The following is a 57,671-nucleotide window of genomic DNA, read 5'->3' on the forward strand; positions in this document are numbered from 1 at the left end:
CTCCCGAGACGAGCGCTCACGACCCAGCCCCGCTGTTCGCTGAGCTTGTCGAAGCGTCGCGACGTGCGCGTGGAAGCGCCCTTCGACAGGCTCAGGGAACGGGTGCTCGCGGCCCAGCCCCGCTTACGACCCTTCGACAGGCTCAGGGAACGCGCGCTAACGACCCAGCTCCGGGTCCGGTTCACCAGCCTTCGACAGGCTCCCGAGACGAGCGCTCACGACCCAGCCCCGCTGTTCGCTGAGCCTGTCGAAGCGTCGCGACGTGCACGCGAAAGCGGGCGGTCGCGTCAGGCTCGCGTGACCGCGAGCGTCTGCCTCGCGATCTCGAGTTCCTCGTTCGTGGGCACCACGAGCACCGCGACGCGGGACGCATCCGTCGAGATGACCCGCGCCTCGCGCGAGGTGGCCGCGTTGCGCTCGGGATCGAGCTCGATCCCCAGTACCTCCAGCCCCTCGACCGCCCGCGCACGGATGAGCGGCGCGTTCTCGCCGACGCCCGCCGTGAAGATGATCGCGTCCGCGCCGCCGAGTTGCGCGTAGTAGTTGCCGATGTAACCGCGCAGCCGATGCACGTAGACGTCGACGGCGAGCGCCGCGGCCTCGTCGCCCCCCTCGGCGGCATCGACGACGTCGCGCATGTCGCCGCGTCCACTGAGTCCGAGCAGGCCGCTGCGCTTGTTGAGCAGCTCGTCGATGCCGTCGACGTCGAGTCCGGCTCGACGCTGCAGGTGCACCAGCACCGCCGGGTCGATGTCGCCGGAGCGGGTTCCCATGACGAGACCTTCGAGCGGGGTCATGCCCATCGAGGTCTCGACGGATCGTCCCTCGTGCACTGCACAGACCGAGGCGCCGTTCCCGAGGTGCAGCACGATCTGGTCGAGCTCCTCGACCGGCCGTTGCAGGAACTCCGCGGCGCGACGCGAGACGTACTGGTGCGAGGTGCCATGGAATCCGTACCGGCGCACGCGGTGCTTGGCGGCGAGCGCGGCGTCGATCGCGTAGGTGTACGCGGCCGGCGGCAGCGTCTGGTGGAAGGCCGTGTCGAAGACCGCCACGTGCGGCACGTCGGGGAACGCCTTCTGCGCGGCCACGATGCCCTCGAGGTTGGCCGGATTGTGCAGCGGAGCGAGGCTTGAGAGTTCGTCGATGTTGATCTTGACGAGGTCGGTGATGACGGTCGGCTCGAAGAAGCGCGCTCCGCCCTGCACGACGCGGTGCCCGACGGCGATCACCGGGTTCTCATCGAGCGAGGGGCCGTGCGCGGCGAAGGCGTCGAGCATCACCTGGAAGCCGGCGGTGTGGTCGGCGATGGGCAGGGTGCGCTCGCACTTCTCACCGTCGACCGTGTGCGCGGCACGGCCTTCGGACTCGCCGATGCGTTCCACGAGGCCGGTGGCCAGCATCCGTTCACTGTCGGCGTCGATGAGCTGGTACTTGAACGAGGAGGACCCCGAGTTGACCACGAGTACTGCGCTCATCGGATGCCGCTCCCCTGTTGTCGATGCTGCTGTCGCCGCTGGTGGTCGTGGTGCAGCGCGTTCTTCGCCTCTGAACCATTTCGCCGCCGTTGAGCCGCTCCGCGCGGATCAACGGCGACCAAATGGTTCAACGGCGCACGGGGGTGCACGTCTACACCGCGGCCTGGATGGCGGTGATCGCGATGGTGTTCACGATGTCTTGCACCGTCGCGCCCCGCGAGAGGTCGTTGATGGGCTTGTTGAGTCCCTGCAGCACCGGTCCGATCGCCACCGCCCCGGCTGAGCGCTGCACCGCCTTGTAGGTGTTGTTGCCGGTGTTGAGGTCGGGGAAGATGAACACCGTCGCGCGACCGGCCACGAGGGATCCGGGGGCCTTGGCCGCCCCGACCGCCGCATCCGCCGCCGCGTCGTACTGGATGGGGCCCTCGACGGGAAGGTCGGGTCGGCGCTGCCGCACGAGGGCCGTTGCGGCGCGTACCTTCTCGACCTCGGCGCCGGTTCCCGACTCACCGGTCGAATAGGAGAGCATGGCCACGCGCGGCTCGATGCCGAACTGCGCGGCCGTCTCCGACGACGAGACCGCGATGTCGGCCAACTGCTCCTCGGTGGGCTCGGGAATGATGGCGCAGTCGCCGTAGACGAGCACGCGGTCGGCGAGCGCCATGAGGAACACGCTCGAGACCACCGAGACGCCCTCGCGGGTGCGGATGATCTCGAACGAGGGCCGGATGGTGTGCGCGGTGGTGTGGGCGGCGCCCGACACCATGCCGTCGGCCAGCCCCAGGTGCACCATCATGGTGCCGAAGTAGGAGACGTCGGTGACCGTGTCGCGCGCTTGCTCGACGGTCGGTGCGCTCTTGCCCTTGTGCGCGCGCAGGGCGGCATAGCTCTCGGCGAACTTGGCACGCAAGACGTCGTCGAACGGGCTCACCACATCCGCCGCGTTGATGTCGAGACCGAGCTCGATGGCACGCGAACGCACCTCGAAGGGCTCACCGAGAATCGTGACGTCGGCGATGCCGCGCGCGAGTGCCGTTGCAGCGGCACGGAGGATGCGGTCGTCGTCGCCCTCGGGCAGCACGATGCGGCGCCGGTCGGCGCGCGCCCGCTCGATGAGCTGGTACTCGAACATGAGCGGCGTCACCACGGAGGTCTGCCCGAGTTCGAGCGAGTCGATGAGCGCCTGCGCGTCGACGTACTTCTCGAACAGGGCGAGCGCCGTGTCGAACTTGCGACTGGACTCCGCCGCGAGCCGGCCGCGGGTGTGCGTGATGCGCGTCGCCGTCTCGTAGGTGGTCAGATCGGTGCGCACGATCGGCAGGGGCGAATGGATGCCGTCGATCAGCCGCTCGACCTGCTCGGGCAGCTCGAAGCCGCCGTTCACGACGAGGCCGGTCAGGCTCGGGAAGGTTCCGCTCTGGTTGGCCATGAGCACCGCGAGCAGCACCTCGGTGCGGTCGCCGGGAACGATGACCACGCCTCCCTCGACGAGTCGCGTCAGCACGTTGTCCATCGACATGGCGGCGATCACGACCCCCAGCGCCTCCCGCGACAGCAGGGCCGGGTCGCCCTTGATGAGGGTGGCGTCGGTGGCCTCCATGATCGCCTGCATCGTGGGAGCCACGAGCACCGGGTCTTCGGGAATCGCCCAGACCGGCACGGATGCGACCGTGCGGCGCAGCACGCCGGCCACGGCATCCGTTATCGCGGGAAGCACGTCGGGGTCCGCCCGGTTCACGATGACGGCGAGCAGGGTGGCGTGCTCCCGGCGCAGCTCGGCGAGGGTGAGCTCGGCGAGCTCGCCGATCTCGTCGGGGGTGCGTGCCTCGACCTGCCCGAGGCGCTCGTCCTCGCCGGAACCGAGGCGGCCGCCGAGCGCGAGGATGACGGGGGCGCCGAGGTTCGCCGCGATGCGGGCGTTGTAGGCGAGCTCGGTGGGCGAACTCACGTCCGTATAGTCGGAGCCGACGATGACGAGCGCATCGCACGCCGACTCGACGTGCTTGTAGCGCTCGACGATTTGCGACAACGCAGCCTCGGGGTCATCGTGCACGTCGTCGTAGGTGACGCCGATGCAGTCGTCGTACTTCAGCTGGGCGGTGGAGCTGCGCAGCAGCAACTCGAGCACGTAGTCGGGCTCGGCCGCGGAGCGGGCGACCGGCCGGAAGACGCCGACCCGGGCGGCGCTGTGCGTGAGCATCGAGAGCAGGCCCAGCGCGATCGTCGACTTGCCGGTGTGTCCTTCTGCCGAGCTGAGATAGATGCTTCGCGCCACGGGGCCAGCCTATTGGCGCGACGTGCGCGCGCTCTCAGGGAATGTGCAGGCGCGGGGGGCGCTTGCGGGGGGCGCGCGCGGGGTGGGCCGGCGGGCGCGTCCGTCCCCGCAAAAGAAAAGACCCCTCACGCACCCGCCAGAGCCCGGTTACCCTTGCTGCGTTTCCGCCCTAGGGGAGTTGGCCTGGATGGCGCCACGTGAGGAGCCGCATCCATTCTACGGGACGATCGGATGCGGTCGCACCGCCGCGGCTCCGCCCCCGTTCTCAGCACCAACGTCTCCGCCACGGGCCCGGCCGGCGATCGCTCGTGGCGTCGGCGCCCCGAGAGGTCGGGTAAGATTCTCTGAGGCCGCCACGCGCGGCCGCCCGGAGGATTCGCCTAGTGGCCTATGGCGCACGCTTGGAAAGCGTGTTGGGTGAAAGCCCTCGGGGGTTCGAATCCCCCATCCTCCGCGCATGTGAAGGGGATCTGCTCGTCGAGCAGGTCCCCTTCGCCGTCTCCCGCCACCGACTCGGGCGCGGTGAGCCCGAACCGCCTGGCGGCAGTTCTCGAGGGTCGCCGTGCTCCCCGCACCCACCGGCAACGCTCCTTGTCCCCGACTGTCCCCCTTAATGCCGCTAGCGGATGCCGCGGGGCACGCGCACACTTGCCGTCGGAACATCACAGTCGGGGGAAGCACGATGGCGGTAACGCGCGAAGCGGCGGTCAAGACGCTGCGTCCACGCCGCCATATCTTCGCGAACGTGACCGTCGCCGCGAGCGTGCTGCTGCTGCCGGTCTTCGCCGCCCTCTACTGGCTCACGGCACCGGTCGGGCTCTGGCCCATCGTGCTCCTGATCCAGATCGTGGTCTCGGGAGTGTGCATCGCCGCCCTGTTCTCGACGCGGCACGTCTACTTCCGGCTGCACGAGTGGGGCGTGGAAGACCACGTTCCGTTCGGATTCACCCGGCAGGTGCGCTCGGCCGACGTCGACACCATCCTCATGCTCGATCTCTACAGCGGCACAGACCTCGAGACGCATCCGCACCTATTCGCCGTCGACGCCCACGACCGGCTGCTGCTGCGCATGCACGGTCAGCTCTGGTCGCGGGCCTCGATCCAGCAGGTGGCGTCACGGCTCGGAGCCCCCGTGGTGCACGCGCCGGCGCCGATGACGCTCGCCGAGTTCACGAGCATCGAGCCGCAGTTGCTGCCGTGGTGGGAGCGACGCCCCATGTGGCGCACGCCTCGCCGCACCCCCGCATCCGTTCGCGCGATCGCGGACTGAACCGAGGCGCTCTGCGCGGAGCCTCGCGCTGCTGGCCGTCTCCGCGCCTGACCCGCCGTCGCCGCCTGCACTCACCACCCGAAGTCGAGCGCGCGGCCGGTCTCGAGCCAGGTCTTCATGCTCGAGAGCACGCGCGGCCAGGTCTCAGAGGTCTCCTGCTCGGCGGGATGCCCGGGCGACCAGTCGTCGTTCACGAACCGCAGCTGCGTGATCTCCTCCGTCGCCGACTCGAGGCTCCAGGTCATGCGGCTGCGCAGCTCGGCGTGGTTCTCGCGGTACGTCGGTCCGGGGTGCTCGCTCAGGCTCAGGATGCGTCGCGGCTCCACCTCCAGCACCTCGCCGTAGACGTGGACGGTCTCGTCGCCGTCCTGGCCCGGGCCCACATACTCATACCGAGAGCCCTCGGCGAGATCGCCACGCAGCACGGAGCCGAACATGAGCACGCGATTGGCCTCGTCGCCGACGATCGCCTCCCATACCTGGTCTGGCGTGGCGGCGATGTAGAGGCTCATCTCGAAGTCGGCCATGGTTCTTCCCTTCGTCGTTCCGGTCGTCGCATCCGACGGTACGGATGCGGCGCCTCCCTCGTCTTGAAGGAACGCGACACCCTGCACCCCCGAACCCATCTCTCGCCGACTTGCCACTTTTGGCGGCTTGAGCGGGCGTGGAACCCGCAAAAAGCGGCAAGTCGGCGAGGGGTGGGGTAGGCGATACTGGGCGGGTGGCGAACGACGGTGACGCGTACTGGCGCACGCGTGCGGGCGCGCCGGCACAGAAGGGCGTTCTCGCGACGAGCCGCGGGCTCCAGCCGCGGCAGCCGGCCCGCCCCGATGCCCCGGTGCGGATGGCGCGCTACGAGCCGGCAGCATCCGTCGCCGGGCTCGTGCGTCATTACTGGCTGCCGCGGTGGAGCCTCGCGCCGGGTGCGGTCGTGAGCCAGGCGGTGCTCGAATACCCGTCGGCCAACCTCGTGATCGAACCGACGGATGCGGGCCTCTACGGTCCGGAGCGCGGGCGCGGCGTTCAGCGGCTGGAGGGCACCGGCTGGGCGTTCGGAGCCCTGCTGCAGCCCGGCATCGCGCGAGCACTGATCGACGGCGACCTTGCGCGCATCGTCGGCTCGTCCGCGCCGCTGTCGAGCTTGCGTGTGGCGGGTACCGCCTCGCTGGCCGCCCACGTGCGGGAGGCGATGCGGGCCGATGCCGACGCGCTCGCCGTCGCTGCCTTCGACGAGTGGCTGCACTCCCTCGCGTTGGAACTCGGCTCGGATGCGCACCGCGTGCGCGAGGTCGTCGATCGGGCGGAGAACGATCGCAGCATCGTGCGGGTCGAGCAGCTGGCCGCCGTCACCGGTCAGAGCATGCGGTCGTTGCAACGCCTCGTGCGCGATCAACTGGGCCTCAGTCCGAAATGGCTCATCCAGCGCTATCGGATGCAGGAGGCGGCGTTCGCATTGAGCGCGGACGCACCGCTCTCGCTCGCCGACCTGGCGGCCTCGCTCGGTTTCGCCGACCAGGCGCACTTCACGCGCGACTTCCGCGCCGTGATCGGCGAGACGCCGGCCGTGTACGCAGCCCGGGCGGCGGAAGCGGGTGCGGCGGAGGCGGGTGCGGCGGAAGCGCCCGCCGAGGCACGGGCGGAAGCCGGCCGCGACGCGGACGCAGGTGTGCAGGAGATCAGTCGATGAGGAGGATGTCGCGGCCGCATCCGTCCTGCACAGACGCGGATCTCCTGCAGAGTGCGGCGGCTCGACTCGACGCGAGCCACGGCGACGCGCGATGGTAGAGGGCGGCCCCATCGATCCGGGCCACGGCGGCGAGGCGGGCTGGCTGCAGCGCTGGCGGCTGCGCGTCGATGGCGACATCCTCACGACGGCGTCGAGCACGCTCATCCCGGTCGTCACAGAGGGCGGCACCGCGGCGATGCTCAAGCTCTCCCATTCCGAGGAGGAAGAGCGGGGCGCGGCGCTGCTCGCGGCCTGGAACGGAGCGGGGGCCGTCCCTGTGCTGCGCCTGCACGGCGAGGCACTGCTCGAGCAGCGCGCGACCGGAAGTCGCTCGCTCGTGCGCCTGGTGGAGTCGGGCAACGACGATGACGCCACCCGCATCCTGTGCTCGACGGTCGCGACACTGCATGCTGCCTCGACGACGGTGACGGATGCCGCCCGCAACCAGGGATTACCCCTCGCCCGATCCACACGCGAGGCGACGCTCGATCTCGTGCCGCTCCGGCGTTGGTTCCGGGAGTTGTTCCGGCACGCCGACGACCTCGGCGCCCTGCACCGGGAGGCCGCTGGGTGGGCAGCCGAACTGCTCGCCGCTCCCCAGGACGAGGTTGCGCTGCACGGCGACATCCATCACGGCAACGTGCTGGACTTCGGCGAGCAGGGGTGGCTCGCGATCGACCCGAAAGGGCTGCTGGGCGAGCGCGCGTTCGATTACTGCAACCTGTTCTGCAATCCGTCGCACGCGACGGCCCTTCCGCTCGTGGAGCGTCGGTTCGCCCTCGTCACCGAGCTCGCCGGCCTGGATGCGCGCCGGTTCGCCCGGTGGGTGGTCGCGTGGTGCGCGCTCTCGTCGACGTGGTTCACGATCGACGGCGATGAGGCGCACGCGGAGGGCGCCCGTGCCATCGGAGAGCACGCGCGGAAGGTGCTGCCGGTGGACTGAGCGCGACGGAGGCTGCGTCGGCACCATGCGTCCCCTGAGCCTGTCGAAGGGTGGCGACGTGAGGCTGGGGTGCCCACCACCCGCTCCCTGAGCCTGTCGAAGGGTCACGACCCACAGATCGGCTCACCACGCTTCGACAAGCTCAGCGAACAGGGCGGTCGCGACCCGAGGCTGGATCGGCACCATCCGTTCCCTGAGCCTGTCGAAGGGTGGCGACCCGAGGCTGGGTGGCCACGACCCGCTCCCTGAGCCTGTCGAAGGGTGGCGACCCACAGATCGACTCGCGGCGCTTCGACAAGCTCAGCGCACAGGGCGGTGCGACCTGAGGCTGGATCGGCACCATCCGTTCCCTGAGCCTGTCAAAGGGTGGCGACGTGAGGCTGGGAGGGCACCACCCGCTCCCTGAGCCTGTCGAAGGGCGGCGACCCGAGGCTGGGTGGCCACCACTCGCTCCCTGAGCCTGTCGAAGGGTGGCGACCCACAGATCGGCTCACCGCGCTTCGACAAGCTCAGCGAACAGCGCGAGCGCGACCCGAGGCTGGGTGGCCACCACCCGCTCCCTGAGCCTGTCGAAGGGTGGCGACCCGAGGCTGGGTGGCCACCACGCGCTCCCTGAGCCTGTCGAAGGGGGGCGACCTGAGGCTGGGTGGCCACCACCCGCTCCCTGAGCCTGTCGAAGGGTCGCGACCTGAGGCTGGCGCAGAACCACCCGCTCCCTGAGGCTGTCGAAGGGTGGCGACCCGCAGATGGACTCGCGGCGCTTCGACAAGCTCAGCGAACAGGGCGGTCGCGACCCACAGATCGGCTCACGGCGCTTCGACAAGCTCAGCGAACAGCGCGGTCGCGAACCACAGATCAGCTCACCACGCTTCGACAAGCTCAGCGAATCGCGCGAGCGCGATCCACAGATCGACTCGCGGCGCTTCGACAAGCTCAGTGAACAGCGCGGGCGCGAACCACAGATTCGCTCACGCGGAGGAGGGTCAGCGCGTGCCGACCTGATAGAGGGAAACCTCCGCGGCTTTCACCGAGATCCAGACCTGCGCTCCGACGCGCAGGCCCAGTTCCGCCACCGTCGCGGCGGTGACATCGGCCGTCACGGGCAACGGACCCGTGCGCACGCGCACGCCCGTTGCCGTCGCCTCGAGCGCCTCGACCCCCGCCGGCCAATGGTTGCGCAGGCTCGTCTGTTCCTGCCGCTGCAAAGAGACGACCACGGATGCCGGCCGGAACACCGCCGCCGCCTCCTCGCCGTCGGTCAGTCCCTCACTGATGCCCGAGACGGTCACGCCGTCCGGTCCGCCCGCGCCCGCGGCGCCGACGCGCAGCCGGCCCTCCTGCGCAACGCCCGTCACCAGGTTCACGCCGGCGAAGCGGGCCGTGAAGGGATTCCGCGGGGCGGAGAGCACCGCGGCCGTCGGCCCCCGCTCGAGGATGCGACCCGCATCCATCACGGCGGTGCGGTCGGCGAGAACCACCGCATCCAGAACGTCGTGGGTGACGATGATGGCGCTGGTTCCCGCATCGCGGAGGGTGAGCCGCAGCAATTCCCGCACCTCGGGGGCGGTCTGCGAGTCGAGCGAGGCGAAGGGCTCGTCGAGAAGAAGCACGGCTGGGGATGCCGCGAGCGCACGGGCGATCGCGACGCGCTGCTGCTGGCCGCCCGACAACTGTGCGGGGCGCTGCTGCGCCGCCTGCTCCAGGCCGACCCGAGCAAGCCATTCTCGAGCTCGCACAGCGGCGTGCCGCGAGGATGCACCCTGCGCCCGTGGACCGAAGGCGACGTTCTGCAGGGCGGAGAGGTGCGGGAACAGTCGCGGCTGCTGTCCGAGGAGCCCGATGCCGCGGCCGGCGGGCGGCACGAGCATCCGCTGTCCGGGCCGGATGCGGGTGAGGTCGCGACCGTCGAGGCTCACCTCGCCGGCGTCGGGTGCCAGCAGCCCGGCGACGACGTTGAGTACGGTCGACTTTCCCGCGCCGTTCGGGCCCAGCAGTGCGAGCACCTCACCCGGAGCCAGGTCGACCTCGACGTCGAGGTCGAACTCGCCGCGAAGCAACCGCACCTCGGCGTGCAGCGCTCCGCCCCGTGTCGCTCGCGCCCTGCCGCCCGGCGCATCCGTCGACAGCGGCTCCAACAACATGGGGTCGGTCGTCGACAGCATCGGGTCGGTCGTCATCGGGTCGCCCCCGCGCGCCAGCCCCGCACGAGCACGAGCAGCAGCACCGCCACAACAAGCAGAAGCAGCGAGAGCGCGATGGCCGTGCCCTGCGAGACTCCGGCTCCGTTGAACGCCGTGTAGATGGCGAGCGGCATCGTGCGCGTGACGCCCTCCGCGTTGCCCGCGAAGATGGCCGTCGCACCGAATTCGCCGAGGGCACGCGCGAAGCACAGCACCGTTCCGGCCACCAGGCCCGGCGCAGCCAGCGGAAGCGTGATGCGCCGGAACGTTGTCCAGCGTCCGGCGCCGAGCGTGCCTGCTACGTGTTCGTAGCCCGTTCCGAGAGAGCGCATCGTGCCCTCGATGGCGAGCACCAGGAACGGCAGGGCGACGAAGGCCTGCGCGATCACGACGGCCGCGGTGCTGAACGGCAGGCGGATGCCGACGCCGGCCAACAGGACCCCGACCGCCCCGTTGCGCCCGAGCAGGAAGAGCAGCGCGATGCCGCCGACCATCGGCGGCAGTACGAGCGGGATGGTGACGAGCGCGCGCAGCCAGCCCGCGGTGCGCGCACTCGAACGCGCAATCACCAGGGCGAGGGGAACGCCGATGAGCAGGCAGAGTGCCGTCGCGATGAGCGCCGTGAGCAGCGAGAGCCCCAGCGCCTGCAGTGCGGCCGGAGAGGCGGCATCCTGCAGCAGGGTCGCCCAGTGCACGCGGCCGAGGAGGCCGAGCAGGGGCAGCACGAGCAGGGCGACCGCCAGGCCGGCGCCGATGTAGAGCACTCGGGGAACGGTGCCGAGCTCGGTGGCGCGGGTCACTCTCGGCCGGCCCTTCCGGTGACGGCACTGCTCGTGGCGGCGCCGCAGGGCATCCTGCTCACGGGGCGCCGAACCCCGCCGCGGCCAGCACGGCGCGGCCGCGATCCCCGCGCACGAAGTCGACGAAGGCGCGCGCCACATCGGGCGAGGCCGCCCCGCGCAATTCGGCGATCGGGTAGGTGTTGACGACCTCGGCGGCCCCCTGCGGTTCGATCGCGTGCACCGCATTCCCGGCGGCGCGGGCGTCCGTGGCGTAGACGAGGCCCGCGTCGGCCTCCCCCTGCTCGACCTTCGTGAGCACGGCGGTCACGTTCTGCTCCTGGCTCGCGGGTGTCGCCTCCACGCCTGCCTTCTCGAGCAGTGTCGCGGATGCGGCGCCGCAGGGCACCGCGGGCGCACACAGCACGACGGAGACGTCGCTGCGAGCGAGGTCTCCGAGCGAGGAGATGCCGGCGGGATTCCCGGGAGGGGTGATGAGCCGCAGGGTGTTCGTCGCGAACGGATGGGCGGATCCCGACACCTCCCCCGCTTTCGCGACGGCCGCGAGAGTCTTCTCGTCGGCGGACGCGAACACGTCGGCGGGAGCTCCCTCGATGATCTGCGTGGCGAGCACGCTCGAGCCGTCGTACACGGCCGGATGCACCCTGACATCCGGGTTCTCGTCGGCGAACTGGGCCAACAGGTTCTCGAACGCGTTCTGCAGGGAGGCGGCGGCGTAGACGGTGAGTTGCCCGCGCAGTGCCGCGGTGCCGGATGCGCTCGGCGGCGGGGGCGATGGCGCGGGCGACGCGGCACCGGTCGGGGCGCAGCCGGTCAGGGCGAGCGCGAGAGTCGCCGCGGCGATGAGGGCGGTCGTGAGCGCGCGGCGTCTCCTGAACGTCACGGCGTCTCGACGATCACGCTCGTCGCCTTGACGACGGCGACGGCGAGGGAACCCACCTCGAGCCCGAGCTCGCGCACGGCCTCCGCCGAGAGGAGGGAGACGACGCGATGCGGCCCGGCCTGGATCTCGACCTGCGCCATCACGGTGTCGACCGTGACCGCCGTGACGATGCCCACGAAGCGGTTGCGGGCGCTGCGGCCGATGCCGCTCGGGTCGGAGGGAGTGGCGGCGAGCTCGACGGCGTGGCGGGCGAGCACATCGCCAGCGATCACCTGCCGACCGGCGGCATCCTTCGCGACCGGGATGCGGCCGCCGTCGATCCAGCGGCGCACCGTGTCGTCGCTGACGCCGAGCAGTTCTGCGGCCTCAGAGATCCGAAATTGCGTCACATTCGGGAGCGTAGCACCGCATCCGCGGAACGACGGCGCCCGTTCCCCTCTCGACGACCCTCTCCAGAAGCGAGGACATTCCGAAAAGCGAGGCGATCCTGCGCGCCGCGCCGTCCGGAACCGCGACACGCGCGGCAGCCCGCCGAGAACGCCTCGCTTTTCGGAATGTCCTCGCTTTTCGGCAGGGGGCGCATGGCCTAGCGTGAGGGGATGCGGCTGCCCCCTCTCGTCGACCCGGCGCCCGACCTCTCGACGGCGGAGGCGGTGCGCACCTCCCGGCAGATCCGGCTTCCCGAGGTCGGTGAGCTCGGCCAGCGCCGACTCACCCAGGCACGCGTGCTCGTTCTCGGCGCCGGGGGCCTCGGATCGCCGGTACTGCTCTACCTCGCGGCCGCGGGCGTCGGGACCATCGGCATCGTCGACGACGACGTGGTCGAGCCGAACAACCTGCAGCGCCAGCTCGCGCACGGGCAGGCGGATGTCGGCCGGCTGAAGGTCGACAGCGCCGCGGAGGCGGCCGAGCGCATCGCTCCACACGTGCAGGTGCGCCGGCATCCGCTGCGCTTCACGCCCGAGAACGCACGCGAGCTCGCCGCCGACTACGACCTGGTCATCGACGGATCCGACAACTTCGAGACCCGCTACCTGGCCGACGACATCTGCGCCGAACTCGGACTTCCGCTCATCTGGGGCGCGGTGCTGCGCTTCGACGCCCAGGTCTCGCTCTTCTGGGCGACTCCCCCTGCCGGCGAAGGAGTGCGACTGCGCGACGTCTTCCCGGTCGCTCCGGGCGAGGGCGAGGTTCCGTCGTGCAGCGTGGCCGGGGTGCTCGGAGCGCTCTGCGGCCAGGCCGGCTCGCTGATGGCGGCGGAGGCCGTCAAGCTCATCACAGGCGTCGGCGACAGCCTGCTCGGTCGCGTCGTGGTGATCGACGCGCTCACCTCCCGCCAGCGCGAGGTGCCGGTGAGCGTGCCGCGACCGACGGCGACGGATGCGGTGCCTACCCCGGCGAGCGACGCGGCGAGCCCGCAGCAGGTGCTCGCGGACCCGCGCCCGGTACCCGCGAACTCCGCGCTTCCCCACGCTACAGAGCCGAATACCTCAGACGCGCAGATCACCCACTCCCCCCGATTCCCGTCGGAGCCGGCCTTCATCGACGCTGCCACCCTCGCCGACCGCCTGGCCGCCCGCGAGCGCGGCAAGGATCGCTTCGTGCTTCTCGACGTGCGCGAGCCCAGTGAGCACTCCGACTCCGCGATTTCCGGCTCGGTGCTGCTGCCACTCGGCGAGTTGCTGCAGCGGCACGATGCAACCGGCATCGCCGATGCGGCGCTCCCGCTCATCGTGCACTGTCACATCGACACCCGCGCGCGCCGAGCCGCGACGCACCTTGCCTCGCTCGGCCTGACCGACGTGACCGTGCTGCAGGGCGGCATGCTCGCGTGGGAGGCCGCGCGCACCACCGCGGGCACCACCCCAAGCGCTGCCCCAACCGGCACCGTTCACGCCGTCGCACCCGCGCCGAGCGGCGCCCACTCGTGAGATCCGTCGCCGAGCAGCGGGCCCTCGTGGCCGCCGCGGTGCAGCCGCTCGCCGCCATCGAACTCCCGCTCGCCGAGGCCGCCGGTCGCACCCTCGCCGTCGACGTCACGAGCCGCCTCGACATCCCCGTCTTCGACAACTCGGCCATGGACGGCTACGCCGTACGGCATCGCGATGTCGCAGCCGCCGCTCCGGATGCCGCGGTCCAGCTGCGCATCGTCGCCGACCTGCCCGCGGGCAGCGCCGAGGATCCCCGGCTCGGCACCGGTGAGGCGGCTCGCATCATGACCGGTTCGGCCGTGCCGACGGATGCCGACGCGATCGTCCCCGTCGAGAACACCCTCACCGGCGCCTGGAGCGATGCGACAACAGTGGCGGTCACCGTCGCCGCAGAGCCCGGCGCCTACATCCGTCGCGCGGGTGCCGATCTGCACGCGGGCGATCTCGTGCTCGGGGCCGGCACGGTGCTGAAGGCACGGCACCTGGCCGCGGCCGCTGCGGCCGGACGGGCGAAGCTCTCCGTCGTCCCTGAGCCGCGCGTGAGCATCATCTCGACGGGCAGCGAACTCGCGGCTCCCGATGCCGTGCTGACCCGCGGGCGCATCCCCGAGTCCAACTCGGTGCTGCTGCGGGCGCTCGTTCGGGATACCGGGGCCCGGGTCATGCGCACCGTCACGGTCGCCGATGATCCGGCTGAACTGCGCGCCGAATTCGACCGAGCCGCATCTGAGGCAGACGTCGTCATCCTCTCGGGCGGCGTGAGCGTCGGCGCCTACGACGTCGTCAAGCAGGTGCTGCAGGGCACGCTCGAGTTCGTCTCGGTCGCGATGCAGCCCGGCAAGCCGCAGGCGTTCGGCCGGCTGCCGGGCGGCCCGCTCGCCTTCGGGCTCCCCGGCAACCCGGTGAGCGTCGCGGTGTCGTTCGAGGTGTTCGTGCGGCCCGCACTGCTCGCCCTGCAGGGACGCGGCGACATGCTGCGCCCCACGCTCGAGGCGGTCACCGCATCCGGATGGCGCACTCCCCCAGGCCGCGAGCAGTACATGCCCGTCATCTTCGAGCACGAGGATGGCGCGGTGCGGGTGCGTCCGGCGACGGCGGGCGGCTCCGGATCGCATCTGGCCGGGGGGCTCGCCCACGCCGACGGATTCGCCGTCATTCCGGCCGACGTCGACGAGGTTCATGCGGGCAGCCCCGTGACTGTCATGCTGGTGCCATGAGTCAGCCCTTCACCCACCTGAACGACGCCGGCCAGGCCCGTATGGTCGACGTCACGCTGAAGCAGCCCACCGTGCGCTCCGCCACGGCGACGGGCTTCGTTCGCTGCTCTGGCGTCGTCGTGGCCGCCCTGCGAGATGGCTCAACTCCTAAGGGCGACGTGTTCGCCGTTGCCCGCATCGCCGGCATCCAGGGCGCCAAGCGCACCGCGGAACTGCTGCCGCTCGCGCACGTGATCGGGGTGCACGGCGTCACCGTCGACCTCGAGGTGCAGGACGAGGGGGTGCGCATCGGCGCCACCGTGCGCACGGCGGATCGCACCGGCGTCGAGATGGAGGCCTTCACCGCCGTGTCGGTCGCAGCGCTGGCCGTGGTCGACATGGTCAAGGGCATCGACAAGGGCGTCGTGATCGAAGAGATCCGGCTCGAAGCCAAGTCGGGCGGAAAATCGGGCGACTGGCTGCGCGCCTGAGCCTCCCGAGCGGGGTGCTCTCCGGTGGCGCCCGGCGCGTCGGGATCGAAACTGGCGCAGATGTGGAGCATGCTCGAACGCGGGCCCGTCGGCATCCGATGGTTCCGCATCCGCACGCCTGCCACCCAGGAGGAACCATGAGCGAGCACCAGCCCGACGCACTGCACGCGTGGATCATCGCGCTCACCGAGCGCCTCTCCCTGCAATCGGCCGACGTTCCCGTCGATCGGGTGCTCGAACTCGCCGCTGAGACCGAGGCAGCCGTCGGCGTGGCCGCGGCACCGGTGGCAGCGTTCATCGCCGGCCTCGCGGCCGGCCGCAACGGAGGCGAGAGCGCCGCGGTCGACTCGGCACTCACCGAGACGATCGCGCTGACCCGCGACAGCGGCGGCGCGAGCAACGGCAGCGCCCAGCACGCCGGCGGCTCCGAGGAGTCGGCCGCGCCGGCCGACCAGGCCGAGGCGGCCGACGCGACCGCATCCGCCGACGAGGCGCCGGACTCCGGCAACGACGACGGACCCCGACCGGGAGAGCCTCGCCCCGACAGCGGATCGTGGGGCTCAGCCGCCGGAGGATTCGGCCTCTGATGGCCCGGGTGCGCTACTTCGCCGCCGCGGCAGAGGCCGCGGCGACGGAGCAGGAGACCGTGCCCGCGGCATCCGTCGGCGAACTCGTCGCCACGATGACCGCCGCGCACGGCTCGGAATTCGAGCGCGTGCTCGGGCGCTCCTCGCTGCTCGTCAACGGCCGCCGCACGGCGGTGGATGCCGGCGACGTTCCGCTGGAGAAGGACGACTCCGTCGACGTTCTGCCGCCGTTCGCGGGCGGCTGAGCACTCTCGTCCGCTTCGACGGATGCGGCGGTTGGCCGCTTCCCCGCCTACGGCTCGCGTCGGGGGAGGGCCTCGCTCAGCCGCCGATGGCGCTCATCGGGCGGTCCGGCTGCAGGAAGCCCTCATCGTCGATGCCGTGGCCGGCACGCTTGCCCGTGATGCAGAGGCGCAGCATCCGTTCGACGGCGTCGTCGAGGATGGTGGGATCGGCCTCGTCGGCGAGCGGTCCGCGCAGCAACGAGAGCAGGTCGGACTCCTCTCGGGCGAACAGGCAGTTGCGCAGTTGACCGTCGGCGGTGAGGCGCACGCGGTCGCATGCTCCGCAGAAAGGTGCGGTGACGGAGGCGATGACGCCCACGGTCGAGGGTCCGTCGTCGATGCGCCAGACTTCCGCGGGAGCGGCTCCGCGCGCGCCGACCGGGGTGAGCGTGAAGACCTCGCCGAGCTGCGCGAGGATCTCCTCGCCGCGCACCATCTGCACGCGCGACCAGATGTGGCCGGCATCCAGCGGCATCTGCTCGATGAAGCGCATCTGCGCCCCGCGGTCGACCGCGAAGCGCACGAGATCGACGAGTTCGTCGTCGTTCACCCCGCGCATCGCGACGGCGTTGATCTTGATGGGATCGAAGCCGGCATCCCGGGCCGACTCGATGCCCGCGAGAACGTCTTCGAGGCGGTCGCGACGCGTCAGCTCGGCGAACCGCTCCGGACGCAGGGTGTCGAGGCTGATGTTGACACGCGTGAGCCCGGCCTGACGCAGGTCGGTCGCGAGCTGGGGCAGGCGCAGTCCGTTCGTGGTCATCGAGACCTCGAGCGGACCGTCCCAGCCCTCGATGAGGGCGAGGTCGCTCACGAGGTCGACGACGTCGCGGCGCAGCAGCGGCTCGCCGCCCGTGAGCCGGATCTCCTGGATGCCGACGGATGCCGCCACCCGCGCCACCCGCACGATCTCGGCCGACGTGAGAATGTTGTCCTTGGCCAGCCACGGAACGCCCTCGGCGGGCATGCAGTAGGTGCAGCGCAACGAGCAGCGGTCGGTGAGCGAGATGCGCAGGTCGCGGTGCACGCGGCCGAAGCCGTCGATGAGGGGCGCGAAGCGGGTCACGAGAGGCCCACCCAGGAGTGCGCGCCATCGACCTGCAGCTGCTGCTTCCAGACCGGCAACTCGTGCTTGATCGCCTCGACGAGTTCGCGGCAGACGTCGAAGGCCTCGGCCCGGTGGGCGCTTGCGACGCACGCGATGATGGCGGTGCCGCCCACGTCGACGCGTCCGGTCCGATGGCTGACGGCGATGCGCACGACGTCGGAGTCGAAGCGGGCGACGATCTCGTGCAACCGGGCTTCCGCATCCGGATGGGCGGTGTAGTCCAGGGCGGTCACCTCGGCGGCCGCCTCAGGGTCGTGATTTCGCACGCGGCCGATGAAGGTGGCGACGGCACCCGCCGTCGGATCCTCGACGGCGTCGAGGTGCGTGCCAAGGTCGAGGGGCTCGCCGCTGAGACGGGCGATGGCGATGCTCACGCGTGGTCACCGCCCTCGAGCTGCTGAAGGATGTGGCCGACGAGCGGCGCGATGACCGCGATGCCCTGCTCCACTGCTGCCGTCGACCCCGGAAGGTTCACGACGAGCGCCTCACCGGCCGACCCACGCGCCACACCGGCCAGTCCGCGGGAGAGCACGGCCGTGGGCACGGATTCCGCACCGCGTCGCCGCAGTTCCTCGGCGATTCCGGGCAGCTCGCGCACGATGTGCGGCAGGGTGCCCTCGGGCGTCTCATCGCGCGGCGCCACGCCGGTTCCGCCGGTCGTGATCACGATGCGGGCGCCGTCGTTGAGCGCCTCGCCGATGGCCGCGCCTACGTTATCCGCACCATCGGGCACGACCACGACAGATGCCGGGTAGCCGGCGCGCTGCAGCAGTTCGGCGGCGCGCGGGCCCGACGCATCAGCCCGCTCGCCACGGGCGCTGCGGTCCGAGACGGTGATGACCGCCGCGATGGCCCGCTGCTGCTCCATTTGCCCAGCCTAGGGCCAGCGTGTTTCCACATTGCGTCGGGCTACCGATCGGGAACGGGCACCCAGCGGACCTCACGACGCTTCGACAAGCTCAGCGAGCGGGACGCAACGTTCGCCGGGTCCGTTCCCTGAGCCTGTCGAAGGGAACCAACCATGCAGCGAGCGAGGCACCCAGCGGACCCCACGACGCTTCGACGGGCTCAGCGAGCGGCGCCGAGCTTTCGCTGGGCCCGTTCCCTGAGCCTGTCGAAGGGAGCCGACAGCGTAGCGACGGCACCGAGCCGACCCCACGACGCTTCGACAAGCTCAGCGAGCGGAACCGAACCTCGCTGGGCCCGTTCCCTGAGCCTTCGAAGGGAACCGACCATGCAGCGACCGGAGCACCCAGCGAACCTCACGACGCTTCGACAAGCTCAGCGAGCGGGACGGAAGGCACCCAGCGCACCTCACGACGCTTCGACAAGCTCAGCGAGCGGCGCCGAGCTTTCGCTGGGTCCGTTCCCTGAGCCTGTCGAAGGGAACCAACCATGCAGCGAGCGAGCGAGGCACCCAGCAGACCCCACGACGCTTCGACAAGCTCAGCGAGCGGCGCCGAACGTTCGCCGGGTCCGTTCCCTGAGCCTGTCCGGTCAGCGACGCAGCGTCACCGGGGCCCTCAGCGCCCACTCGCGCACCAGGTCGGTTCGCACCGTCACGCCCGTGCCCGGGCCCGTCGGCACCGGGAGCTGGCCGCGGTGCTCGCCCGTGCCGAGCTCGAACGGCTCGGTGAGGTCTTCAGCGAAGTACCGACGCGACGCCGACGTGTCACCCGGCAGCGTGAATCCCGGCATCGCGGCGAGCGCGACGTTCGCGGCCCTACCCAGTCCCGTCTCGAGCATGCCGCCGCACCACACCGGCACGCCCGCCTCGAGGCAGACATCGTGCACGCGCACCGCCTCGACGTAGCCGCCGACGCGGCCCGCCTTGATGTTCACCACCGAGGTCGCACCCCGCTCGATCGCGTCCGCCGCGATCTCCGCGTTCAGGATCGACTCATCAAGGCACACGGGCGTCGTGATCATGCGGGCGAGGGCCGCATGGGATGCCACGTCCTCCTCGGCGAACGGCTGCTCGATGAGCAGCAGCCCGAAGGCGTCGAGCTCGCGCAGGTGCTCCGCATCCGCCAGGGTGTACGCGGTGTTGGCGTCGACCTGCAGGCCGGTGGCGTCGCCGATCAGGGCACGCACGCGCGCCACCGGCTCGAGGTCCCAACCGGGCTTGATCTTGAGCTTGATGCGGCGGTAGCCCTCGTCGACGTAGCCGGTCACCTCGTCGAGGAGCGCGTCGATGCTCGGGGCGATGCCCACCGAGACGCCGCAGTCCACCCACTCGCGCGTTGCGCCGAAGAAGGCGGCGAACGAGCTTCCGGATGCGCGCAGCTCCGCATCGAGCACGGCGGCCTCCAGCGCGGCCTTGGCCATCCGGTGTCCGGAGACGAAGGCCAGCAACGAGGCGACGCTCGTTCCCGCTCCGCCGCCGTGGATCGATCGACCGGCGGCCGAGACCTCGCCTTGCCGCAGCAACGCAGGCGCCAGGAACTCCTCGATCACAAGGGCTGCGCCATCCACCCACTCGGAACTATAGAACGGCTCCTTGCCTGCGACGCATTCGCCCCACCCGCCGCCTGCGTCGGTGAGCACGTGCACGAGCAGCACCTCCCGATCGTGCTGCACCCCGAACGACGTCTCGAACGGCCGCACGAGCGGCATGGCCACCCGATGCAGTTCGATCGCCTCGATGCTCATCAGGCCACCGCATCCGGGTCGTCGGCCGTGAAGACGTACCCGCCGGCGTCGAGCTCCGGTCGCAGGCCCGCGGCGAATTTGGTCGTGAAGGCCTCGCGTGACGCGAGGCGCAGCTGCAGCGCCTGCTCCGGATGCTCGACGCGCAGCTGCTCGAAGTCCTCGGCGAGGCCGAACCGCTGCTCGCCGGTCCAGCTCGGCTGCTTCTCGCGGGCGAGGGACCGCCGCACGCGGGGAGAGTCCAGCCGCCAGCGCACCTCGAACCGATCGCTGTGGTCGCTTCCGGTGATCGCGTCGTCGAGGCGCCCGTAGAAGTCGGGCAGGAAGGCGGATGCCTCGGCACCGAGCTTGACGAGGTTCACGTAGGCGTTGCGCCGGATGAGCGGGTCGAAGGTCCACCGCACCTCACGCACGCCGCGCTCGAGGCAGATCGCGCGCTGCAGCAGCTTGAGCGCGTGGCCGACCCCGGCGCTGCGCCGCCACGGGGCGACGGCGTTCATGTGCGAGTGCAGGTGCAGCCCGCCCTCCCAGCCGAGGAAGCCGAGCGTGGCGCCGACCGCGGTGTTGGTTCCGGATGCGCCGCCCTCCGTCGCGACGAGCACCGTGTTGCCGGCGTGGTCGAGCGCCTGCACGAAGGCCCGATCGGGGCTGCGTCCCGGCCCCCAGGTGCGCTCGAACAGACCGACGATGGCGTCGAGGTCGCCCGGGTTGGCATCGCGCACCCGTACGCCTGCGGCGTCGGCGGCCGCATCCGCGAGCTCGAATGCCTCGCGCACCACGGCATCCGTCACCGGGGTCTCCCGTCGCCCGGTCATCCCGCGAGCCGATCCTCGAAGCCCCAGGGCTGGCCATAGCCGCCGTCGCTCTCGGGGCGCGCCATCAGGTCGAGGAAGGTGTCGGCGTCGAACGCCTCCGGCCCGAGTACCCCGACGCCCGACCACTGGCCGGTGGCGAGCAGTTCGAGGGCGATGACAGGATTCAGCGCGGTCTGCCAGACGACGCACTGCGATTCGTACTCCCGCATCGTCCACTCGTTGTCGGCCACGTGGTAGAGGTAGACCTCTCGCGGCTCGCCGTCCACGCCCGTGCCGCTGACCCAGAGGCCCGCGCAGGTCTTGCCCGTCATGCGTGGTCCGATGCTCGCGGGGTCGGGCAGCACCGCCGCGACGACATCGCGCGGCGCGACCTCGACCGGCCCGCTCGCACTGCGCACGGCGACCGGAACCGTCGAGTCCAGGCCGAGCAGGTGCAGCGTCTTCAGAACGCCGATGAACTCGTCGCCGAGGCCGTACTTGAACGTGACGCGTTTCGCATCGATCCAACGCGGCATCAGCAGCACCTCCTCGTGTTCCACGTTGACGCACTCGACGGGGCCGATGCCCTTGGGGAAGACGAAGGTCTCGGGCTCGCTGAAGGGCGCCGTCGTGTACCACCCGGCCTCCTTCTCCCAGACGACCGGCGGGTTGAGGCACTCCTCGATGGTGGTCCAGATGCTGAACGACGGCGCGAAGATCTCGTTGCCCGCCTCGTCGCGAACCACGAGGTTCGCACCGTCGCGCGTGCCGAGCTCGTCGATGGAGCTGAACAGGTGATCGGCGGCGTAACGGGCGAACACGTTCGAGAGCCCGGGTTCGACGCCGATGCCCACGAGCGCCAGGCGCTCGGCCCGCTCCCAGTCGTCGGCCTGCGCGAACTGGTCGTCGCCGAGCTTGACGCCCGTCAGCGTGTAGGGATCGGTCGGATGCGGTTCCGACAGGCTCATGGCCATGTCGAGGTAGTGCGCGCCGGCCGCGAGCGCGCCGGCGAAGACCGCGGGCACGAACTTGGGTTCGACGGCGTTCATGACGTGCGTCGCCTCGTGGATCCTCGCGAGGGCTGCGACTCCTTCAGGATCCGAGGCATCCACCCGGGCGGCCACGAATCGCGCCGCCACCTCCCCTCCATGCCGCTCGGCGATCCAGTCGATCGCCGCCTGGGCGCGGGCAAGGTCGTAGTCGCTCACGACCATCAGTTCGAAGAAGGAGCGGCGAGCGGCGATTCGCGTGATCGCACCGCCCACTCCGCCGGCGCCCACAAGAAGGATTCTCATGGCTGCACGCTACCGGACGGCATCCGCACGCCCCAGCCGAGCTCTCCGCTCAGAGACCGAGGCGCTCGAGGAACGGGTTGCGCAGCACGCCGCGCGGATCGAGCCGCTCGCGCAGCCGCACGAAGTCCTCCCACCGGGGGTAGCGCTCGCCGCCGTCGACCGAGGCGAACAGCTTGCCCCAGTGCGGACGCGGCTCGAAAGGCTCCAGAGCGCGCTCGAGCGTCGGCAGGAACGCCTCGACCGCCGCCTGGTCGGGCAGCCAGGTGAAGTGCAGGGCGACGGCATCCGTCTCGGAGGCCATGCTCAGCCAGAGCGCGTCGGCGGCTATCGTGCGCACCTCGGTCACCTGAACGAGCGGGGCGATGGATGCCGACAGCTCACGCAGGGCGTTGATGGCCGCGGCGGCATGCCGGCGCGGCACGAGGTACTCCGACTGCAGCTCGTCGCCATTCGAGGGAGTGAAGCCGAGCTTGAAGTGCGGCAGCCGGTCGAGCCACGCACCCGGAACGCCGAGCTGCTGGGTGCAGTTCTCGGCCGAGATGCCGGGAAGCGGATGCCGGGGCGCGTCCGCCGGCGCGGCGCCGAGTACCTCCGCGGGCGCGGCGAAGGGTGCGCGCTGCTTCAGCCAGAGCTGGTCGACCCGGTCGCGGCTGCGCCAGGTCGTGAAGAGGCTCGTGCTGTAGCCGAGTCCCGTGACGGCCGAGAGGTCGGCGAGCACCGCATCCCAGTCCAGCCCCTCGTAGACGGTTTGGGCGACGGTGAACGACGGCTCGATCTCGAGGTCGAGGGTGGTCACGACGCCGAGCGCGCCGAGGTTCACCACGGCACCGGCGAAGTCGCGGTCGCCGCGGCCGAGGGCGAGCAGCTCACCGTCGGGGGTCATCAGTTCGAGGGCCGCGACGGCGCCGGCCAGTGAGCGCACGGTGTTACCGGAGCCGTGGGTTCCCGTGGCGACCGCGCCGCCGACGGAGATGTGCGGAAGGGAGGCGAGGTTGGCGAGCGCCCAGCCGCGCCGCTCGAGCTGCTCGGCGAGGTCGCCGTAGCGTGTGCCGGCCGAGACGCGCACCCGCCGGGCCGCTCCGTCGATCTCGATGACGCTCGGAAGCGACCGCGTCGAGATGAGCACCCCGCTCGTGTCGGCGATGTCGTTGAAGCAGTGCCGCGTGCCGAGTGCTCGCACCGACGAGGCCGAGCCGAGCGCCGCGGCCAGTTCGTCGAGCGTCGTGGGCGCGACGAGCTTCTGCGCCCTATAGCTCAGGTTCCCCGACCAGTTGGTTCCGATCTCGCTGCGCACGCGCATCCTCCCCGTCGTCGACCGCTCTCACCAGTGAATCACGCGCGAGCCGTCCCGCGGCGACGGATGCGGCGACCGCCTTGCGCCAGGTGCGGGGCCGTTGCGCCAGTTCAACTGGCGCAACGGCCGCCGAAGTGGCGCAACCCGCGTGACCCGTCGCCGGCCGGAGCGGGCGGCCGCGACCGAGGCGGAGGGGTCAGGCGAGCGCGATCGCCGACCACGAGACCGGTGGAAGCGTCACGGTGAGTTCACCGTCCGCGATCAACACGCTCTCGTTGTCGCGGGGGGCGACCCGGTCGGGCTGCTCGAGGGTGTTCGTGGCGCGCACGTCTTCGTCCCAGAGCGTCACCGCCTCGGAGAGGGTGACGTCGCCGAGGGCCGCGATGTCGAGGGTCACCGTCACCGACTCGGTCTGCGAGCGGTTCACGAGGAAGACGGCGGATGCGCCCGCCTCGGCGTCGTGCGTGGCGACGGCGTCGACGAGCGCGACGTCGCCGTACACCTGCGTCGAGTAGCGGGGGCTGTCGAGCTTGAGCTCGAGCGCCGCACCCCGCGCGAGTCGAGACGTGATGGCGAACGGGAAATACGTCGTCTGCTTCCACGCCGGCCCACTGGGCTCGGTCATGATCGGCGCGATCACGTTGACGAGCTGCGCGAGGGATGCGCTCTTCACCCGGTCGGCATGCTTGAGCAGCGTGATCATGAGGTTGCCGAACACGACGGCATCCGCCACCGAGTAGGCGTCCTCGAGCAACCGAGGCGCGATCGGCCAGTTGTCGATGCCCTCGATCTTGTCGACGTTGTTGAAGCGCTCGAGGTACCAGACGTTCCACTCGTCGAACGAGATGTCGATGCTCTTCGAACTGCCGTTGACCGCCTTGACGTGGTCGGCGGTCGCGATCACCGACTCGATGAAGTGGTCCATGTCGACGGCCGACGCGAGGAAGCTGCCCGGGTCGCCGTTCTTCTCCTCGTAGTAGGCGTGGCACGAGATGTAGTCCACGTCGTCGTAGGTGTGCGTCAGCACGACCCGCTCCCACTCGCCGAAGGTCGGCATGTGGGCGCTCGAGGAACCGCAGACCACGAGCTCGACCGACGGATCCAGCTGCCGCATCGCCTTGGCCGTCTGCGATGCGATCTTGCCGTAGTCCTCGGCGGAGCGGTGGCCGAGCTGCCACGGCCCGTCCATCTCGTTGCCGAGGCACCACATCTTCACGCCGAAGGCATCCGTTCGGCCGTTCGCGACGCGCCGGTCGCTGAGCGCGCTCCCGCCACGGATGTTGGCGTACTCGAGCAGGTCGAGCGCCTCGAGCGTTCCCCGGGTGCCGAGGTTGACCGCGAGCATGAGCTCGCTGCCCACCTTGTCGAGCCACGACGAGAACTCGTGCAGGCCGATCTCGTTGGTCTCGGTGGAGTGCCACGCGAGGTCGAGTCGTCGGGGGCGCTGCTCGCGGGGCCCCACGCTGTCCTCCCAGCGGAAACCCGAAACGAAGTTGCCGCCGGGGTAGCGGATGGTCGAGACGCCGAGCTCGCGCACCAGGTCGATGACGTCTTGCCGGAACCCCTCGGCATCCGCGGTGGGGTGCCCCGGCTCGTAGAGGCCGTCGTAGACGCACCGGCCCAGGTGCTCGACGAACGACCCGAACAGGCGCCGGTTGATGGGCCCGACGGTGAAGTGCGGGTCGACGGTGAGACGTGCTGATGGCATGGCTGTCCTTCGGTGAGCGGTTCGTTCAGCGACCCGCGTCGGCTGCCGACGAGACGGGCCGGCCGGGTACCGGCTTCGTACGTTCGGCGCGCACGCGTACGGCGAAGGGCCCCCACAGAAGCAGCGCCACCCCGGCACCGATGAGCATGCCGCCGATGGTATCCGTCATCCAGTGCGCTCCGAGGTAGGTGCGACTGAGGGCCATGAGAATCGTCCAGGCGGCGCCGGCGATCCACACCCAGACGTACGGGAAGATGAGGCTCACGGTGACGGCGAGCGTCGCGGCATTGGCGACGTGTCCGGAGGGGAATGACCCGAAGTCGCTCGTGACGAGCATGTCTTCGGGGCGGGCGCGCGCGAATGCGTGTTTGAGCACCTGCACGAGACCGGCACTGATGGCCGTCGCAAGCAGGTAGTAGAACGCCGCCCACCGGCGACGGAACAGGAAGAGCGCCGTTGCTCCGCCGACCGGAATGAGGATGCTGCCGATCAAGTGCCCGCCCACGATGTCGAACACGAGCGCGAAGGCGTGCCCGACGGGTCCGCGGAACTCGAGCATCTCCTCCGCCCACTCCTCATCGAGGCCGAGCAGCGCCGCCTGCTGGCGGAGCACCACCACGAATCCGACGAGCACGGCGAGCACGAGCGCGGCGCTGCCCGAGAGCCAGAAGGCGTTCGTGCGCACCCACGAGGGCCGCGTCTCCACGGCGGGGTACCTACGGCCGGCCATCCGCCCACCGTATCCGATCGCTCCTCAAACCCCGCCCGCGGTGCGGCCGCCGGCATCCGCTTGCGCCACTTCGACGGTCTCTGCGCCAGATCTTCTGGCGCACGGCCGCGGAGGTGGCGCAACGGTGAGGCGTGGCTAGTTCGTGAGGGCGGGAACCGTGCGCGGGCGCACGACGAGCCAGAGCGTGAGGATCGAGATGACGGCGGCGCACGCCATGACCAGGCCCATGGGGGCAGCCGTCGCAACGCCCAGGACCCCGACGATCGGGGACAGCAGTCCGGCGAGCCCGAAGTTGAGCGCGCCCAGCACGGATGCGGCGGTTCCCGCCTCCTTGCCGTGGTGCACGAGCGCGAGCACCTGGATGGTGGGGAACGTGAATCCGCAGGCCATGATGAACACGAACAGCGGGATGATGACGCCCCAGAGGCCTGCTCCCGAGACGCTGAGCACAATGATCGCCGTCGCGGTGATCAGCTGAACCACGGTCGTCGCCACGAGGATCCACTGCGGACCGACCGAGGTGCGGTGCATGATCCACGAGCTCGTCTGGACGCCGATGATGATGCCGACCGAGTTGACGGCGAAGAGCAGGCCGAACTGCTGGGCGCTGAAGCCGAACACCTCCTGGAAGAGGAAGGACGAGCTCGACAGGTACGCGAACAGCCCCGTGAAGCTCATGCCTCCGATGAGGGCGACGCCCACGAAGACGCGGTCCGAGAACAGTGCTTTGTAGCGTTCGCGCGCGGTGCTGTGCCCGGCGCCGTGGCGGTCCTGCTGCGGCAGCGTCTCGACGATGAAGAACGCGACGCACAGCGCGACGACGGCGCCGTAGATCGCCAGCGCCCAGAAGATGCCGCGCCAGTCGACCAGCAACAGCAGTTGCGAGCCGGCGACGGGGGCGATCACGGGAGCGAGCCCGTTCACGAGGGCGAGCCGCGAGAGCATCTTTACGAGCGGCTTTCCGCCGAAGAGGTCGCGCACCATGGCCATCGCGACGACGCCGCCCGCGGATGCGCCGAAGCCCATGAGCAGGCGGAAGGCGCCGAGCCAGTAGATGTCGGGCGAGAGCGCCGCGCCGATGCAGGCGAGGATGTGCAGGCTCGTCGCCAGCAGAAGGGGCAGACGACGGCCCACCTTGTCACTCCAGGGACCCACGATGAGCTGACCGAATCCGAAGCCGAGCATGGTGCCGGTCAGGGTCAGCTGGATCGCCGCCGCCGGCACGCCGAGTTCATGCTGCAGGGTCGGCATGGCCGGCAGATAGAGGTCCATGGTGAACGGACCGAGCGCGGTCAGGGCACCGAGGACGAGGATGTAGACCAGCCGTTGGCGCGAGCTCAGCCGGTCGCCGGGGTGCGCGTGGTTGACCGCGCCGTCGGGCGTGATGGCGGGAATGGAGCCGGTGTAGGTCAAGGCGATCCTCAAAGGCGGTCGGTGCGGCGCACGCACAGGGCGTGGGGGAACGATCGTCCGGGGTTCGCGCGGAGGGAGCGCAGCGATGCCCGGCGGGCGGCAGCATCGCCGCGGTGAATCGAATCGATTCGATTCACCTCAATGCTAACGCACGTCGGGCCCGCTTCGCCACGACCTCAGAGGGTGACGGATGCGACTCCCCCGCTTGCCGCTGCGCCCTGCTCGGCCATTCCCGCGTGGAGCGTCCAGCCGTTCTCGAGCTCGGAGCGCACGTTCGCGCCAGCGTCGTCGGCGCCCACCTCGAACCGGGCGGATGCACCCTCGGGCGTCGTCACGGTGAGCGTCCTCGAGCCCTCCCCTCCCGCGAACAGCCTCAGCGAGAGGTTCTGCAGGTAGTCGTAGTCGGGTCGATCCGTGCGCGCCCCGACCGGCAGCAGCGCTCCCCCACGCACGTAGAGCGGGAGCGAGAGGAAGTCGTGACGCTCGCGGCGCCATCCGCCGCCTTCGACGACCTCGCCGGTGAGGTAGCTGGTCCACGTGCCCGCTGGCAGGTAGAGATCCACCTCGCCGTCCGCGTTGAACACCGGCGCGACGAGCAGGTCACTGCCGAGCATGTACTGCCGGTCGAGGTAGGCCACGGCGGGGTCTTCAGGGAACTCGAGCTGCATCGGGCGCAGGATGGGGGCGCCCGTCGCGGTCGCCTCGATGCCGAGCTGGTAGAGGTAGGGCATGAGGGCGAGCTTCAACTTCGTAAACCTGCGGGTCACCTCCACGGCCTCGTCGTCGAAGATCCACGGCACGCGATAGGAGTCCGAGCCGTGGAACCGGCTGTGGCTGGAGAGCAGGCCGAAGGCCGTCCAGCGCTTGAAGACCCCGGCGTCGGGGGTTCCCTCGAACCCGCCGATGTCGTGGCTCCAGTGCGCGAATCCGCTGAATGCGAGCGAGAGCCCGCCCCGCAGCGTCTCGGCCATCGACGCGTAGGTCGAGGTCGAGTCCCCGCCCCAGTGCACCGGCATCGCCTGGCCGCCCGAGGTGGCCGACCGGGCGAACAGCACCGCTTCGCCGGCACCCCGCGCCTGCTCGAGCACGTCGAAGACGGCACGGTTGTACAACTCGGTGTAGAAGTTGTGCATGCGCTCGGGCGCGGAACCGTCGAAGTACTCGACATCGATCGGGATGCGCTCGCCGAAGTCGGTCTTGAAGCAGTCCACTCCTTGCTCGATCAGGCGCCGCAGCTTGCCCTGGTACCACGCCGTGGCATCCGGATTGGTGAAGTCGACCAGTCCCATGCCGGCCTGCCACAGGTCCCACTGCCAGACCGATCCGTCCGGACGCCCCACGAGGTAGCCCGCGGCTTTCGCCTCGGCGAAGAGTGGAGAGCGCTGGCCGATGTACGGGTTGATCCAGACGCAGATGCGCAAATCCTTGCCGTGCAACCGGGCGAGCATGCCCTCGGAATCGGGGAAGACGCGTGAATCCCACTCGAAGTCGCACCAGTTGAACTCGCGCATCCAGAAGCAGTCGAAGTGGAACACCGAGAGCGGCAGGTCACGCTCGGCCATGCCGTCGATGAAGCTCGAGACGGTCGCCTCGTCGTAGTCCGTGGTGAAGCTCGTGGAGAGCCAGAGCCCGTACGACCACGCCGGAACCTGCGCCGGCCGACCGGTGAGTTCGGTGTAGCGATCGAGGATGGCCTTCGGCGTCTCGCCGTAGATCACGAAGTACTCCAGCGACTCCCCTCCCACCGAGAACTGCACCCGCTCGACGGCCTCGGAGCCGATCTCATAGGAGACGTGCCCGGGGTGGTTGACGAACACGCCGTAGCCGCGGTTGGTGAGGTAGAACGGAACGGACTTGTAAGCCTGCTCGCTCGAGGTTCCGCCGTCGGCGTTCCAGATCTCCACACTCTGGCCGTTCTTGACGAGCGGGCCGAACCGCTCCCCGAGCCCGTAGACGAGTTCGCCGACGCCGAGGTCGAGCTGTTCGTGCACGTAGGTGCGGCTGGATGGGGCGGAGGTGCCGGAGCGGGCGTTGCCCACGAGGCCGGTGTCCACCTGGGCGTCATCGGCGAGCTCGACGTAACCGAGAGCCTTGCTTCCGCTGCCCGTGAGACGGCGGCCGGCCGCCTCGAAGTGCACCGCCCAGCTCGCTCCGATCTCGACGCGGGCACTGAGCGCACCGGCCGTCAGCCGGGCCTCCCCTTCGCCGCCTTCCGCTACGCCGACGCCCTCGCGGGCACCCGGCAGCGGGAAGGTGAGCTGCGGTGTTCCGCCCTGGAAGTGCTCGACGCGCACCCCGATCACGTCTTCGAGCGGTGAGGAGAGCGTCACCGTGAGCGTCGGCCGGTTCAGCGTGTCGCCCCGCGATGCGATCACCCGTGTCGGCGCCGTGACCACCAGGTCGTGCTCGCGGGTCTCGACGTCGTAGGCCTGTGCCGCATAGAGCGCGGTGACCCCGGGACGCAACTGCCAGAATCCGTCGGTGAACTTCATTACTTGACTGCTCCTGCCGTGATGCCGCGCGTCAGCGTGCGCTGGAAGATGAGGAAGAAGACGAGCGTCGGGATGAGGCCGAGCAGCGCCGAGGCGCTCGTGGTCGTCACATCCATGAGCCGATCGCCCTGAAGCGTCGCGATGGCCACGGGCACCGTCTGGTTGTCGTTGCTCACGAGGAAGGCGAGCGGGATGAGGAACTCGTTCCACGTCCAGATGAAGAAGAAGATGACGAGCACCGACAGGGTCGGCCGGCTGATGGGCACGATGACCCTCCAGAGCACCTTCCACCGGCTGGCGCCGTCCAGCGCCGCCGCCTCCAGGATCTCCTTCGGGAACGTTCCGTACACCGATGAGAGCAGGTAGGTTCCGAAGGCGCTCTGGATGACGGTGAAGACGATGATCACCGACCAGACGTTGTCGTAGAGCCCGACCGCCTTGAACATGAAGTACAGCGGGTAGAGCAGGGCCTCCTGCGGAAGCACGTTCGCGAGCAGGAAGAGCACGACGATCCAGGTGCGACCCCGTACGCGACCCACGCCGATCGCGTACGACGAGAACACCGAGATGATCACGGCCAGGATGGCCACGGTGCCCGAGATGACGAAGCTGTTCCAGAGCTTCAGGGGGAAGTCGACCCGGTTCCAGAACGCCGTGATGCCGTCGAACGAGATGTGCGTCGGCAGCTGCAGCGGGCCGCCGGTGGCGTAGTCGGCGTTCGTCTTGAACGAGTTGATGATGATCAGGTAGAACGGCGCGGCGATGATCACGGCCACGACGATCGCGACGACGAGCAGCAGCCAGTCGGATGCGGTGCGCCGCGTCTTGCGGCGGCGCACCCGGAAGGTGCTCTCCTTCTTCGCGGGCTTCGTGGTGGTGACGGGGGCGAGGGGTGTCGCGGTGGTCATGATCAGCGCTCGTTCTCTGCACGCTCGGCGCGGTTCTGGGCTTTGATGAAGAAGATGGCCACCACGGCGATGACCACGGTCAGGGCCGTCGCGATCGTGGCTCCGTATCCCACCTGCTGGCTCTGGAAGAACTCGCTGTAGGAGTAGTAGCTCGGCACGATGGTGGCGTTGCCGGGCCCGCCGCGGGTCAGTGTGTACACAGGTCCGAAGACCTTGAGCGCGGCGATCGTGCAGGTGAGGGTGACGACGAAGATCTCGGGACGGATGATCGAGACGGTGATCGCAGTGAAGCGCTGGAACCAGTTGGCTCCGTCGAGTTCCGCCGCCTCGTAGAGCTCCGGATCCACCCGTTGCAGGGCGGCCATGAAGATGACGACCGGGTAGCCGAGCTGCACCCACACCATCACGGCCATGATGCTGGGCAGTGCGGTGTCTGGGCTGCCGAGCCAGTTGTGTGCGAGGCCGCCCAAGCCGACGGTGGTCAGGATCTGGTTGAGGGCGCCGTCGTCGGCCCGCAGGATCCAGCCGATCACGACGGCCGCAACGGCCACCGGAAGAATCTGCGGCAGGTAGTACGTCGCCCGCAGGAAGCTCGCGAGCCGGCCGCCGAACTTGCGTCCGATGAGGTCGAACAGCATCGCCGCCAGGGCGAGGCCGAGCAGTGTCGGGATGACGACCATCGCGATGATCATCGCGATCGAGTTCGCGAACGAGAGCCAGAACTTGTCGTCCTGGAAGAGCCGTACCCAGTTCTCCAGGCCGATCCAGCGCGGGGGCCGGATGCCGCGGTACGAGGTGAAGCTCAGGTAGATGTTCCAGACGAGCGGGATGAGGACGATGACCGCGAGCAGCACGAAGCCGGGGATGAGGTAGAGCCAGAACGCGGCTCGGTCGTTCTTGCCGCTCTTGGGAAGCAGGGGCGCTTCCGCTGCCGGCTTCGCCCGTCGGCGGGATGCCGCGGGCGCAAGGGTCGATGCAGCCATGGTGGTGCCTTTCCTTGCAGAGAAGTCCCGGCGCAGGTGGGGAGGACCGTGGTTCCGGCCCTCCCCACCCGGCCTGTGCGGGAATCAGCCGGTGATGTCCTTGACGCCGTCTTCGTACTCGCTCCCGAGTTCGTCGAGCACCGCATCCGGCTTCTTTGTGCCGTTGACGAGCTCCTGCAGGCCGGCATTGAGCTGGTCGTAGAAGGTCGGCGTGGGCCAGTCGGGGTAGAAGGCCAGGCCGTCGCGCTCGGTGAGCGTGGTGAAGTTCTCGATGAGCGCCTTGCTGTTCTCATCGGTGATGTCGGCCTCGTCGGCCGCGACGGGGATGCCGCCGTTGTTGCCGATGATCGCCTGGATCTTCGGGCTCATCGTGATGTCGATGAACTTGTATGCGAGGTCCTTGTTTTTCGAGTTCTCGGGGACGACCCAGAGGTTGCCGGAGGATCCGGGTGCCATGTCTGAGCCGGGGAAGAGGAAGCTGCCCCAGTTGAACCCGGTGATCTCTGTCGTGAAGCGGCCGTACCACCAGCTGCCCGAGTAGAAGATGGGGTACTTCGCGGCCTCGAACGCCACGCCCGCGTCCTCGGCCTTCAGGCCGGTCGCATCCGTGGAGATGTAGCCCTTGTCGACCCAGTCCTTGATGGTGTCGGTGGCGTAGGTGAAGGCCTTGTCGTGGAAGTCCACCTTGCCGGTATAGGTCTGGTAGTCGGTCACCCAGTCGCGGTCCGCCTTGCTCAGTGCGAGCTGGTACCACAGCTGGCCGAGCGGATACTCGGCGGCGGACTCGGCCAGCGGCGTCACGCCGGCGGCCTTGAACTTCGCCAGGGCGTCCTCGAACTCCTCGAACGTCGTGGGCACGGCGATGCCGTACTTCTCGAACATGTCCTTGTTGTAGTAGACGTCGACGAACTCGCCGTAGTTGGGGATGCCGTAGAAGTGACCGGAGCCCATGATGCCCTCGTCGCTGTACTTCGACGTCGTCTGCAGGCTCGAGGCCAGCTTGTCATCCCAGCCGTAGGCCTTGACCGCTGCGTCGAGGTTGGTCAGCAGGCCCTGGCTCGAAAGCAGGCCGGCCGTGGCGTTGCCCTTGTTGTACTCGAGGATGTCGGGTGCGGAGTTCGAGTTGAGCACCTGGCTCGCGGTCGAACGGATCGCCTCGAACGACTTCTCCTCGAACTTGACCTTGGCGCCGGTCTCCTTCTCGAATTCCGTGATCGCCGCATCCCAAGCCTTGCCCATGGCGCTGTCCGCGCCCTCGTAGTGCCACAGCGTGAGGGTCTTCCCATCGCCCTTCGGGTCGGTGTCGACCTTGGCGTTGTCATCAGACCCACCGCCGGCAGAGCATCCGGCGAGCAGCACGGCGCCGATCACGAGACCGGCCGCTGCTGCGAAGTGCCGCTTGCGCATCATTACCTCCTTGTAGAGGAGCGACGCCTTCGTGCAGGACGGCGAGGCAGCCACTCCGATGCCATTTTGTTTGCGCCGCAAACATAACGCATCCATTTGGCCGACGCAAGGGGATCCCGAAACAACAAAGGGCAGAGGCAGCGCCTCAGCGCGGGACTAGAGCGCTATGTTCGCGTCGGGAACAATCAGGCGATCAGGGCCGCAGGCGCCTGACCGGCGGGATCCGCGATGAGTTCGGCGAAGACGAGCTCGGCCGCCCCGACGAGCAACAGGTCGGGGTGCGAGGAGCCGCGCAGCACCGTCGTTCCCTCCCGAGCCGAGCGGATCGCCTCGCCCACCAGGTCCTTGGCCTCGCGGCCCTCGGTGATGACCGCCAGGAATCCACCGATGATCACGGTGGAGGGGTTGAAGAGGTTCACGACGCTCTGCAACACGTGGCGCAGCGTCGCCCGGTACTTCTCCATGAGAGCCAGCGCCTCGGGCCGGTCGGTAGTCGCAGCACGCTCATCGAGCTCGTCTTCCTCGCTGTCGCTCATGCCGAGCGCGGCGAAGAGCTCGGCGCGCGAGACCGCCGTCTCGAAGCAGCCGGTCGAACCGCACGTGCAGCGCCGATCGGTGTCGCCGACGAAGACGTGCCCGACCTCTCCGGCGTGCCCGTTCGTGCCGAAAACGAGCCTGCCGTCACTGACGGCCCCGCCGCCGATGCCGCTGGCCCCGCCGATGATGTAGAAGAGGTCGTCGATCCCACGCCCTGCACCGAACGTGCTCTCCGCACGCAACGCCAGCACGGCGGCATTGGCGGCGTGCACCGGATACCCGAGCGCGCCGTGCAGGCGTTCACCAACGGGCTGGTCCGTCCACCCCAGGTGGGTGGCCTCGCGCACGAACCCGTCGGAGACGCGCACCTGACCGGGAACGGCGACGCCGACGCCCGCTACTCGCCATTCCCCGCCGGCGAGCATTCCCGCGACGACGGCATTGACCGACTGCACGAACTGCGGGACGGGAGGCGGGCCATCCTCGTACGCGATGCGGGCGCGCCGACGCACCTGCCCGTTCATGCCGATGAGTCCGATGTGCAGCGCATCGACCTCGGGGTTGACGGCGATCGCGACGATCGATGGGTCGGACTCGAAGATGGGACTCGGCCGCCCGGCGCCGCGTGCGACCGCCGGCCGTTCGACGATGAGCCCGAGTTCGGCGAGCTCCGCGAGCACGACCCCGACGGTTGAACGGCCGAGTCCCGAGAGCCGGGTGAGGTCGGCGCGGCTGAGCGCCCCGTCACGGTGCAGCCAGCCCAGGATGCTGGAGAGGTTGCGCTCGCGAATCTGCTCGGCCGTTCCGCCGTTCGCGCGCGCAGCCTGAGAGGACTCGGTGATGGCCGGCATGCTCCGAGGATAGTTGCCTGCGGCATCCGTCGTTATGTTCACGCCAAGAACATTCGCGATGTCAGCCGACGAACCGCCCTGCGGTCGCTCCGACGTCGTCCCGGCACTTGGATGCCATCCAGGTTTCGAGAAGTTTCGATCCTCGTCGGATCTGGCGATCGCCTGAGCGTTGGCCGCTGCGCCCCACGATTGCGGGGCACCGCAGCCGTGACCAGAGCGTTATTTGTTGCGCTTGACCGCATATGGTCCCCGCCGTAGTATCGGAACGCCCTAATCACTTTCGACGTTGCCGTCGAAACTTTCGAGAGGTTCAACGATGAACAGACGCAGCACTAAGAGGCTGCTTGCCGGCGCCGCCGCGCTCGGCGTGGCGGTCGCGGCACTCACAGGATGTAGCGCCAGTGGCGGCGGCGACTCCGACGGGAAGGTCACCCTCACGTGGTGGCACAACGGGAACCAGGACCCGCTGAAGGGCCTCTGGGAAGACGTCGCGAAGGAATTCGAGAAGTCGCACCCGAACGTGACCGTCAAGGTCACGGGCTACCAGAACGAGGACCTGCAGAAGACGCTCATCCCGAACGCACTGCGCTCCAACAACCCGCCGGACCTCTTCCAGGCCTGGGGCGGCGGAGAGCTGAAGGACCAGGTCGCCGCCGGCTACGTCAAGGACATCTCCGGCGACGTCAAGGACGAGCTCGACGCGGTCGGCCCCACGGCCAGCGGCTGGCAGATCGACGGCAAGACCTACGGACTGCCCTTCAGCTACGGCATCGAGGGCTTCTGGTACAACAAGGACCTGTTCGCCCAGGCCGGCATCACCGACACCCCCACGACCCTGGATGAGCTGAACGAAGACGTCGCCAAGCTCAAGGCGGCGGGGATCGCGGCGCCCATCGCCGTCGGTGCGGGCGACAAGTGGCCTGCAGCGCACTGGTGGTACAACTTCGCGCTGAAGGACTGCTCCCCCGACACGCTGAAGAAGGCCCAGTCCAAGCACGTCTTCGACGACAAGTGCTTCGTCAAGGCCGGCGACGACCTCGACACGTTCCTGAAGACGGAGCCCTTCCAGGAGGGCTTCCTCGCCACTCCCGCCCAGCAGGGTGCCGGCAGCTCGGCAGGTCTGCTCGCCAACGGCAAGGCGGCCATGGAGCTCATGGGCCACTGGGAGCCCGGCGTCGTCGGAGGCCTGACGGCCGACAAGCAGGTGCCCTCGTTCCTCGGCTGGTTCAACTTCCCGGGCATCGAAGGCTCCGAAGGCGACCCGACCGCTGCCCTCGGCGGCGGCGACGGCTTCGCCTGCTCGCAGCAGGCCCCGCCCGAGTGCGTCGAGCTGCTGAAGTACATCATGAGCACCGACGTGCAGAAGCGCTTCGGCGCGAGCGGCGCGGGCATCCCCACGGTTCAGGATGCCGCATCCAGCGTCAGCGACCCCAACCTGCAGCTGGTTCTCGCCGGCAAGCAGAAGGCGTCGTACGTTCAGCTCTGGCTCGACACGGCCTACGGCGCGACCGTCGGCGGTGCCATGAACGACGGCATCGTCAACCTCTTCGCAGGCAAGGGCTCCGCGAAGGACATCGTCACCGGCATGCAGGACGCGGCGAAGACCGAGTAAAACGCGCCATGACACTCTCACGCACCATCCCAGCCGGGCCCGCGGTTTCCGCGGGCCCGGCCCCGGCTCGGCGGCCCTCGCGGGCCCGGCGGCGCAAGGGCTTGGAGATCGCCCTGTTCGTCGCTCCCGCGACCCTCGTCTACGTCGGCTTCGTCCTGGTTCCCGTCGTGCTCGCGGCCGTCTACAGCCTGTTCAAGTGGAACGGCTTCGGTCCCCTGACCGACTTCAACTTCCCGGACAACTACATCCGGGCCATCAGCGATCCCGTCTTCATCGGCGCGATCGGCCACAACCTGTTCATCGTGGTGCTCTCCCTCGTCATCCAGGGGCCGGTCGCCATCGGCATCGCGCTGCTGCTGAACCGCAGGATGCGCGGCCGCACCCTGCTGCGGGTCATCATCTTCATCCCCTACGTGCTCAGTGAGGTGATCGCGGGCCTCTCATGGAAACTGCTGCTTCAGCCGGAGGGCCCCTTCGACTCCTTCCTCTCCGCCATCGGACTCGGCGACCTCTCCCGGCTGTGGCTCGCGGACTCCGACGTCGTGCTCTGGACGATGTTCTGGATCCTGACCTGGAAGTACATCGGCTTCGCGATCATCCTCTTCCTGGCCGGCCTGCAGGGCGTTCCCGAAGAGCTCGGCGAAGCCGCCCAGATCGACGGCGCCACCTGGTGGCAGACCCAGCGGCACATCACCATTCCGCTGCTCGCCCCCACCATCCGCATCTGGGCGTTCCTGTCGATCATCGGCTCGCTGCAGCTGTTCGACATGATCTGGGTCGTCACCGGCGGCGGACCCGCCGGAGCGACGGCGACCATGGCGACCTACATGGTTCAGTTCGGATTCCAGCGCAACCAGCTGGGCTTCGGTAGCGCCGTCGCCGTGATCCTGTTCATCGTCTCCCTCATCTTCGCCCTCGTCTATCAGCGGTTCGTGTTGCGCCGCGACCTCGCGGGCTCCCTCACCCAAGGAGTGGGTTGACCATGACCTCCACCACCATGACGGCGCGGCGCACCTCGCCGCGCACCGCCAGCGGCTCATCCGGCGGACCGACCAAGCGCGGCTTCGACTGGGGCCAGCCCTTCGTCTACCTGATCGCGCTCATCATCGTCGGCATCACGATCGTGCCGGTGGCGTACATCTGGATCGGCGGCTTCCGCACCACGGCCCAGATCAACGAGAGCCCGGCCGCCTGGCCGAACCCTTGGGTGTTCAGCAGCTACGCCTCCGTGCTCACCTCGCCGAGCTTCTGGCAGCAGGTGGCAAACAGCACCATCACCGCCCTGGCCACGACCATCGGCGTCGTCATCCTCGGCGTGATGGCCGCGTTCGTCATCGCCCGCTACCAGTTCAAGGGCCGCGACGCGATCTACTCGATGTTCACCGCCGGACTGCTCTTCCCCATCACCGTGGCGATCCTGCCGCTCTACCTGATGCTGAAGAACATCGGCCTGCTCGGAACACTCGCGGGCGTCTTCGTGCCGCAGATCGCGTTCGCGCTGCCGACGACCATCATCATCCTCGTGCCGTTCCTGCGGGCCATCCCCGCCGAGCTCGAGGATGCCGCAGCGATCGACGGAACCAGCCGGTTCGGCTTCTTCTGGCGCATCCTGCTGCCGCTGTCGGGACCGGGACTCGTGACCGTCGGCGTGCTCGCCTTCGTCGGCAGCTGGAACGCCTACCTGCTGCCGCTGCTCATGCTGAGCGACGCGTCGACGTACACCCTGCCCTTGGGCGTGCAGCAGTTCTCCACGCAGTACTCCCAGGACACGGCGGCGGTGCTCGCGTTCACGTCGCTCGCGATGCTGCCCGCCATCCTGTTTTTCACCATCGCCCAGCGCCGCATCGTCGGCGGCCTCACCGGGGCGGTGAAGGGATGACCGACACGATGACGGATGCGGCCGCCTGGCAGGACCGCACCCTCCCGACCGAGGAACGCGTCGAGGCGCTGCTCGCCGCGATGTCGGTGCGCGAGAAGGTCGCCCAGCTCTATGGGGTCTGGGTCGGCGCCTCGGCGGAGGGTGGCGACGTCGCCCCCCACCAGCACGACCTGAACGACGACGTCGACCTCGATGAGCTGTTGCCTGCGGGTCTCGGGCAGTTGACCCGGCCCTTCGGCACGGCACCCGTCGATCCCGCCGTCGGCGCCCTGTCGCTGCTGCGCACGCAGCAGCGCATCATGCGCGCCGGCCGCTTCGGCATCCCGGCGATGGCCCACGAGGAGTGCCTCGCGGGCTTCGCCGCCTGGCAGGCCACCGCCTACCCGGTGCCGCTGAGCTGGGGAGCCAGCTTCGACCCCCAGCTCGTGGAGCGCATGGCGCAGCACATCGGGGCCGATATGCGCTCCCTCGGCGTGCACCAGGGTCTCGCTCCCGTGCTCGACGTTGTGCGCGACGCCCGCTGGGGCCGCGTCGAGGAGACCATCGGAGAGGACCCCTATCTCGTCGGCACGGTCGCATCCGCCTACATCCGCGGCCTCGAGTCGGCCGGCATCGTCGCGACGCTGAAGCACTTCGTGGGCTACTCCGCGTCGCGCGCCGGCCGCAACCTCGCCCCCGTCTCCATCGGCCGGCGCGAGCTCGCCGACGTGCTGCTGCCTCCCTTCGAGATGGCGGTACGGGAGAGCGGCGTGCGCTCGGTCATGAACGCGTACACCGACATCGACGGCGTTCCGACGGCCGCGGACGCGTCGCTGCTCACCGACCTGCTGCGCGAGGCCTGGGGCTTCGAGGGCACGGTCGTCGCCGACTACTTCGCGATCGGGTTCCTCCACCTGCTGCACGGTGTCGCCGAGGATTGGACGGCCGCCGCCGCCCTCGCCCTCGGCGCCGGCATCGACGTGGAGCTGCCGACGGTGAAGGCCTTCAGCGCGCCCTTCGTCGAGGCGGTGGAAGCGGGCCGCATCGACGAGGCGCTCATCGACCGCGCCCTGCGGCGGGTGCTGCGACAGAAGGCGGAGTTCGGCATGCTCGACGCCGACTGGTCGCCGATCCCCTCGGCGCTGGCGGGAGCCGACCTTTCCGACGCGGAGGCGCTGCGCGGTCGCATCGACCTCGACACCGCCGAGAACCGTTCCCTCGCCCGCACGCTCGCGGAGCGCTCGATCGTGCTGCTGCGCAACGACGGGGTGCTGCCGCTCGGCGCGGGCACGGATGCTCCGACGCGCATCGCGGTCATCGGTCCGAACGCCGATGACCCGTACGCGGTGCTCGGTTGCTACTCGTTCCCCTCTCACGTGGGGGTGCAGCATCCGCATCTCCCCCTCGGCATCGAGCTCCCGACCCTGCTCGAATCACTCCGCGCGGAGTTCCCCGACGCCGAGATTCGGCACGCGCTCGGCACCACCGTCGACGGTGGTGAGCTCGACGGTTTCGACGCCGCAGTGTCTGCCGCAGCAGAGGCCGACGTGGTCGTGCTCGTGCTCGGCGACCGGGCGGCCCTGTTCGGCCGGGGCACGAGCGGCGAGGGCTGCGACGCGCCGAGCCTCTCGCTGCCCGGTGCGCAGCAGCAGCTGCTGGATGCGGTGCTCGCCTCCGGCACGCCGACGATCGTGACGCTGCTGGCCGGCCGGCCCTACGCCCTCGGACGGGCGACGACGGATGCGGCCGCCATCGTGCAGGCGTTCTTCCCGGGCGAGGAGGGCACCGGCGCGATCGCCGGCATCCTCAGCGGCCGGGTGAACCCCGCTGGCCGGTTGCCGGTGAGCGTTCCGGCGCATCCGGGGGCCCAGCCCTCGACCTACCTCGCGTCGCCGCTCGCGACGGCGAGCGATGTCTCGAACATCGACCCGACCGCGGCGTATCCGTTCGGCCACGGCCTGGGTTACTCCGCCTTCGAGTGGAACGGCGCGTCGCAGTCGGCCGCGGAAGCGGCGACCGATGCCTCGGTGCAGGTCTGGATCGAGGTGGCCAACACCGGTGATCGGGCCGGCAGCGACGTCGTGCAGCTCTACCTCCACGACCCGGTTGCCAGCATCGTGCGCCCGGTGCAACGACTCATCGGCTTCGCCCGCGTGGACCTGGGCGCGGGCGAGCGCGTGCGGGTGCGCTTCGAGGTACCGGCCGACCTGACGAGCTTCACCGGAGCCGACGGCCGCCGCATCGTCGAGCCGGGCGAGATCGTGCTCGGCTTCGGCCGTTCGAGCGGCGACATCGTCTCGGCGCACTCGGTGCGGCTCACGGGAGAGGTGCGCCACGTCGACCACACGCGCAGGCTGCACGCCTCGGTGAGCGTGGACCCGGCCTAGCGACCGCGCCCCGCCGATGAAAGGGGGTGTCCCGTGTCGACTGGCACGGGACATCCCCTTCGTCGCGTTGGACCGCGGGATGCGGACCGTCCCGTCGCCGAACCCGCAGATATGGTGGGGCCGCTCGCCGAGCCCGCAGAAATGGTGGGTCCCCTCTAACCGAGCCCGCAGTTATGGTGGGTCCTCCGCCGGTGGTACCCGCAATTACTGCGTCCTCGGGGGCGGGACGGGTACGGCTACGGGCTCGCGGGTGGGGACGGTGCGGGTCTACGGCTTGCGGGCGGCCGCAGTGCCACTCAACGACTCGCCACCCTGCCACACCAGGAGCCAGTCTCCGGGCGATTGCTCCCCGGGGGAGCCGTCGGCGTTGCGCGAGGTTATTGGTGCCTCCCAGCTGAGCCGAAGCGGCGCCCGCGCGATGCTGCCCTCGAGAACGCAGCTGGAGAGGTAGGTCCTCTCGGGAGGGATGACGATGAGGCACACCTGCCCGGAGTCGTCGCGCGCGGCGTAGGCGCTCGGACCGAACTCGTCACCCGGGCTCAACAGCCGGAAGGACTCGGAACGGAAGCTCGGGGCGAGGGCGACCGCCGGCAGATCATTGGGCTCCTGGGGCCGGTCGAAGATGCTCGCCACGGCCGGCGCTTGGTCGACGGCGGCCTCCGTGCTGGTCGACGTGCCCGTCGGCGCCGACGCCTCGGACGGGACGCCCTTGGGGAGGGCAGCCCCGATGGCCCCTCCGATTAACAGCCCGGCGGCGAGAGCCGCCGCGGCAACGAGGACGATCCTCCCGCGCGACGCCGGCGCCGGCTTCGAGTCCCGCTCAGGCTTCGACTCCCGCTCGGAGGACGACGCCTGCTCCGACGACGGATGGGTCCCCTGCGCCGTCCCCCTCATAGCCGCCGACTGGAGCACCACCGCGGCATCCGCAGCCGTCACCGCTTCGAGCGCGAATCGGCGCTGCATGCTCCGGCGCTTCTGCGCCTCGGCCAGCTGGTGCGCCGCGCCATCGCGGTCGCGACCGTCGGCGGCGTAAGCGTTACGCTGCAGCACGCGGATCTGGGCGAGGGGCGACTCCCGCCCACTCGGAGCGGCGTCATCGGGGTGATCAACCCACCACAGCTCGTCGATCACGTCGCCGTCTCCGGCGAACTTCTGCTGCACGCTTCGGCGCAGCGCCTCGTCTGCGATCACACGTTCGTAGGCCGTCGTCGCCACAGAGCCCCCGCATCATCCGAATGGTGCTCGACATCCTTGCACGGACACGGCACCATCATCGCTCGGCGCGGGCGAGCCGACGCTCCGGAATCCGCGCTGTGCAGTAGGAACTGCACGCCGGCGACCTCAGGCCGCGCGCGGCGGGGCGGTGCTGTCGCGCACGACGAGGTTCGTCGCCAGGTCGAGCCTGGGCGTGGATGCCGGCCGCTCGGTGTTCATGCGGATCGCGATGCGGGTCGCCTCCTCGCCCATACGGCGGAGCGGCTGGTGCACCGTCGTCAGGCGCGGGCTCATCCAGCGGGTGAGCGAGATGTCGTCGTAGCCGACGACGGAGAGGTCGTCGGGCACGCGCAGGTTGAGCGCCCGCGCCGTGTCGAGAACGCCGAGCGCCTGCAGGTCGCTGCCCGCGAAGATGGCCGTGGGCGGGTCGTCGAGTTCGAGCAGCTCGCGGGAGTGCAGGCGCCCACCGCTGACGTGGAAGTCGCCGAAACGGATGAGGGCCGGATCGATCGAGAGGCCGGCCGTGTTCATGGCGGAGCGATAGCCGTCGACGCGCGCGAGCGAGCACATCATGTCTTCGGGCCCGGTGATCGCCGCGATGCGCGTGTGGCCCAGCTCGATGAGATGTCGGGTGGCCAGCAGCCCGCCCGACCAGTTCGCCGATCCGACGGAGGGCACCTCGGGAGACGGGTCCCCGGCCGGGTCGATGATCACGAAGGGGATGGCGCGGGACTGCAGCTGCTCGCGGTATTCGGGGGCGAGGTCCGAAAAGACGAGCACGATGCCCACGGGGCGACGGCGCATCACGCCCTCGATCCAGTCGGGTGCCGGCGAGTGCCTGCTGCCGCTCTCGGTGAGCACCACCGAGAGGCCGTGCTCCTTCGCGACCGCCTCGACCCCGGCGATGATCTCCATCGACCAGATGCTCTCGAGCTCATGGAAGACCAGCTCCACCAACTGCGAACGCGTCGTGTCGCCCCCGGTGCGACGCTCGTAGCCCCGCTGCGCCAGCAGCACCTCCACGCGTGCGCGGGTCGCTGCCGACACGTCCGACCGGCCGTTGAGCACCTTCGAGATCGTGGACAACGAGACCCCGGCCTCTTCGGCGACGGCGGCGAGCGTCACGCGCTCCTGAGCGGCATCAGTGGTCACTTTTCGATACTAGCGGCGAAACTATCGGAAAGTCTCCGAAACTCGCCGTTGCCTGTTGGGCCGGACTGATATAGGTTGTTACCTACAACAATTCGATTCATCGAGGAATCCGGAGCATCATGACCACCCCCACCCGCGCCGACAAGTTCTCGTTCGGCCTCTGGACCATCGGCTACAACGGCACCGACCCCTTCGGCGGCCCGACGCGCAACCCACTCGACGTCGTCCACGCGGTCGAGAAGCTCTCCGAGCTCGGCGCCTACGGCCTCACCTTCCACGACGACGACCTGTTCGCCTTCGGCTCCACGGATGCGGAGCGCCAGAAGCAGATCGACCGCCTCAAGCAGGTGCTCGCCGACACCGGCATCATCGTGCCGATGGTGACCACGAACCTGTTCAGCGCTCCCGTCTTCAAGGACGGCGGCTTCACCTCCAACGACCGCTCCGTTCGGCGTTTCGCCCTGCGCAAGGTGCTGCGCAACATCGACCTGGCCGCCGAGCTCGGCGCCAAGACGTTCGTCATGTGGGGTGGCCGCGAGGGCGCGGAGTACGACTCCGCGAAGGACATCCGCCAGGCGCTCGAGCGCTACCGCGAGGCCGTGAACCTCCTCGGCGACTACGTGACCGACAAGGGCTACGACATCCGCTTCGCCATCGAGCCCAAGCCCAACGAGCCCCGCGGCGACATCCTGCTGCCCACGCTCGGCCACGCGATCGCCTTCATCGACTCGCTGGAGCGCCCCGAGCTGGTCGGCCTCAACCCCGAGGTCGGGCACGAGCAGATGGCCGGGCTCAACTTCGCGGCGGGCATCGCCCAGGCGCTGTACCACGGCAAGCTCTTCCACATCGACCTGAACGGCCAGCGCGGCGTGAAGTACGACCAGGACCTCGTGTTCGGTCACGGCGACCTGCACAACGCCTTCGCACTCGTCGACCTGCTCGAGAACGGCGGCCTGAACGGCGGCCCCTCCTACGACGGCCCGCGCCACTTCGACTACAAGCCGAGCCGCACCGAGGACGAGACGGGCGTCTGGGACTCCGCGTCCGCGAACATGCGCACCTACCTGCTGCTCAAGGAGCGCGCCGCGGCATTCCGCGCCGACCCCGAGGTGCAGGAGGCGCTCGAGGCCGCCAAGGTGTTCGAGCTCGCCCAGCCGACCCTCGGCGAGGGCGAGAGCTACGACGACCTGCTCGCCGACCGCTCGGCGTTCGAGGACTTCGACGCCAACGCCTACCTCGGTGGCAAGGGCTTCGGCTTCGTGCGCCTGCAGCAGCTCGCCACCGAGCACCTGCTCGGCGCGCGCGGCTGACCCGACGAGATCCGCCGAACCGGCTCCGGGATGCGCACTGCGCGCCCGGAGCCGCTGGCGTATCGACGCGTTCTCTGCCCTGCTTTTTCCCCGCCCCATCCCTGACCTCCCCCTGACGCAACGGAGCATCGCGTGATTCTCGTCGCCGGAGTCGATTCATCGACCCAGTCCTGCAAGGTCGTCGTTCGCGACGCCGAGACCGGTGCCCTCGTGCGCACCGGCCGAGCGTCGCATCCGGATGGCACGGCGGTCGATCCGCAGGCCTGGTGGGACGCCCTGCTGGCGGCCATTGCCCAGGCCGGCGGTCTCGACGACGTTGCCGCGGTCTCGATCGCGGGACAGCAGCACGGCATGGTCGTGCTCGACACCGAGGGCCGCGTCATCCGCGACGCCCTGCTCTGGAACGACACCCGCTCGGCGCAGGCCGCGCTCGACCTCATCGGCGAGGTGGGCGCCGAGCAGTACGCCCGCCGCACGGGCGTGGTGCCCGTCGCGTCCTTCACCGCCACCAAGCTGCGCTGGCTACGGGATGCCGAACCAGACAACGCCGCACGGGTCGCCGCCGTCGCCCTTCCGCACGACTGGCTCACGTGGCGCCTGCGCGGCTTCGGGCCGCACGGCGAATCGCCGCTCGGGCCAGTGCTCACGGAACTCGTGACCGACCGCTCGGACGCGAGCGGCACCGCCTACTGGGGCGCGGACGGCTACGACATCGACCTCTTCGAGCGCGCACTAGGCCACGGCGCCGTGCTGCCGCGCGTGCTCGGCCCGGCCGAGGCAGCCGGCTCCGTGCATTCGGACGCCCTCTCCCCCACAGCCGAAAAGCGAGGAGATTCCGAGAAGCGAGGCGATTCCGAGCGCCACGCCGCCTCGGAGCGGCGACACGCCGACCAAGACGCGGAATCGCCTCGCTTTGCGGACGACGGGAAGACCGCGATCGGTCCCGGCGCCGGCGATAACGCCGCCGCGGCTCTCGGCCTCGACGCCGCCCCGGGTGACGTCGTCGTCTCGATCGGCACGAGCGGAACCGTCTTCGCCGTCACGCCCGATGCCGTGACGGATGCCACCGGCACCGTCGCTGGGTTCGCGGATGCAAGCGGCAACCACCTGCCGCTCATCGCGACCCTGAACGCCGCCCGCGTGCTCGATGCCACGGCGGCGTTGCTCGGCGTCGGCCACGACGAACTCGGCGAGCTCGCCCTCCAGGCCGCGCCCGGCGCCGGGGGCGCCGTGTTGGTGCCCTACTTCGAGGGCGAGCGCACGCCGAACCTCCCCGACGCGACCGCATCCCTCTCGGGTCTCACCCTCGCGAACACCACCCGCCCGTCCGTCGCGCGAGCGGCCATCGAGGGACTGCTGTGCGGTCTGGCCGACGGCCTGGATGCCGTGCGCGCGCAGGGCGTGGCCGTCGAGCGCATCCTGCTCATCGGCGGCGCGGCGCAGAATCCGGCCGTGCGCGCCATAGCCGCCCAGGTCTTCGACGCACCGGTCGTCATCCCCGCGCCCGGCGAGTACGTCGCCGACGGCGCAGCACGCCAGGCCGCCTGGGTGCTCACGGGAGAGCGTCCGTCATGGCCGCTCGAGGTCGTCGCCTCGCCCGACGTCGACACCCGTCCCGTCATCCGCGAGCAGTACGCTCAGCGCGCAGCCAGGGGCTGACGCCCTCCCGTACGCCGACTTGCCACTTTTCGCGGGTTCCCGCGCCCGCGAACCCGCGAAAAGCGGCAAGTCGGCATGGAACAGGTCGGTTCGGCGTTCATCGGGCGAGTTCCTCTCTCACGAGTGCGACGACGGTGTCGGAGGCCAGCGAGAGCCGGCGCGCCTCCGCCGCCAGCACGGCGACGATCTCGCCCACGCGGCCGAAATCCTCCCGAGCGACGACGACGGCGCCGCGTCCGCGGCGCAGGTCGAGCAGCCCCTCCTGGCGCAGTTCCCGATAGGCGTGCAGCACCGTGTGCACGTTGACCTCGAGGGAGGCGGCGAGCTCGCGAGCCGGCGGAAGTCGCTCGCCGTCGGCGATGCGCCCCGCGATGATCTCGGACCGCAGGGCTGTCGCGAGCTGCTCGAACAGCGGCACCGGCGACGACGGGTCGATGCGAATGATCACCGCCCCATCCTATTGCTAGTTGCACTAGATCAATATGGTTCCATAACCTCGAACGAGGTAACGCTGGGATAAAGCACCAACTCCGGTCCCGTGTACCCCGTTTCCCCGTCCAGACGCACCGCCTGTGGCCGGCCGGGATGACATCCGGCCGGATTCGCGTATGTGGATACGGGAATGTTGTACCCCGCACCAAATCCCTCGATGCACCCCATAACCGGCCCGGCCGGATGTGACGTGTCACACGGAAAGAGTGTTACCGAACCGTTATGCGACTCTTTCCGCACAGGGCTCCGTAACGGAGCAGTATCCAAAGGCCGCCGTCACAGTCGACGGGGCATTGGAGATGTCTTCCTTTACACCACCACACAGAAGGGGAGAGCGATGAAGAAGTCTTCATTGATCTCGATCGCAGCAGTAGCCGGTGTCTCGGCGCTCATGCTCGCTGGCTGTTCCAGCTCGGGCGGAGGCGGCGGTTCCACCGACGACGCCAGCGCCACTCGTGCGTGCGTCATCCTTCCCGACGCGGCGTCGTCGCCGCGCTGGGAGAACGGCGACCGCCCGGCTCTCGAGAAGGCCATCAAGGATGCCGGCTTCGACGCCGACATCCAGAACGCGCAGGGCGACACCAACAAGTACGCGACCATCGCCGACCAGCAGCTCAGCAAGGGCTGCGGCGTGATGCTGCTCGTGGACTACAACGGCGCGGCCGTGGCCGTCGCCGCGAAGGCCAAGGACCAGGGCATCCCGGTCATCGCCTACGACCGTCCCATCGAAGGCGCCGACTACTACGTATCGTTCGACAACGAGCAGGTCGGTGCGCTCGAGGGCCAGTCCATCGTCGATGGCCTCAAGGCCGCCGGCAAGGACCCGGCATCCGCGGTCGTCGTCTACATGGGCGGTGACCCCGCGGACGGCAACGCGAAGATGTTCCACGACGGTGCCGACAAGGTCATGGCGGCAGCGGGCATCAAGCCGGCACAGGAGCCCGCGGGCGTCTGGGACGGCGACAAGTCGGCGACCAACTTCGAGCAGGCCCTGACCGCCCTCGGCGGCAAGGTCGACGCGGTGTGGGTGGCCAACGACACCAACGCCGCCGGCGTCATCACGATCCTCGACAAGAACGGCCTCGTCGTTCCCGTCTCGGGTCAGGATGCCTCGGTCGCCGGCCTGCAGAACGTGCTGCTGGGCAAGCAGACCGCCACGGTCTACAAGCCGTTCCAGCTGGAAGCCGACGCGGCGTCCGACCTCGCGATCAAGCTGCTGAAGGGCGACAAGCCGACCATCGACAAGAAGCTCGACGACGGCACGCCCTACATCGCGGTCACGCCGATCCTCACCGGCCCCGACGGCGTGCAGAAGGTCATCGACGACGGCAACGCCAAGGCCGCCGACATCTGCACCGCAGAGGTCAAGGCCGCCTGCGACAAGTACGGCGTCAAGTAACACAGCAACCCTGTGGGGGCTTCGCGCACGGCATCCGCGCGCGAAGCCCCTCACTGACTGCAGGCGTTACCCCACAGCGGATGCGCTGCGACACTGAGAGCCGGGACTGCGCTGTCCCGGCCCGACGAAAGGAAGCGGCATGGATGTGCCGATCATCGAACTGACCAACGTGGTCAAGAGCTTCGGCCCGGTCAGCGTCTTGAAGGGCGTCAACCTCAAGGCCTATCCGGGCAAGATCACCGCCCTCGTCGGCGACAACGGCGCCGGCAAGTCCACCCTCATCAAGGGCCTGGCCGGCGTGCAGCCCTACGACAGCGGCGAGGTGCGCTTCAACGGCGAGGTGGTGCACCTGCACAACCCTCGAGAGGCCGGACGCCTCGGCATCGAGGTCGTGTACCAGGACCTCGCGCTGTGCGACAACCTCGACATCGTGCAGAACATGTTCCTCGGCCGCGAGGAGCTCTCCTCTGGCACGTTCGACGAGGGGCTCATGGAGCGCGAGGCGGCCGAGACGCTGCGCCAGCTCTCGGTGCGCACCGTCAAGTCCGTGCGCCAGAAGGTCTCCTCCCTCTCGGGCGGCCAGCGCCAGACCGTCGCCATCGCGCGCTCGGTGCTGAAGAAGGCCAAGGTCGTCATCCTCGACGAACCGACCGCGGCGCTCGGCGTCGCCCAGACCGAGCAGGTGCTCGACCTCGTCAAGCGCCTCGCCGAGCAGGGCGTGGCCGTCGTCATCATCAGCCACAACCTCGTCGACGTCTTCCAGGTGGCCGACTACATCAGCGTGCTCTACCTCGGCCAGATGGTCGCCTCCGTACGCACCGCCGACACCAACAACGACGACGTCGTCGGCTACATCACCGGCAGCAAGACCTACACGGGAGAACCCGCATGAGCGCACCCACTCCGACGGGAACGACCCCGCCCACCGAGAGCACCACGGCACTCTCGGCCCTCAGCACCGCCGACCTCATCGGCAGCGGCCAGGAGGGCACCGTGATGGACCAGGCGCGCGCCTACCTGCAGCGACTGCGCCACGGCGAGATGGGAGCACTTCCCGCCATCGGCGGCTTCGTCGTGCTCAGCCTGCTCTTCACCGCACTCAGCCCGTTCTTCCTGACCGAGCGCAACTTCGCCAACCTGCTCACGCAGGCCGCGACGCTCGTCATGCTCGGCATGGCCCTCGTCTTCGTGATCCTGCTCGGCGAGATCGACCTCTCCGCCGGCGTCACCGCCGGCCTCACCATGTGCATCTTCGTGGTGCTCGTGAACGTGTGGTCGATCAACTGGATGCTCGCGCTGGCCATCGCCTTCCTCTGCGGCCTGCTGATCGGAACCTTCATCGGCTTCTTCGTCGCGAGGGTCGGCATCCCATCGTTCGTCGTCACACTGGGCCTGTTCCTGGCCTTCCAGGGCCTCGAGCTCATCATCATCGGCGGCGGCGGCCTCTACCGCGTGCAGACCCCTGAGATCCTCGCCATCCAGAACTCGAACATGCCCGTCTGGGCGGGCTGGGCGATGCTCGCCGTGATCGTCGCCGTCTCGGCGACGACCTCGTTCGTTGACCGCGGCCGCCGCGCCCGCGCCGGCGTTCCGAACCGCACGATCGCGCTCGTCTGGATCAAGCTCGGCGTCATCATCGTCATCGGCGGCTTCGTCGTCGGACTGCTCAACCAGAACCGCGGAACGGGCTTCAAGGCCGTCGAGGGCGTACCCATCGTCGTGCCGATCACCCTGGCCATCCTGTGGCTCGGAACCTTCGTGCTCGATCGCACCAAGTTCGGCCGGTACATCTACGCCGTCGGCGGCAACGCCGAAGCCGCCCGCCGTGCCGGTGTGAAGGTCACGATGATCCGGTGGAGCGCCTTCATCGTCTGCTCCACCCTCGCGGTCGTCTCGGGCCTGTTCAGCATCAGCAAGGTGGGTTCGGTGGATGCTGCGGCCGGCCGCGACATCGTGCTCAGCGGTGTCGCCGCTGCGGTGGTTGGTGGCGTCAGCCTCTTCGGCGGCCGCGGGCGACTCATGCACGCCGCGATCGGCGCGCTCGTGATCGCCGTCATCACGAACGGCCTCGGGCTGCTCAACCTCCCGGCCGGCGTGAACTACGTCGTCACCGGCGGAGTGCTCATCCTCGCCGCCACCGTCGACGCAGTATCGCGCGTGCGCGCCGGCGGCTCGCTGATGCGCACCTGAGCGGGCAGCGGCAGACCAGCTCCAGAGCGAACCGCCTCCTCCCTCCCGACCGGAACACCCGGCGGTCGGGAGGGAGGAGGCGGTTCGTCGTTCAGAGGGTGGCCGCCAGCCGGGAGCCGGCCTCGTGCAACCAGCGCAGCGGGTCGCCGAGTGCCGCGCTCCTCGACCCGGCCAGATCCTCGAGCGCGAGCGCCTGAACGAAGCCCGCCGGGTCGGCCGCGATCGAGCCGGCCACGAGTGCCGTCGGGGTGGCCGTCGTCGCGGCCACCTCGAGAACGTGCCCGGGCACCTTGCCCGCGAGGGATTGATCGTCGAAACGACCCTCCCCCGTGATCACCAGGTCCGCTGCGGCGATGGCGGCCGGCAGCCCGAGAGCATCGCCGATGGCCCCCGCGCCCGCCTGCATCGCGGCGCCCCAGGCGAGCAACCCGAAGCCCGTGCCGCCGGCCGCCCCCGCGCCTCCCGCATCCGGAGCCGCTCGAACGGGCATGCCGGCTGAGGCCAGCAGCGCGCTCCAGTGGCCGAGGTTCGCCTCGAGCACCACGATGTCCTCGGCGCCCGCTCCCTTCTGGGCACCGAAGGCCGCCGCAGCCCCCGTGGGGCCCAGGAGCGGATTGGTGACGTCGCCCAGAATGACCGCGCCGCCCGACGGGATCGGACGCAGTGCGCTCACGTCGATGCGACGCGCACCTGCCAGACCCCGGTTGCCGAGCGGCACCGGGAGATCGTGTGCGTCGAGCACGCGGACTCCGAGGCCCACCAGTGCTCCCGACCCACCGTCGGTCGAGGCGCTCGAACCGATGCCCAGCAGCAGCCGGTCCACACCGGCATCGAGCGCCGCCGCGATCGCCTCGCCGAAGCCGAGCGTGTGGGCGTCGAAGGGCGCGGGCCGCTCGAGCAGTTCGATGCCCGATGTCGCAGCCAACTCGACGACGCCGACGCCCTGCGGATGCCGCGGCGTCGGCGGCAGTCGAAGCCAGGCGGACTCGACCATGCTCCCGTCCGGGCCGTGCACGCTCACGGGCATCGCGCTCGCTCCCGGCACGGCGAGCGAGAAGGCCGCGATGGTGCCCTCACCCCCGTCGGCCATCGGGATCAGCCGCACGTCGTCGCCCGCGCGCACCGTCCGCCAGCCGGCGGCGATCGCCTCCGCCGCGGCAACGGCTGCGACGGAGCCCTTGAAGGAGTCGGGTGCGATGAGGATGTGCGGCACCCCTGCAGCCTGACGGCCTCGCGAGGCACGGTCAAACACGCTCACCGATGCGCACGGCTTCGAAAGTTGCGAAACGGTTTCGTAACGTTTGGATAACGAACGGGAAAGAATCTGCTATGCGCCGCTTATGTTGGCAATCGCTACATATTTAACCGCGCAAAGGAGCGCCATGCGTCGACGTACCGCTGTCGAAAGTTTCGTAACCGCTATCGCCGTCGGAGGCCTGTTGATGGCCTCGGTGGCACCGGCGTCCGCAGATGTGGTGAGGGTGAGTTCCGTCGACTTCGAAGACGGCACCATCGGAACCTGGGGGCAGAGCGGAGGCGGCGGCAGCACGCTGAGCGTCGTGGATGTCGACGGCGGGAAGGCCCTCTCAGTGAGCGGCCGCGACGCCGACTACGTGGGCATCCAGAGCCCGACCGGCCTCTTCACGCCGGGACAGACGTACACCTTCAGCATGAAGGCGCGCCTGGCCGACGGCACCGCCGGTTCGGCCGGGGTGCGTTTCGTCATGAAGCCCGACTATGCCTGGATCGGCAACACGACGATGACGGCCGGCACCTGGACCACCGTGACCGGCGACTACACGGTGCCCGCCGGGGCCACTCCGTCGACGCTGCAGGTCTACCTCGGCACGGGCGACCTCACCCCAGCCGCCCCGTACGGCTATCTCGTCGACGACATCACCATCACCACGGCCGGCACCGGTGGCGGCACCGATCCCGACCCCGACGTCGTGCCGGGAGGCGCCGTGAACCCCAACGCGACCCCCGTCACGCAGGCGCAGGGCACCGGCAACGTGGCCGCCCTCACCTTCGACGACGGACCCAACCCGGGTACGACGCCCGCCCTGCTCGACTTCCTCAAGGCCAACGGCATCTCCGCCACCTTCTGCGTCATCGGCCAGAACATCACCGCGCCCGGCGGAGCCGACCTGCTCAAGCGCATCGTCGCCGAGGGCCACACCCTCTGCAACCACTCCACGAACTACGACGACATGGGGTCGCTGTCGGCGGCGGATGCGTCCGACCGCATGAAGGCGGACCTCGCCATCATCCGCACGGCGCTGGGCGACCCGAACGCGGCCGTTCCGTTCTTCCGTGCCCCGAACGGCAGCTGGGGGCAGACCGCGAACGCGGCGGTCGCGCTCGGCATGCAGCCTCTCGGCGTGGTGAACACCATCAACGACTGGGCCACCCAAGACGTGCCGACGCTCACCGCGAACCTGCGTGACGCGATGAAGGCCGGTCAGATCGTGCTCACGCACGACGGAGGTGGTGACCGCTCCGGCACACTCGCGGCGGTGAAGACCGTCGTGGGCGAACGCCTCGCAGCCGGCTGGCGCTTCTCGCTTCCGGTCGGCGCCCCCGCAGCACCTGCGACCGGAACATCGTTGAGCACCGGCTTCGAGAACGGGCTCGACGGCTGGGGTCCGCGCGATTCGGGCAGCGGCGCTCCGACCGTTGCGACCACGACCGCGCTGGCGCACGGCGGTACCTCCGCGGCAGCGGTCACCGGCCGCACGTCGCAGGGCAGCGGGCTGCTGCACGACGTGACCGGCGTGCTCACGCCCGGCACGACGTACGACCTCTCCGCCTGGGTGCGCTTCGGCGCGGGGCAGCCGAGCGACGCGGTGTGGCTCAGCATGGCACGCACCGCAGGCGGCACGACGAGCTACGACACCCTCGCGCAGTTCACCGGCGTGACGAACAGCGGCTGGACGCAGGTGAAGGCGACGTTCCAGATGGGCGCCGCCGAGAGCGCCCAACTGTACTTCGAGACGAACTACAACGGCACGAACACCTCCGACCTCTACATCGACGACATCGTCGTGGCCGTCCCCGATCCCGCCCAGGTGCAGGACCTCACGCCGATCAAGGACACCGTCGACTTCCCGGTCGGCGTCGCCATCGACAGCCGCGAGACCACCGGGCCGGCGTCGGAGCTGCTGCTCAAGCACTTCGACCAGGTGACGAGCGAGAACTACATGAAGCCGGAGGCCTGGTACGACGCCGAGAAGAACTTCACCCCCAATCCCGAGGCCGACACGCTCATGCGCTTCGCCCAGGAGAACGGGGTGCACGTCTACGGCCACAACCTCGTCTGGCACAGCCAGACGCCCGCCTGGTTCTTCCAGGACGACGCCGGTGCCCCCCTCACCGACAGCGCGGCCGACCAGCAGGTGCTGAAGAACCGCATGCGCACGCACATCTTCGCCGTGGCGAAGTACCTGAGCGACACCTACGGCGACTTCGGCAGCGACACCAATCCGCTGTACGCGTTCGACGTCGTGAACGAGGTGGTCTCGGATGCCGCCGACACCGCCGACGGACTGCGCCAGAGCGAGTGGCACCGCATCCTCGGCGAGCAGTTCATCGACCTCGCGTTCCAGTACGCGAACGAGGCCTTCAACGAGCAGTACGCCGCCGAGGGCGTAGCGCACCCGGTGACGCTCTTCATCAACGACTACAACACGGAGCAGGCGGGAAAGCAGGCGCGACTGCACGCCCTCGTGAAGCGCCTGCTCGAACGCGGCGTTCCGGTCGACGGCGTGGGCCACCAGTTCCACGTGAGCCTCTCGATGCCGGTCGAGACGCTCGGCCAGGCCATCGACGCGTTCAGCGACCTCGACGTCGTGCAGGCGGTCACCGAGCTCGACGTGACCACCGGCTCGCCGGTCACCCAGGCCAACCTCGTGGAGCAGGGCTACTACTACCGCGACGCGTTCCGCGCCTTCCGCGAGCGCAGCGAGAAGATCTTCTCGGTGACGGTGTGGGGCCTGACCGACGGCCGCAGCTGGCGTGCCTCCTCGGGAGCGCCGCTGCTCTTCGACGACGCTCTGCAGGCCAAGCCCGCCTACTACGGCGTCGTCGACCAGGAGCTCCCGGCGCGACTGCGCACCGCGAACGTCTTCCAGGGCGACGTGCCGCTCACCGCCGACGCCCCCGCGTCGCCGGAGTGGACGAAGCTGCCCCTCAACACCATCGATGCGGCGAGCGCGTTCCAGCTGCGCTGGAGCGCCGATCACCTCACCGCGTTCCTCTCGGTCGATGACACCAGCTCCCAGAGCGCCGACGGCATCGACTTCTTCTGGGGCCGTTCCACGGCTCACTTCGGACGCGACGGCACGGGCGACGTCGAGGGCGTGGTCACCGAGCGCAGCGGCGGCTACGACGTCGTCGTGCACCTGCCGCTCACCACGGCTCCCACCGAAGGCGGCACCCTGTCGTTCGACGTCGCGGTCGAGGACGGCACGACGACGAGCACGTGGAACACTCCCGGCTCGCAAGGCACCCTCACGCTCGTCGAGCCGCTGTCGTACCTCGAGGTCGTGCAGGCGGCATCCGCCCCGCAGATCGACGGCACCGTCGACGCGGGCTGGAGCGACGCCGACACGGTGAGCACCGACAAGCAGACCAACGGAACCGGCGGCGCGACGGCGACGGTGCACACGCTGTGGCGGGACCAGACGCTCTACGTGCTCGCCGAGGTCGCCGATCCGGTCGTCGACGTGTCGGGATCAGACCCCTGGATCCAGGACTCGGTCGAGATCTACCTCGACGCCGGGAACGCGAAGAACGGCTCGTACCGCTACGACGACACCCAGGTGCGCATCAGCGCCGACAACGTGGTGTCGTTCGGAACCGGCGATGAGGCGTTCCAGAAGAACCGGGTGCAGAGCGCGACGACGCGCATCGACGGCGGCTACGTCGTCGAGGCGGCGATCAGCCTGCTCGAGTACGGCGGCCTGGGCACGGTGCACGGCATGGACTTCCAGGTCAACGACGCCTCCAACGGCGCACGCACCGGCATCCGAAACTGGGCAGACCCCACCGGCGCCGGCTACCAGTCCACCGCCCGCTGGGGCGTGGGCCGCCTCGTCGGACCCGCGGATGGGAGCAACCCGGGCGAGCCGGGCCAGCCGCAGGTGACGCCGTTGCCGGAGGAGGGCCTGACGAGCGCCAACAAGGGCTCGCTGCAGCTGCCCGCGACGGCCCGACCGGGCGAGACCATCACCGTCGGCGCCGGCGCTGATACGGCGGGCACGCAGCTCGAGGTATGGCTGTACTCCACTCCGCGGCACCTGAACACGGCCACCGCGGATGCCGCCGGCCGCATCTCGGCCACCATCCCCCTCGACGTGGCCCTCGGTGCGCACCGGATCGCGGTCTACGCCGCCGACGGCACGCTCATCGGCTGGGGCGACCTGCGTATCGTCGCCGCGCCGACGGCCGGCCCTGCGGGCGGCCTGGCGGGCACCGGTGCCGACGTGGGCGTCGCCCTCGTGCTGCTCGTGCTCCTGCTCGGCGCCGGCTCTGCGGTGTTCGTCACGGGGCGGCGGCGAGCCGGAGCGAGCCTGCCCCGCTGAGCCAAGCACGTCGAAGCGGCGCCGGTGCAGCATCCGTCTGCGCCGGCGCCGCGCGCTGTGCGGGGCCTCTCCATCACACAGGGCACCACGCCGCACGCGGCCGAGAGTGCAGAATGGGCAACGGAGAGGAACGCAATGACGCAGAACAGTCCCACCCTGGCGATCACGGGGTCCACGGGCACCCTCGGCGGCATGGTGGCCCGCGCCCTGGCCGCATCCGGTGTGCCGCAGCGGCTCATCGTGCGCAGCCTGGACCGTGCACCCGTTCTGGATGACGCCATCGCCGTCGAGGCCGACTACGGCGACGCGGACGCCGCGGCGCGTGCCCTCGAGGGCGTCGAGACGCTCTTCATGGTCTCGGCCACGGAGACCGACCATCGCCTCGACGACCACCTCACCTTCGTCGAACAGGCGGCCAAGGCGGGCGTGCACCACATCGTCTACACCTCGTTCACGGGCGCGGGCCCGCACGCTGCCTTCACGCTGGCTCGCGACCACGGAGCGACGGAGGAGGCGATTGACGGGCTGGGCCTTGCACACACGTTCCTGCGGGACAACCTCTACCTCGACTTCGTGCGCCACATGGTCGGGGACGACGGCATCCTCCGCGGACCCGCCGGCGATGGGCGCTTCGCGGGCGTGGCACGGGCCGACGTCGCCCGTTCTGCCCTGGCCGTGCTGCGGGATCCGAGCTCGCACATCGGGCACACCTACGACTTGACCGGCCCTGAGGCCCTCACGATGACCGAGGTCGCGCAGATCCTCTCGACCGCGCTCGCCCGTGAGATCTCGTTCCACGACGAGAGCGAAGACGAGGCCTACGCCTCGCGGGCGCGCTTCAACGCGCCGGCCTGGCAGGTGCAGGCGTGGGTCTCGACCTACCAGGCGATCGCGGCCGGGGAACTGGCTCGCGTCAGCCGCGACGTCGAACGCCTCACCGGACGCCGGCCGCTCTCACTGGCCGAGCTGCTCGCCTCGGACTGAGACACCCAGCTGCCGCCGGGCCTCATCGATGCTCTCGAGCACCTCGATGGAGCGCCGCAACGGATGCAGGGGCGACTGGGTACGCCCCTCCGCGATGTCGTGCGCCACGGCGGCCGCCTGCCACGCCAGCCCGTCACGACCCTCGATGCCCGACTCGTCGCGCCAGCGCAGGCGGGAGCCGTCGCCTGCGATGACGTCGAAGCCGCCCGGCATCAGGAAGAGCGGATCGATCTCGATGCGCCCCTCACTGCCGAAGATGCGGGCCTCGGCCGGGGTGGGCACGAACAGCGACGTGCTGAGCAGGGCCTGTGCCCCGGCATCCGTGTCGAGGATGAGCGCGGACTGCCCGTCGACGCCGGTGGGCGCGAGCGTTCCCGTGGCGGTGAGCCGGGTGGGAGCGCCGAGCACGAAGTGGGCGAACCAGACGGGGTAGACGCCCAGGTCGAGCAGCGCTCCCCCGCCGAGGGCCGGGTCGAAGACCCGGCTGGCCGGATCGAACGGCGGCCTGCCGCCGAAGTCGGCCGTGACGAGGCGCACCTCGCCGAGCGCGCCATCGGTGAGAAGGGCGTCGATCACGGTGGTCTGGGGCAGGAAGCGCGACCACATCGCCTCCATCGCGAACACGCCCGCCGCTGCGGCGGCATCCGCGATGGCGCGGGCGTCGGCGGCGTCGACCCCGATGGGCTTCTCGACGAGGACGTGCTTGCCCGCCGCGATGGCCAGCAGGGCGAGGGTGCGGTGCTCGCTGTGCGGCGACGCGATGTAGACGATGTCGACGGCTGCGTCGGAGACGAGCGCCTCATAGCTCTCGAGCACCACGTCGATGGCATGCGCCCGGGCGAACGCACGCGCCCGTTCGGGCGCTCGGGATGCCACGGCCTGCACCCGCTGGTCGGTGTTGGCGTGCAGCGTGGAGACGAAGGCGTTCGCGATCATGCCCGGCGCGAGCACGCCCCAACGCAGCGTCGGGCCGCCCCGCAGGGGCGTCGCCGTCGATTCCGGAAGCGCCGACAGGCTCACTGCGCGCCGGCCGGCCGAGGCACCTGCACCGCGCTCAGCCCGCTGAGGCTGAACCACACGCGATCATCACCCTGCACGAGCGTGGCGAGCACCGCATCGCAGTGCGGGCAGCGCGCGACGGTGCCGGGCGCATCCGTGTAGACCATGGCCGTCGCGAGCACGTCGACGGCACCGCAGCCCGCGCAGCGCGCGCTGGCCGTGGTGACGTCGAAGGCGAAGAGTTCCGCGAACGCGCCGGCGAGTTCGTTGCCGTCGACGTGGGTCATGATGTTCCTCCGAATCGTTCGGTGCGGATGTCGGCGGCGTCGTGGCCGGCATCGATGAGCCAGGCCGCGACGGTCTCGACGAATCCGGTCGAGCCGCACAAATAGATGCGGGGCTTCTGCTCGGCGGGGAAGACGGATGCCACGAGCTGCTCCCGGGTCAGCCGGCCGACGGGCGCGCCATCGGGAGAGCGCCGGGTGTAGACGAAACTCACCTCGGTCGTGCCGAGCACCTCGGGGAAGAAGACGTCGTCGGGCGTGCGCACCGAATAGAGCAGGCGGAAGGGCGTCGCATCGGCCGCCTCGTGGTGCGCGCGCAGCATCGCCACGAGGGG

The 57,671-nt window shown here is 69.7% G+C and carries 48 protein-coding genes, 1 tRNA gene and 1 other RNA gene (1 of these 50 running past the window's edge); 20 read left to right on the forward strand and 30 right to left on the reverse strand.

Annotated features, from left to right (window positions below; all coding sequences use genetic code 11):
* Positions 1–287: 287 nt before the first annotated feature.
* The 3 genes from WDJ51_RS05915 to ffs form a co-directional block, all read right to left on the reverse strand.
* Positions 288–1,478 carry an acetate/propionate family kinase gene (locus WDJ51_RS05915; RefSeq protein ID WP_337851514.1) on the reverse strand — a complete coding sequence of 397 codons (1,191 nt, stop codon included), beginning with the start codon at positions 1,476–1,478 and terminating at the stop codon, positions 288–290.
* A gap of 151 nt (positions 1,479–1,629) precedes the next feature.
* Positions 1,630–3,753, reverse strand: coding sequence for a phosphate acetyltransferase (gene pta / locus WDJ51_RS05920; protein WP_337851515.1), 2,124 nt, complete (start codon positions 3,751–3,753; stop codon positions 1,630–1,632).
* A 113-nt stretch (positions 3,754–3,866) separates the two neighbouring features.
* Positions 3,867–3,963, reverse strand: an RNA gene (gene ffs / locus WDJ51_RS05925) — signal recognition particle sRNA small type.
* 159 nt (positions 3,964–4,122) lie between these two features.
* Between ffs and WDJ51_RS05930 the strand changes: the two genes are divergently transcribed.
* Positions 4,123–4,207 (forward strand) — tRNA-Ser (locus WDJ51_RS05930).
* A gap of 228 nt (positions 4,208–4,435) precedes the next feature.
* Positions 4,436–5,023, forward strand: coding sequence for a hypothetical protein (locus WDJ51_RS05935; RefSeq protein ID WP_337851516.1), 588 nt, complete (start codon positions 4,436–4,438; stop codon positions 5,021–5,023).
* Positions 5,024–5,094: 71 nt separating this feature from the next.
* Here the strand turns inward: WDJ51_RS05935 and WDJ51_RS05940 are convergent, their stop codons facing one another.
* Positions 5,095–5,667, reverse strand: coding sequence for an SRPBCC domain-containing protein (locus WDJ51_RS05940; RefSeq protein ID WP_337851517.1), 573 nt, complete (start codon positions 5,665–5,667; stop codon positions 5,095–5,097).
* A 77-nt stretch (positions 5,668–5,744) separates the two neighbouring features.
* Here WDJ51_RS05940 and WDJ51_RS05945 point away from each other — a divergent pair, with 77 nt between their 5' ends.
* Both WDJ51_RS05945 and WDJ51_RS05950 read left to right on the forward strand, forming a co-directional pair.
* Complete coding sequence (locus WDJ51_RS05945) at positions 5,745–6,710, forward strand: AraC family transcriptional regulator (RefSeq protein WP_337851518.1); 966 nt, start codon at positions 5,745–5,747, stop codon at positions 6,708–6,710.
* A gap of 91 nt (positions 6,711–6,801) precedes the next feature.
* Positions 6,802–7,692 (forward strand): aminoglycoside phosphotransferase family protein, encoded by an 891-nt coding sequence (locus WDJ51_RS05950; RefSeq protein ID WP_337851519.1) that lies wholly within the window; start codon positions 6,802–6,804, stop codon positions 7,690–7,692.
* 983 nt (positions 7,693–8,675) lie between these two features.
* On the opposite strand, the gene WDJ51_RS05955 is transcribed toward WDJ51_RS05950, so the two are convergent.
* Genes WDJ51_RS05955 through WDJ51_RS05970 form a run of 4 tightly spaced genes read right to left on the reverse strand, consistent with a single transcriptional unit; the run spans position 8,676 to position 11,944 of the window.
* A complete protein-coding gene (locus tag WDJ51_RS05955) occupies positions 8,676–9,869 on the reverse strand; it encodes a sulfate/molybdate ABC transporter ATP-binding protein (protein WP_337851520.1) in 1,194 nt (397 codons plus the stop codon).
* Positions 9,866–10,672 (reverse strand): ABC transporter permease, encoded by an 807-nt coding sequence (locus WDJ51_RS05960; RefSeq protein WP_337851521.1) that lies wholly within the window; start codon positions 10,670–10,672, stop codon positions 9,866–9,868. Before WDJ51_RS05960 ends, WDJ51_RS05955 begins: the two co-directional genes overlap by 4 nt.
* Positions 10,673–10,730: 58 nt before the next feature.
* Complete coding sequence (modA, locus tag WDJ51_RS05965; RefSeq protein ID WP_337851522.1) at positions 10,731–11,555, reverse strand: molybdate ABC transporter substrate-binding protein; 825 nt, start codon at positions 11,553–11,555, stop codon at positions 10,731–10,733.
* Positions 11,552–11,944, reverse strand: a complete 393-nt coding sequence (locus tag WDJ51_RS05970; protein WP_337851523.1) for a TOBE domain-containing protein — start codon at positions 11,942–11,944, stop codon at positions 11,552–11,554. The genes modA and WDJ51_RS05970 overlap by 4 nt, the downstream gene beginning before the upstream one ends.
* 210 nt (positions 11,945–12,154) lie before the next feature.
* On the opposite strand from WDJ51_RS05970, the gene WDJ51_RS05975 reads away from it, so the two are divergent.
* From WDJ51_RS05975 to WDJ51_RS05995, 5 genes are all read left to right on the forward strand, one after another.
* Positions 12,155–13,486 carry a ThiF family adenylyltransferase gene (locus WDJ51_RS05975; protein ID WP_337851524.1) on the forward strand — a complete coding sequence of 444 codons (1,332 nt, stop codon included), beginning with the start codon at positions 12,155–12,157 and terminating at the stop codon, positions 13,484–13,486.
* Positions 13,483–14,703 carry a molybdopterin molybdotransferase MoeA gene (locus WDJ51_RS05980; protein WP_337851525.1) on the forward strand — a complete coding sequence of 407 codons (1,221 nt, stop codon included), beginning with the start codon at positions 13,483–13,485 and terminating at the stop codon, positions 14,701–14,703. Before WDJ51_RS05975 ends, WDJ51_RS05980 begins: the two co-directional genes overlap by 4 nt.
* Entirely contained in the window at positions 14,700–15,173 is a 474-nt protein-coding gene (gene moaC / locus WDJ51_RS05985) for a cyclic pyranopterin monophosphate synthase MoaC (RefSeq protein ID WP_337851526.1), read from the forward strand. Before WDJ51_RS05980 ends, moaC begins: the two co-directional genes overlap by 4 nt.
* A 137-nt stretch (positions 15,174–15,310) precedes the next feature.
* Positions 15,311–15,760 carry a DUF6457 domain-containing protein gene (locus WDJ51_RS05990; RefSeq protein WP_337851527.1) on the forward strand — a complete coding sequence of 150 codons (450 nt, stop codon included), beginning with the start codon at positions 15,311–15,313 and terminating at the stop codon, positions 15,758–15,760.
* Positions 15,760–16,005, forward strand: coding sequence for a MoaD/ThiS family protein (locus WDJ51_RS05995; protein WP_337851528.1), 246 nt, complete (start codon positions 15,760–15,762; stop codon positions 16,003–16,005). Before WDJ51_RS05990 ends, WDJ51_RS05995 begins: the two co-directional genes overlap by 1 nt.
* A gap of 76 nt (positions 16,006–16,081) precedes the next feature.
* Here WDJ51_RS05995 and moaA read toward each other — a convergent pair whose 3' ends face one another.
* From moaA to WDJ51_RS06070, 15 genes are all read right to left on the reverse strand, one after another.
* On the reverse strand, positions 16,082–17,110 hold the full coding sequence (moaA, locus tag WDJ51_RS06000) for a GTP 3',8-cyclase MoaA (protein WP_337851529.1): 1,029 nt from the start codon (positions 17,108–17,110) through the stop codon (positions 16,082–16,084).
* Positions 17,107–17,526: a molybdenum cofactor biosynthesis protein MoaE gene (locus WDJ51_RS06005; protein WP_337851530.1), complete on the reverse strand. Its 420-nt coding sequence runs from the start codon at positions 17,524–17,526 to the stop codon at positions 17,107–17,109. Before WDJ51_RS06005 ends, moaA begins: the two co-directional genes overlap by 4 nt.
* Positions 17,523–18,020, reverse strand: a complete 498-nt coding sequence (locus tag WDJ51_RS06010; protein ID WP_337851531.1) for a MogA/MoaB family molybdenum cofactor biosynthesis protein — start codon at positions 18,018–18,020, stop codon at positions 17,523–17,525. Before WDJ51_RS06010 ends, WDJ51_RS06005 begins: the two co-directional genes overlap by 4 nt.
* Positions 18,021–18,649: 629 nt before the next feature.
* On the reverse strand, positions 18,650–19,804 hold the full coding sequence (menC, locus tag WDJ51_RS06015) for an o-succinylbenzoate synthase (protein WP_337851532.1): 1,155 nt from the start codon (positions 19,802–19,804) through the stop codon (positions 18,650–18,652).
* Positions 19,804–20,616: a hypothetical protein gene (locus WDJ51_RS06020; RefSeq protein WP_337851533.1), complete on the reverse strand. Its 813-nt coding sequence runs from the start codon at positions 20,614–20,616 to the stop codon at positions 19,804–19,806. The genes menC and WDJ51_RS06020 overlap by 1 nt, the downstream gene beginning before the upstream one ends.
* Positions 20,613–21,890, reverse strand: a complete 1,278-nt coding sequence (locus WDJ51_RS06025; RefSeq protein WP_337851534.1) for a saccharopine dehydrogenase family protein — start codon at positions 21,888–21,890, stop codon at positions 20,613–20,615. The genes WDJ51_RS06020 and WDJ51_RS06025 overlap by 4 nt, the downstream gene beginning before the upstream one ends.
* A 49-nt stretch (positions 21,891–21,939) precedes the next feature.
* The gene (locus WDJ51_RS06030) at positions 21,940–23,184 is read right to left on the reverse strand and encodes an FAD-binding protein (RefSeq protein ID WP_443218462.1); all 1,245 of its coding nucleotides are present in this window, start codon (positions 23,182–23,184) and stop codon (positions 21,940–21,942) included.
* 196 nt (positions 23,185–23,380) lie between these two features.
* Positions 23,381–24,892 (reverse strand): arabinosylfuranosidase ArfA, encoded by a 1,512-nt coding sequence (gene arfA, locus WDJ51_RS06035; RefSeq protein WP_337851536.1) that lies wholly within the window; start codon positions 24,890–24,892, stop codon positions 23,381–23,383.
* Positions 24,893–24,917: 25 nt separating this feature from the next.
* Complete coding sequence (locus WDJ51_RS06040; RefSeq protein ID WP_337851537.1) at positions 24,918–25,622, reverse strand: phosphatase PAP2 family protein; 705 nt, start codon at positions 25,620–25,622, stop codon at positions 24,918–24,920.
* Positions 25,623–25,757: 135 nt separating this feature from the next.
* Entirely contained in the window at positions 25,758–27,035 is a 1,278-nt protein-coding gene (locus tag WDJ51_RS06045; RefSeq protein ID WP_337851538.1) for a multidrug effflux MFS transporter, read from the reverse strand.
* Between the two features lie 176 nt (positions 27,036–27,211).
* Positions 27,212–29,527, reverse strand: coding sequence for an alpha-xylosidase (gene yicI / locus WDJ51_RS06050; protein WP_337851539.1), 2,316 nt, complete (start codon positions 29,525–29,527; stop codon positions 27,212–27,214).
* Positions 29,527–30,435: a carbohydrate ABC transporter permease gene (locus WDJ51_RS06055; protein ID WP_337851540.1), complete on the reverse strand. Its 909-nt coding sequence runs from the start codon at positions 30,433–30,435 to the stop codon at positions 29,527–29,529. Before WDJ51_RS06055 ends, yicI begins: the two co-directional genes overlap by 1 nt.
* 2 nt (positions 30,436–30,437) lie before the next feature.
* Positions 30,438–31,418, reverse strand: coding sequence for a carbohydrate ABC transporter permease (locus WDJ51_RS06060; RefSeq protein ID WP_337851541.1), 981 nt, complete (start codon positions 31,416–31,418; stop codon positions 30,438–30,440).
* A gap of 84 nt (positions 31,419–31,502) precedes the next feature.
* Positions 31,503–32,825 carry an ABC transporter substrate-binding protein gene (locus WDJ51_RS06065; RefSeq protein WP_443218464.1) on the reverse strand — a complete coding sequence of 441 codons (1,323 nt, stop codon included), beginning with the start codon at positions 32,823–32,825 and terminating at the stop codon, positions 31,503–31,505.
* A gap of 185 nt (positions 32,826–33,010) precedes the next feature.
* Positions 33,011–34,213, reverse strand: a complete 1,203-nt coding sequence (locus tag WDJ51_RS06070) for an ROK family transcriptional regulator (RefSeq protein WP_337851543.1) — start codon at positions 34,211–34,213, stop codon at positions 33,011–33,013.
* Positions 34,214–34,529: 316 nt separating this feature from the next.
* Here WDJ51_RS06070 and WDJ51_RS06075 point away from each other — a divergent pair, with 316 nt between their 5' ends.
* From WDJ51_RS06075 to WDJ51_RS06090, 4 genes are read left to right on the forward strand one after another with little or no spacing between them, the layout of a single operon-like run.
* Positions 34,530–35,825: an ABC transporter substrate-binding protein gene (locus WDJ51_RS06075; protein WP_337851544.1), complete on the forward strand. Its 1,296-nt coding sequence runs from the start codon at positions 34,530–34,532 to the stop codon at positions 35,823–35,825.
* A gap of 8 nt (positions 35,826–35,833) precedes the next feature.
* A complete protein-coding gene (locus WDJ51_RS06080; protein ID WP_337851545.1) occupies positions 35,834–36,805 on the forward strand; it encodes a carbohydrate ABC transporter permease in 972 nt (323 codons plus the stop codon).
* 2 nt (positions 36,806–36,807) lie between these two features.
* Entirely contained in the window at positions 36,808–37,704 is an 897-nt protein-coding gene (locus tag WDJ51_RS06085; protein ID WP_337851546.1) for a carbohydrate ABC transporter permease, read from the forward strand.
* Positions 37,701–40,070: a beta-glucosidase family protein gene (locus WDJ51_RS06090; RefSeq protein WP_337851547.1), complete on the forward strand. Its 2,370-nt coding sequence runs from the start codon at positions 37,701–37,703 to the stop codon at positions 40,068–40,070. The genes WDJ51_RS06085 and WDJ51_RS06090 overlap by 4 nt, the downstream gene beginning before the upstream one ends.
* Positions 40,071–40,337: 267 nt before the next feature.
* On the opposite strand, the gene WDJ51_RS06095 is transcribed toward WDJ51_RS06090, so the two are convergent.
* Together WDJ51_RS06095 and WDJ51_RS06100 are read right to left on the reverse strand one after the other, a co-directional pair.
* A complete protein-coding gene (locus WDJ51_RS06095; protein WP_337851548.1) occupies positions 40,338–41,285 on the reverse strand; it encodes a hypothetical protein in 948 nt (315 codons plus the stop codon).
* A gap of 126 nt (positions 41,286–41,411) precedes the next feature.
* Positions 41,412–42,437 carry a LacI family DNA-binding transcriptional regulator gene (locus tag WDJ51_RS06100; protein ID WP_337851549.1) on the reverse strand — a complete coding sequence of 342 codons (1,026 nt, stop codon included), beginning with the start codon at positions 42,435–42,437 and terminating at the stop codon, positions 41,412–41,414.
* Between the two features lie 119 nt (positions 42,438–42,556).
* On the opposite strand from WDJ51_RS06100, the gene xylA reads away from it, so the two are divergent.
* Both xylA and WDJ51_RS06110 read left to right on the forward strand, forming a co-directional pair.
* Positions 42,557–43,747: a xylose isomerase gene (gene xylA, locus WDJ51_RS06105; protein ID WP_337851550.1), complete on the forward strand. Its 1,191-nt coding sequence runs from the start codon at positions 42,557–42,559 to the stop codon at positions 43,745–43,747.
* Positions 43,748–43,879: 132 nt separating this feature from the next.
* Positions 43,880–45,406, forward strand: coding sequence for a xylulokinase (locus WDJ51_RS06110; RefSeq protein ID WP_337851551.1), 1,527 nt, complete (start codon positions 43,880–43,882; stop codon positions 45,404–45,406).
* A 97-nt stretch (positions 45,407–45,503) separates the two neighbouring features.
* On the opposite strand, the gene WDJ51_RS06115 is transcribed toward WDJ51_RS06110, so the two are convergent.
* Positions 45,504–45,854 (reverse strand): GntR family transcriptional regulator, encoded by a 351-nt coding sequence (locus tag WDJ51_RS06115; protein WP_337851552.1) that lies wholly within the window; start codon positions 45,852–45,854, stop codon positions 45,504–45,506.
* A gap of 381 nt (positions 45,855–46,235) precedes the next feature.
* Here WDJ51_RS06115 and WDJ51_RS06120 point away from each other — a divergent pair, with 381 nt between their 5' ends.
* The 3 genes from WDJ51_RS06120 (at position 46,236) to WDJ51_RS06130 (ending at position 49,487) form a co-directional block, all read left to right on the forward strand.
* Positions 46,236–47,297 carry a sugar ABC transporter substrate-binding protein gene (locus WDJ51_RS06120; RefSeq protein ID WP_337851553.1) on the forward strand — a complete coding sequence of 354 codons (1,062 nt, stop codon included), beginning with the start codon at positions 46,236–46,238 and terminating at the stop codon, positions 47,295–47,297.
* A gap of 139 nt (positions 47,298–47,436) precedes the next feature.
* Positions 47,437–48,189: an ATP-binding cassette domain-containing protein gene (locus WDJ51_RS06125; RefSeq protein WP_337851554.1), complete on the forward strand. Its 753-nt coding sequence runs from the start codon at positions 47,437–47,439 to the stop codon at positions 48,187–48,189.
* Entirely contained in the window at positions 48,186–49,487 is a 1,302-nt protein-coding gene (locus WDJ51_RS06130; RefSeq protein ID WP_337851555.1) for a sugar ABC transporter permease, read from the forward strand. The genes WDJ51_RS06125 and WDJ51_RS06130 overlap by 4 nt, the downstream gene beginning before the upstream one ends.
* 91 nt (positions 49,488–49,578) lie before the next feature.
* On the opposite strand, the gene WDJ51_RS06135 is transcribed toward WDJ51_RS06130, so the two are convergent.
* Entirely contained in the window at positions 49,579–50,700 is a 1,122-nt protein-coding gene (locus WDJ51_RS06135; RefSeq protein WP_337851556.1) for a glycerate kinase, read from the reverse strand.
* Between the two features lie 268 nt (positions 50,701–50,968).
* On the opposite strand from WDJ51_RS06135, the gene WDJ51_RS06140 reads away from it, so the two are divergent.
* Positions 50,969–55,069: an endo-1,4-beta-xylanase gene (locus WDJ51_RS06140; protein WP_337851557.1), complete on the forward strand. Its 4,101-nt coding sequence runs from the start codon at positions 50,969–50,971 to the stop codon at positions 55,067–55,069.
* 135 nt (positions 55,070–55,204) lie between these two features.
* Positions 55,205–56,053, forward strand: coding sequence for an SDR family oxidoreductase (locus WDJ51_RS06145; protein ID WP_337851558.1), 849 nt, complete (start codon positions 55,205–55,207; stop codon positions 56,051–56,053).
* Here WDJ51_RS06145 and WDJ51_RS06150 read toward each other — a convergent pair.
* The 3 genes in view from WDJ51_RS06150 to WDJ51_RS06160 are tightly spaced (each overlapping or abutting the next) and all read right to left on the reverse strand, a layout consistent with a single transcriptional unit that may run on beyond the window.
* A complete protein-coding gene (locus WDJ51_RS06150) occupies positions 56,024–57,073 on the reverse strand; it encodes a Gfo/Idh/MocA family protein (RefSeq protein ID WP_337851559.1) in 1,050 nt (349 codons plus the stop codon). The two genes, WDJ51_RS06145 and WDJ51_RS06150, sit on opposite strands and share 30 nt — an antisense overlap.
* Complete coding sequence (locus tag WDJ51_RS06155) at positions 57,070–57,339, reverse strand: DUF6510 family protein (protein ID WP_337851560.1); 270 nt, start codon at positions 57,337–57,339, stop codon at positions 57,070–57,072. The genes WDJ51_RS06150 and WDJ51_RS06155 overlap by 4 nt, the downstream gene beginning before the upstream one ends.
* Positions 57,336–57,671: the 3' portion of an FAD-binding oxidoreductase gene (locus tag WDJ51_RS06160; RefSeq protein WP_443218463.1), read on the reverse strand. It continues 378 nt past the right edge of the window; the window shows 336 of its 714 coding nt (coding positions 379–714); its start codon lies off the right edge, out of view; its stop codon occupies positions 57,336–57,338. The genes WDJ51_RS06155 and WDJ51_RS06160 overlap by 4 nt, the downstream gene beginning before the upstream one ends.

Origin of the sequence: Rathayibacter sp. YIM 133350 (assembly GCF_037404875.1) — a bacterium.
Classification (GTDB): Bacteria; Actinomycetota; Actinomycetes; order Actinomycetales; family Microbacteriaceae; genus Orlajensenia.

Excerpts from the sequence above, each read along its gene's own strand:
- WDJ51_RS05915 (WP_337851514.1), bottom strand. The coding sequence starts at position 1,478 with ATGAGCGCAGTACTCGTGGTCAACTCGGGGTCCTCCTCGTTCAAGTAC.
- WDJ51_RS05935 (WP_337851516.1), top strand. The coding sequence starts at position 4,436 with ATGGCGGTAACGCGCGAAGCGGCGGTCAAGACGCTGCGTCCACGCCGC.
- WDJ51_RS05950 (WP_337851519.1), top strand. The coding sequence starts at position 6,802 with ATGGTAGAGGGCGGCCCCATCGATCCGGGCCACGGCGGCGAGGCGGGC.
- WDJ51_RS05955 (WP_337851520.1), bottom strand. The coding sequence starts at position 9,869 with ATGACGACCGACCCGATGCTGTCGACGACCGACCCCATGTTGTTGGAG.
- WDJ51_RS05975 (WP_337851524.1), top strand. The coding sequence starts at position 12,155 with ATGCGGCTGCCCCCTCTCGTCGACCCGGCGCCCGACCTCTCGACGGCG.
- moaC (WP_337851526.1), top strand. The coding sequence starts at position 14,700 with ATGAGTCAGCCCTTCACCCACCTGAACGACGCCGGCCAGGCCCGTATG.
- WDJ51_RS05990 (WP_337851527.1), top strand. The coding sequence starts at position 15,311 with ATGAGCGAGCACCAGCCCGACGCACTGCACGCGTGGATCATCGCGCTC.
- WDJ51_RS05995 (WP_337851528.1), top strand. The coding sequence starts at position 15,760 with ATGGCCCGGGTGCGCTACTTCGCCGCCGCGGCAGAGGCCGCGGCGACG.
- WDJ51_RS06010 (WP_337851531.1), bottom strand. The coding sequence starts at position 18,020 with ATGGAGCAGCAGCGGGCCATCGCGGCGGTCATCACCGTCTCGGACCGC.
- menC (WP_337851532.1), bottom strand. The coding sequence starts at position 19,804 with ATGAGCATCGAGGCGATCGAACTGCATCGGGTGGCCATGCCGCTCGTG.
- WDJ51_RS06020 (WP_337851533.1), bottom strand. The coding sequence starts at position 20,616 with ATGACCGGGCGACGGGAGACCCCGGTGACGGATGCCGTGGTGCGCGAG.
- WDJ51_RS06025 (WP_337851534.1), bottom strand. The coding sequence starts at position 21,890 with ATGAGAATCCTTCTTGTGGGCGCCGGCGGAGTGGGCGGTGCGATCACG.
- arfA (WP_337851536.1), bottom strand. The coding sequence starts at position 24,892 with ATGCCATCAGCACGTCTCACCGTCGACCCGCACTTCACCGTCGGGCCC.
- WDJ51_RS06040 (WP_337851537.1), bottom strand. The coding sequence starts at position 25,622 with ATGGCCGGCCGTAGGTACCCCGCCGTGGAGACGCGGCCCTCGTGGGTG.
- yicI (WP_337851539.1), bottom strand. The coding sequence starts at position 29,527 with ATGAAGTTCACCGACGGATTCTGGCAGTTGCGTCCCGGGGTCACCGCG.
- WDJ51_RS06055 (WP_337851540.1), bottom strand. The coding sequence starts at position 30,435 with ATGACCACCGCGACACCCCTCGCCCCCGTCACCACCACGAAGCCCGCG.
- WDJ51_RS06060 (WP_337851541.1), bottom strand. The coding sequence starts at position 31,418 with ATGGCTGCATCGACCCTTGCGCCCGCGGCATCCCGCCGACGGGCGAAG.
- WDJ51_RS06065 (WP_443218464.1), bottom strand. The coding sequence starts at position 32,825 with ATGCGCAAGCGGCACTTCGCAGCAGCGGCCGGTCTCGTGATCGGCGCC.
- WDJ51_RS06070 (WP_337851543.1), bottom strand. The coding sequence starts at position 34,213 with ATGCCGGCCATCACCGAGTCCTCTCAGGCTGCGCGCGCGAACGGCGGA.
- WDJ51_RS06075 (WP_337851544.1), top strand. The coding sequence starts at position 34,530 with ATGAACAGACGCAGCACTAAGAGGCTGCTTGCCGGCGCCGCCGCGCTC.
- WDJ51_RS06080 (WP_337851545.1), top strand. The coding sequence starts at position 35,834 with ATGACACTCTCACGCACCATCCCAGCCGGGCCCGCGGTTTCCGCGGGC.
- WDJ51_RS06085 (WP_337851546.1), top strand. The coding sequence starts at position 36,808 with ATGACCTCCACCACCATGACGGCGCGGCGCACCTCGCCGCGCACCGCC.
- WDJ51_RS06090 (WP_337851547.1), top strand. The coding sequence starts at position 37,701 with ATGACCGACACGATGACGGATGCGGCCGCCTGGCAGGACCGCACCCTC.
- xylA (WP_337851550.1), top strand. The coding sequence starts at position 42,557 with ATGACCACCCCCACCCGCGCCGACAAGTTCTCGTTCGGCCTCTGGACC.
- WDJ51_RS06120 (WP_337851553.1), top strand. The coding sequence starts at position 46,236 with ATGAAGAAGTCTTCATTGATCTCGATCGCAGCAGTAGCCGGTGTCTCG.
- WDJ51_RS06125 (WP_337851554.1), top strand. The coding sequence starts at position 47,437 with ATGGATGTGCCGATCATCGAACTGACCAACGTGGTCAAGAGCTTCGGC.
- WDJ51_RS06130 (WP_337851555.1), top strand. The coding sequence starts at position 48,186 with ATGAGCGCACCCACTCCGACGGGAACGACCCCGCCCACCGAGAGCACC.
- WDJ51_RS06145 (WP_337851558.1), top strand. The coding sequence starts at position 55,205 with ATGACGCAGAACAGTCCCACCCTGGCGATCACGGGGTCCACGGGCACC.
- WDJ51_RS06155 (WP_337851560.1), bottom strand. The coding sequence starts at position 57,339 with ATGACCCACGTCGACGGCAACGAACTCGCCGGCGCGTTCGCGGAACTC.